We start from the raw sequence: 57,671 nt of genomic DNA, 5'->3' as shown, positions 1-57,671 counted from the left end.
GTGACCCATTCGGTATGGGCGGCAGCCTGTTCACTTTGGTGCTGCAAGAATTCCTGCATGGACTGCTGCCAGGCGTTGATGGGGTCTGCCAGATTCTTCTGAAAACGGGCGATGAGCATGGGAATCCAGCGGGCCAGCAGCAGCAAAAGGGGGGAAAGAATCAGCAAGATCAGGAAGGTGATGATCCCGGTGAGGGCCAGGATGAGCTGGACGATCCACTGCCCCAACTGGCCGCTGAGGGCCCAGCCAGAGAACACGCCTACGGCGACCACGATGAGGCCGATGAGCAGCACGCCCAAGGCCCAGCCGCGGTTAAACACGGGCGTGCGCCCGCCGCGTAGGCCGCGCAGACTGGCGATGCGGGCGGTGAACATGGCAAAGAGGCTGAAGAGCAAAAAGATGTACAGGGCGATGTAGGTCTGCGGGCGCTGGGCCAGGGGCGAGCCGGAGAGGAGCAGGCCAAAAACCAGAAACATGAAGAGGCCCAACTGAAAACTGGCGGCGGTGGTGAGGGTGTCGGCGGGCTCGCGGGCGATGCGCAGGCCGCGCAGGATGAGCAGGAGGAGGATGAAGTGGTGGAAGATCTCGCGCAGGTCGGAATTGGGATCCACTAGAAATTGAACCGAACGGTAGAGCAGATCACCCACACCCAGCGGCTGATCTGGATAGAGGAGCAGTTTGAGGGTGACCAGAACGGAGAAGAGAATCCAGAGCAGGACAGCGGGTATGCGGTACAGGCTGCGCAGTTCCAGGGCGTTGAGCACGCGCACGAGGATGTGTGTGGTCAGCGTGACAGCGCCCAAGACCGCGTAGGCGGGCAGCCACCCGCCCTGGCTGAGCAGAACCGCGCCGTACCAGGCTGCGATCCACGACAGTTCGGCGATGAGCATCGAGAAAGTGGCAATTTCGGACCAGACCTGCGTGCGCAGGCGCTGGGGGTCGAAGGTTTCGGCGAGGACTTGCGAAAGGGTGGGCGGCGTCATGGTGAAAAGGGCAGGTGCAGCACGCGCACGCCGGGGATGGTGGGCGGAGGGGCAGCTTGCAGGCAGATGAGGGTGGTGTGGGTGCGGTAGCGGCGGATGGAGATGAGGGTTTCCAGCAGGGCCGGGGTCACCAGGGCGGTGACGATGAGCAGGGTGGCGCCGTAGGGCAAATTGGACGCGGCCTTGACCAGATATTTCTCAAAAGGGGTGGTGGTGTAGGGGGTGACAGCGGCCAGGGTTTGCAGCAGCAGGGAAAGCTGGTCGCGCGAGCGCCCCGGCAGGATGCGGAAGGGGCGGTCGGCGTGGGCCAGGCAGCCGTTGGAGATCAGCCCCACCGCGTAGCCGTCTTCGACCCCATGCACCACCAGGGTGGCGGTGACTTTGACCAGCTGCTCCAGCATGGTATGGTACGTGCCCAGCCAGGGCTGTTCGGAGGTGGACACGTTCAGGCAGACCACCATGACTTGAGAGGAGACAGGCTGGAACATGCGCACCTGCATTTGACCGCTGCGGGCTGTAGCGGGCCAATGGATGTGGCGGAAATCATCTTCGGGGTGATAATCACGCACGCCAATGGGCAGGGTGGGATCTTCCACCAGGCGGCGGCGGGCGCGCCGGTCGCCAAAGGGATCTTCGGCGTCCAGTTTCAGGCGTTCCAGGGGCAGCACCTCTGGAAAAACGGTGAGATATTCCTGGTTGTCATGTTCAACGGCGTTATCAAACAGGCCGAAAGGATCGCCGGACTGCAGTTGGGTGGGGCCGAGGTCATAGATGCCGCGCTGGCGTAACTGCAGGGCCACCGTGCGTTCCACTTTTTCGAACCAGCGCAGGGAATACAGGTTGACCAGATTGCCCTGATCGGCGATGTGCGAAGGGGAGAGCAGGGTTTCATCCTGCGGGCCGACCGCCAGCGGCCAGGGGTCGGTGGTGCGCAGCCAGGGCAGGGGCAGAATTTTCTCGTTGGCGGTGAGGATGCGCACGGTGAGGGATTCGCCGGGGAACCCGCGGCGGTAGCGCCACAGACGGCGGTAGGTGATGCGGCTGAGTGCGTAGTAATTCCAAATGCGCGCGGCGGTGAAGACCACTGAGACAGCCACCGAAAAGGCAATCAGCCAGACCTGCCGGAAGAGCACGGCAAAGATAAAGACCAGAAAGAGCAAGTTGTCCCATTTGGACAACAGGTCGCGAGGGCGCACGATCAGCCTTCGACCGGAACGGGCACGGCGGCAACGATATCGGCGACCAGCTCGGGGGTGGTGCGGCCGCGGAGTTGGGCCTGGGGGGAGATGATCATGCGGTGGCAGAGGATGAAGGGCGCCAGGAATTTGACGTCATCAGGGATGACAAAATCACGGCTGTGGATGGCGGCCCAGGCCTGTGCGGCTTGATACAGCGCCAATGAGGCCCGCGGGCTGGCGCCGAGCTGAATATCCTGGTTTTCGCGGGTGGCACGGGCGATGCGCACGATGTAATCGCGGACGGAATTCTCCACGCGGATTTCGCGGCGGCGCTGCTGAAGGTCGACGATCTCCTGCGGGCTGGTGACCGGCTGCAGGTCGGCCAACGGGTCAGCGGAGCGAAAACGATCCAGAATGGCGTTTTCTTCTTCCTGCGAGGGGTAGCCAATGGGCAGGCGCAGGAGAAAACGGTCGAGCTGGGCTTCGGGCAGGGGAAAAGTGCCTTCCAATTCGACCGGATTCTGGGTGGCGAGGACGATGAAGGGGCGCGGCAGCGGGCGGGAGACGCCTTCGCCGGTCACCTGACGTTCCTGCATGGCTTCCAGCATGGAAGACTGGGTGCGCGGGGTGGCGCGGTTGATTTCATCCGCCAGGATGATTTGAGCCATGATGGGACCGGGGCGGTATTCAAATTCCTGGATTTTTTGGTTAAACCAGGACAAACCGGTGACATCCGAGGGCAGCAGGTCGGGGGTGAACTGGATGCGGCGGAAAGAGCAGCCCAGCGAAGCCGCCAGCGCGTTGGCCAGGGTGGTTTTGCCGGTGCCGGGGACATCTTCGAGCAGAACATGACCCTCACAAAGCACGGCGGTGAGGAGCAGGCGGATGGTTTCTTCTTTACCAACAATCACTTTCTGGATATTTTCTAAAATGCGCTGGGAGATGGTAGCAATCAAGAGAACCTCGACCGGGGATTAAGATGGGCTGAACGGGTTGATTATACCCCCTGGGGGGGCGGATTTGGGCAGGATTGGGGCGGGGGCGGAAGCAGGGCGGCCTGTTCGGAGAGCGACTGCTGATCGAGGATGTCATCCAGGGCGCAGCCTTGCAGGAACATCTGCGCAAATTCCGGCGGCAGGCCTTTCTTTTGCACGGCTGCGGCAGTCTTTTGGCAGTCATAGGGCAGACGGAAGAAGCGCGCTGAAAGGGCCCCGGAAGGGGTGAGGGTGAGGAGGGCATAGGCGCTGCGCGGGTCGCGGTCGTCGGGGCGGCCGACGCTGCCGGGGTTGAGAAACCAGGTGCCGCCCGCCTGGGTGAGGAAGGGTCGGTGGGTATGCCCGCAGATGACCAGGTCCGCTTCGGCCAGGGCGGCCAGCTCCTGCAGGCGGTCGGGAGGCAGTGAGGGTGAGATGTGTTCGGTGGGGGAGGCCGGACTGCCGTGCACCAGCAGCACCCGCCAGGGGCCCAGAGTCAGGCGCAGCGCGGCGGGCAGGGATTGGAGGTAGCTGCGTTGGGCGGGGGTCAAATTTTCATAAGCCCAGGAGAAAGCGAGTTCGCGCAGTTTGCAGCGGTTGGTCTTGCGCACATGGCCATTGTCAGGCACGCGCAGGACTTTGGCATCGTAATTGCCCAGGATGTTGACGAAGCGTTTTTTCTGGATGGCATCCACCACTTCGGAGGGGAAGGGGCCGTAGCCGAGGTGATCGCCAACGTTCCAGATGGGGCCGGCCCCAGCGGCACGAGCGTGTTTGAGCACGGCACGCAGGGCAGGCAGGTTGGCGTGGATGTCGGCGATGACGGCGATGATCATGCTTCGTCTGGCGGGGTGGGCTGGACAGCGGGGTAGAGATCCTCAGCCCGAAGAAGGGGAAGCTGCACCTGGGCGAGGAGAGAAGGCCACAGCCCGCGGGTTTGGGTTTGATCCCACAGGCGCACCAGTTCTTGATAGACGCGCTCGCGTTCACTGGCGCGGTCTAGAGCGAAATACTCCAGACCCGGGCGCAGGCTGCGGAAGGGACGGGCAGAGCCGTAGAATTTTTCGGTGCGGCGCAGCTCTTTTTCGGCAAAACGGGGCAGCTCCGCCAGCCAGACATCGGCGTCGTGCAGCGCGCCGAGGGTATCTTGAAACGCGCGCAGGGCCTTCAATTCGTCTTTGAGCTGATCGGCGTACAAGGGGGCAAAGGCTTCCAGGGTGTAGCGCAGTCCTTTAGCGGCGATGCGCATGGCGTGCAGCTCTTCGGCATGGTCGGGGTAGGCCACGTGAGACTCGAAAGACAGGAATTCCTCCAGGCGGGCCTGAATATGCTCGGCGGCCAGGGCGTAGAGGGCATGGTCAAAGGTGAGGACGGAGGATTCGGCCTCCGGCGGGGGCAGATGGGGGGTGAGAGCCGCCGGTAAAGAGGTGAGGGTGGGGGATTCGTGGAAATCTTCGACGGCCTGAACCACTTTGGGCTGGATGGCTGTGCGCGCCTGCCGCCGCCGCAGAAGCAGACGGCGCATCCCAGGGCGCAGGCGAGTTTCGGGAAGGGAGGCGAGGATCTGGGTGAGGAGTTCAATTTGAACGTCGCTGTCGCGCGCGGCCCCCAGGGCGCGGGTGATCTGGCGGATGTCGCCGGTCCATTGGGCCACTTTTTTGGCGGGGAAACAAATGGAAAAAATGGGCAAAGCCGCCCGCAGGCGGCGGGTGGCCACGCGCATGCGGTGAACGTGTTCAATATCGGCAAGGTCGTGGACCCCTTCCATCTCTGTGAGGAGGGCGGTCCAATGACGGTTGAGGACATCGGCAGCATAGGCACAGAGGTGGGGGGAGAGGTTCTTTTTCATGGGTGCATTTCCTTTAAGAAATTATAGCAAGGGGGTGATAAAAGCACAAATCCGGGGGGGCGCTGCCCTGGAAAATTGGTAAAAAAAACCGGCGGGGGAGCCGCCGGTGGCACAGGTGTGTGGGGTTATTCTCGGTCGTCATCCAGGTCGTCATCGTTGGATTCCAGCTCCAACAGCTCGCCGGTGGCGATGAAGACGGTGCGTTCGCAGATGTTGGTGACGCGGTCGGCCATACGTTCCAGATTGTGGGCCACCCACATGAGCAGGTTGGCCGCGTCAATATTTTCGGGGTTGGCGATCATGGCGTTGACCAGGCTGCGGGTGACGTGGTTGTAGAGGTCGTCCACTTTGTCATCTTCCAGGGGGATGGCAGAAGCCTGACCGGCATCTTCATTGATGAAGGCGCTCAGGGAGCGGTGCAGCATGCTGACCGCCAGGTCGGCCATCAGGTCAATTTCACGATAAGGGATGGGGATGGTGTGATCGCCGAGGCGAATATTGACCTTGCCAATGCCTTTGGCATAATCGCCCATGCGTTCCAGTTCGGTGATGACCTCCAGCATGGCGGCCAGGCTGCGCAGGTCGCGGGCCATGGGCTGCTGGGTGGCGATCAGAATAAGGATGGCGTTTTCGATGGCGAAACGCTTTTCATTGATCAGGGCGTCTTCTTCGTAAAGGGTGCGGGATGCCTTTAAGTCGCGGCGCTTGAGGGCGTCAACGGATTTGAGCATGGCCTGTTCCACCATGCTTCCCAAGAGCAGGACTTCATCTTGAATGTGATGGATCTGACGATCCAACGTCTCACGCGTCATAGGTGACCTCGTTCAATCGGATCAGAAGGTGACGGGGGGCTTTCCAACCTGGAAAGCGCCAGCCTGCTGATGGGGCAGGATTATCCAAAGCGCCCGGTGATGTAATCTTCGGTGCGTTTATCTTTGGGGTTGGTGAAGATTTGCTGGGTTGCTCCAAATTCTACCATAAGACCGGCGCGGTCTTCATCCATTGTGAAGAAGGCGGTCTGGTCCGAGGCGCGCGCGGCTTGCTGCATGTTGTGGGTGACGATGATGATGGTGATGGTTTTGGAAAGCTCGCGCATCAGGTCTTCGATTTTGAGGGTGGCAATGGGATCCAGAGCGGAGCATGGTTCGTCCATGAGGATGATCTCGGGCTGAACCGCCAGGGCGCGGGCGATGCACAGGCGCTGCTGCTGACCGCCGGAGAGAGCCAGGGCGCTCTTTTTGAGATTATCTTTAACTTCATCCCACAGGGCGGCTTTGCGCAGGGTTTCTTCCACCAGGTCGTCCTGATTGCCGCGAAAGCCGTTGATCTTGGCGCCCCAAACGATATTGTCATAGATGGATTTGGGGAAGGGATTGGGCTTTTGGAACACCATGCCGATGAGTCGGCGAATTTGGACGGGGTCTACATCTGGATCGTAAATGTTTTTGCCGTGAAATAAGATGCTGCCGTCAATGTGGGCAGTGGGCACGAAGTCATTCATGCGGTTGAAGGCGCGCAGCACGGTGCTTTTGCCGCAGCCGGAGGGGCCGATGATGGCGGTGATTTGGCGAGGGACGACTTTTAGGTGGACGTTTTTGACCGCCCGAAAGCTGCCGTAATAAAAGCTGAGGTCGCGGGCCTCGATGGCATAATCCTGGTTGGGAGACATGGACATGGTGACCATTATACTCTCTTGCTGAAGTGGTTTCGGAACAAAATGGCTACGGCGTTGAGGGACAGCAGGGTAATGAGCAGGACCAAAATGGCCGCGGCGGCGATGTTGCGGAACTCACTTTGCGGGCGCGTGGTCCAATTATAGATTTGAATCGGCAGGGCTGTAAAGTAGGAGAAGGGGCCGTTGGGGTCACTGGTGAGCATGGTGGAAGCGCCCACCAAAATGAGCGGGGCGGTTTCGCCAATGGCGCGCGAGACGGCCAAAATGGCGCCGGTGAGGATGCCGGGCAGGGCATTGGGGAGAACATGGTGCCAGATGGTCTGCCATTGGGTGGCCCCCAGGCCGTAGGCTGCCTGGCGCAGTGAGTTGGGCACGGCGCGCACAGCCTCCTGCGCGTTGATGATGAGGATGGGCAGAATCAGCAGACCCATGGTCAGCCCAGCGGAAAGGATGGTGCGGCCGTTATCAGTAGGTGTGCCGAACCAGGCCCCGCTGGTGAGCCCCGAAAGGGCGCGGACGAAGATGGCCAGGCCCAGAATGCCGTAGACGATGGAGGGAACCCCGGCCAGATTCTCGATGTTGGTCTGGATGATGCGGTTGAACCAGTAGCGCCGGTCGGCGTACTCTTCCAGATAAATGGCCGCGCCCACACCGATGGGGAAGGCAAATAGGATGGTGATGAGGATGATATGGATTGAACCCAGCAGGGCGGTACGCACCCCGGCCAGGCCGGCCTGAGAGGACATGCTGTTCTGAAGGAAGGACCGATTGAGCCAGGCGCGGAAGGTGAGGGCAGCCCCAGGGAAACGTTTATTCACCTCAGCCTGGACGTTTTCTTTCTGAAACAGGGATTCAGACAGCGTCCAGGTGGCCACGATTTTGGGCTGCACGACCTGTTCATAGGTCAGGGTGAGCAAATCGGCATGTGTGCGCTGGTCGAAAGGCTTTTCTCGTTCCAGGGCGCGCAGGCGCAGCTTGGTGAGGCGCTGGCGCAAGATGTCGGTCAGCTCGGTTTCGGAAAGCTGCTCCAGGGGGCGGTCGGCCAAAGCGGACGGTTCCACCTTGTTGACCTCGGCGATATAGCCAAAGGACTGGTTGATCACCGTCCACAGCAAGGTGGAGAGCGCAATCAGGCCAATGCAGATAGAAAGGAAAAAGACATATTTCCAAAGCCGAGAGGCGCGGTGGCGCTGCTGGAGGTGCTGGGCCAGACGAGGATCTTTGACGGCAAATGGGTCAGGGATCATTCGTACACCTCGCGGTAACGGGCCACCAGGCGGCGGCTGAGGATGTTGAGGCCGAGAGTGATGAGGAAGAGGAGCAGGCCAATGGCAAAGATAGAATTGTAATCGGGGGTATCGTAGGCCAGGTCGCCGCCGCTGATGCGGGCGATGTAGCCGGTCATGGTCTCGGCCCCTTGCAGGGGGTTAAAGGTGAAATTGGGTCCGGAGCCAGCGGCCACAGCCACGATCATAGTTTCACCTACAGCACGGGAGACGCCCAGGATGAAGGCGGCGATGATGCCGGAGAGGGCCGCGGGGACGACCACCTTGAGGGTGGTTTCCAGGCGGGTGGCGCCCAGGCCAAACGAGGCTTCGCGCAGAGAATGGGGGACGGAGCTGAGAGCATCTTCGCTCATGGAACACACCAGGGGCAGAATCATGATGCCCATCACCAGACCCGCCGAGAGGGTGTTGTAGATTTGCACATTGTCCGCACCCAGCACAGCGCGCAGGAGAGGGGTCATGAAGGTGAGGGCAAAGTAGCCGTAGACCACGGTGGGCACCCCGGCCAGGATTTCCAGAATGGGCTTGAGGATTTTGCGGCTGCGCGGGGAGGCGTATTCAGACAGGTAAATAGCGGCAGCCAGACCCAGAGGCAGGGCGATGAGCATGGCGATGAAGCTGGTCATGAGGGTGGCATTCACCAGGGGGAGGACGCCAAACTGACCGATGGAGGGCTGCCACTTGGTCCCGGTGAGAAAATCCAACAAGTTGACTTCAGGGCTGGCGAAGAACAGTAAGGCTTCTTTGCCCAGTTCGTAGAGAATGCCGAGAGTGGTCAGGATGGAAATCGCCCCGGCGATGAAAAGCGCGGCCTGGATCAGATTTTCCGAGTGGCGCGGACGCTTTTTGAGCCGGGAATGAATCGATTCCACTTGTGCCGCTGAAATCTGCAGGGCGGTGGGGGGATGTTCCATGCGTAAGCCTTTTTTGATCAGCAAGTTATGCAAAAAGCGATAGATGGGGCGAGAGGCTGGCTGCCCTCCGGCGGCCAGCCTCGACCCCATAAGGAGAAGTTATTTCAGAGCGTCGGCCAGGGCCTGTTGGGCAGCGGTCAGCGCTTCTTCCGAAGCGGGGAAGTAACCCACGTCGCCGATGACATCATTCACAAAGGTGAGGTAGTAGTGGATGAAACCGGCCACCTGGGGTTTGGATTTGAGGACGCCCGCATCCGAGTAGATGTAGAGGGGGCGAGCCAGTTTGTATTCGCCCGATTCGGCGGTTTCAAAGGTGGGGCTGACGCCGTTGATGGAGAGGGCTTTCAAATTGGCGGCTTCGGCCTGGTAGTAGGCGAACCCGAAGTACCCAATGGCGTAGGGGCTGCCTTCAATGCCTTTAACCAGAACATTGTCGTCTTCGGAGGTTTGCAGGTTCTTGGCGCTGAGCACGATCTTCTTGGCTTCGTCGAGCTTTTCGATCTTGGCAGGCTTCTGGATCACTTCTTCGACGAAGAAGTCAAAGGTGCCCGAGTCGGTGCCAGGGGTGAAGCGCAGGATGGGCTCATTGGGCCAGGAGGGATCCACATCCGACCATTTTTCGGCTTTATCGGAGAAGATGACGGCCAACTGCTCAAGAGTGAGGTCGGTGAGGAAGGTGTTCTCTTTACTGACGACCACCGAGAGGGCATCCGTGCCGACGCGGAATTCGATGGGGGTGCGGCTGATGGCTTTGCAGTTCTCGACCTCAGAGTCTTTGATGCCGCGGCTGGCATTAGCGATGTCGGATTCACCGCTCTTGCAGAAACGTTCAAAACCGGCACCGGAACCGATAGAGTCAATTTTGATCTCACCCGCGAAACCGTCGGCCTTGAATTGCTCAGCAACAGCTTCTGAAAGGGGATACACGGTGGAGGAACCAGCTGCGTAGATCGTTCCCGACAGGGCGGCGGGGTCCACTTCGGGCAGAATGCCGCTTTCCACGGGAACGGGCTCGGCGGTGGGTTCAGCCGGGGCGGCGGTGGGTTCAGCAGTGGCCGAGGTGGGCTGTTCCACTGCGGCGGGGGCCTGGGTGGGGGCGGGGGCGGCCGCGGGCTGGCATGCGGCCAGCAGCAGGGCGGTGATGATGAGGGCAAAGCTGACAAACTGGTAACGGCGTTTCATTGATTGTTTTCTCCTAAGTATTGGATGATTTTTCTGTCTTGATCACTATAGCGGGACGCGTTTAACGGATTGAGAGGATTTTGTTAACAACAGGTAAAGGAATGGTTTGAGAAAAGGCAAAAAAACACAGAAGCGCGCGGCTTCTGTGTTGAAGGCTTGAGGGTGAGCGGGTGGGTCAGGCGGTGGTTAAGGAGAAGTAGAAGGTGCTGCCCTGGCTCTGAACGCTGTCGGCCCAGATGCGGCCGCCGTGCAGTTCCACCAGGTGGCGGGCGATGGACAGGCCCAGACCGGTGCCGCCGCCGGAACGGGCGCGGTCGGCTTTGTAGAAGCGTTCAAAGATGCGGTTCAGACTGTCGGGGGCGATGCCCACGCCGGTGTCGCGCACGTAGAAGACCACCTGCTGCCCTTCGGAGTAAGCCCCCACCTGCACTTTTCCGCCGGGCTGGGTGAATTTGACGGCGTTGTGGATGAGGTTCACCAGAACTTGCTGCAGACGGGTGGAATCGGCCAGGACAGTGGGCAGGTCTGTGGGGGTGAGATCTTCGAGGGTCAGGCCGGCCCGTTCGGCCTGCAAATGCATGCGCTCTACGGCCGGGGCGGTGATGTGCTGGGGGAAAACGGCAGACCGTTCCAGCGGGACGCGCCCGGATTCGATGCGGGATAATTCCAAAAACTCCTGCACCAACTGGATAAGGTTGTCAATTTCTTGATCCATGCGGCTCAGGAAGCGTCGGGCGGCGGGGGGATCTTCGAGAGCGCCTTGATCCAGGGTTTCTGTGAGGGCCTTCAGCGAAGCCAGCGGGGTGCGCAGCTCGTGGGAGACGTTGCTGACAAAATCGCGGCGAACGGTTTCCAGGCGGCGCAGGCGGGTGATATCGGTGAAGACCATCAGGGTGCAGCCGGGCATGGCCGCGCCGAGGGGCGTGGCGGTGGCCTGGACGAAAAGACGTTCGGGGATGATTTCTTGAATGAGGGTTTTGGGCTCCTGGGCAGCGTGCGACCGCTGCCAGAGATCCACCAGATGATGGCTGCGCACGATTTCGATCAGGGTTGGGTTGGCGGGCTGCGCGTCCAGGTCGGCCTCAAACATGCGCGCGGCGGCGGGGTTGGAGAGCAGCACCTGGCCGCTCTCGTTGACAATCACGACCCCGTCGCTCATCTGATTGAGGACGATTTCCAGTTTAGAACGCTCAGTGCTGAGGGCTTCCAACTGGTTATTCAACTGGGTGGTGAGATGGTTGAAAGCACGGCTGAGCTGGCCGACTTCGTCCTGGCGGGCGGAGGGCTGAATGTTCTTTTGGCGCCCCTGGCTGATGGCCTGCACAGCCTGGGTGAGCTGGAGCAGAGGACGCAGGGCGGTGGCGGCCATAAGGGAGGCCAGCAGAATCACGACCAGACCGGTGAGGGCGGCGGCCGTGAGGATGCGGCTTAACACGCTGGACAGAGCCTGATTGACGTCATCCATGAGGACGGCCAGGCGGGCGACGGCGATGACCTGGTTCTGATACAGAACGGGGGCAGCCACATACAGCAGGTCTTTTTTGAGGGTGGCGCTGTAGCGGATCTGGTCATTTTCCTGACCAGCAAGGGCCTGAATGAACTCGGGGCGGTTGGCGTGATTATCCAGATCGGCGGGGTCTTTCCAGGTTTCGGCGGCGACTGAGCCGTCGGGCAGGATGATGGTGATGCGCGCACCGGTGAGTCGGGCGTTTTCGGCCATGAGTTGGCTGAGCTGCGGGTTGGGCAGCCCCTGGGCCAGCGGCGCGGCGGACTGCAAGGCCACCATGCGGACTTCGTGGTGTAAGTTGGCCCGAAAGGATTCCAGTGTGGAAGCGCGGATGTCGCTGTAAATATAGGCGCTGAACGCAGCCAGACACAAGGTGACGAGGGCGGCGGAATAGAGGATGACACGCAGGCGAAAAGAGTTGCGCATGATTTTAGCCCTCGAAGCGGTAACCGGCCCCACGCACGGTGACGATGCGGGAGGGGGTTGCGGGGTCCGTTTCGATTTTCTCGCGCAGCCAGCGGATGTGAACATCCACGGTGCGGCTGTCGCCGGTAAACTCCCAGCCCCAAACGCTTTCCAGCACGCGGTCGCGGGTGAGCACCTGGCCGCGGTGTTCGGCCAGGTAAAGCAGCAGCTCAAATTCTTTGGGTTTCACGGCCAGGGGCTGACCGTTGAGGCGAATTTCCCGGCGAGTCTGATCAATTTCCAGATTGGAAAAGACGAGCACTTTGGCTGGGGCTTCGGCGGGGGCTGTGGAACTGCTGAATTCTTCGCGCAGGATGCGTACGCGGCGCAGCAGGGCTTTGACGCGGGCCAGAAGCTCGCGCATGCTGAACGGTTTGGTCAAATAGTCGTCGGCGCCGACTTCCAGGCCCACTACCCGGTCAATTTCGTCATCGCGGGCGGTGAGCATGAGCACAGGGGTGGTCATTTCCTGGCGCAGAATGCGGCAGACCTCAAAACCATCTAACCCCGGCAGCATGATATCCAGCAGGATCAAATCGGGCTGAGTACTGCGCGCCTGGGTGAGGGCGGAGGGGCCGTCGCTGGCAAGCTCAACTTCGTAGCCCTGGCGGCGGAGGTTATAGGCGAGGGTTTCCTGCAGGGTTCGTTCATCTTCCACCACCAGGATTTTTTCAGGCATGCACCCTCCGCATTTCTTCTAATAACAGAGCTAGCTGGTCGGAGAGCACGGCGCGGTTGAAGTGAACGGAGACGTAGGCTCGTCCGGCCGCGCCCATGCGCTGGGCGGCTTGGGGGTCGGAGGCCAGGGTGCGGACGGCCTGGGCCAGGGCCTGGGGGTCGCCGGGCTGGGCAAAGACCCCCGCGCCGGCCTGATCCACCACCTTGCGAATTTCGCCGTCAATAGCCAGCACCACGGGTTTGCCCGCGGCGAGATAATCGAATACTTTGTTAGGATAGGTAGTTTTGTAGAGTTCGATGGGTTTGAGGATGGCCAGGCAGGCATCCGCGGCGGCCAGGACGGAGGCCATTTTCGTTTTGGGCACCGGCGGGAAGAAGGCCACGTTGCTGAGCTGGTGTTCGCGGGCGTAGGCCTGCAGGGCGGCTTTCTCTTTGCCGTCACCCACCAGGGCAAACAGGATATGGGGCTGATCGCGCAGCAGGTCTGCGCTTTGCAGGACGATTTCCAGGTCGTTGGAAAGGCCGTGCGCCCCGGCATACAGCACCACAAAGCGGCCGTCGAGGTGGTTGGCTTGCCGGAAGGGGTTGGGGCCAGGGACAGCCGGGAACATTTCGGGGTCAACGCCGTTGGGAACCAGTTCCACCCAACGCGCGCCCCGCTGGGTGACGTGATCCACGTACCCGGGCGAGTTGACCATGACGCGGTCGGCGCGGCGGTAGAGAAACTTTTCCAGCCAGAGGGACATGCGAATGATGAGGGGGTTCTTGAGCACGCCCACGGCGATGGCAAAGGCCGGCCAGAGGTCGCGAATTTCAAACAGGAAAGGGACGCCTTTCAGGCGGGCCAGCAGCCAGGCGGTGACGCCCTGGAAGATGGGCGGAGAAGTGCCCCACACCAGATCGACATGACGGACGCCCAGCCCCACCAGAAACGAGGAAAGCATGAAGCTGAGGAAGCTAAAAACGCGGTGGACGAAGCTTTTATGCAGGGCGGCATACGTGTAGGTGCGCAGAATGGTGATGCCCGGTTCGGGCTGGCTGCGGTCTACCCAGGCAGTTTTTTGCTGGCGCGATTTGCCGGTCAGATAAGAGACGGGCGAAGAGATGATGGTGACCTGATGGCCGCGAGCGACGAGGTAACGAGCCATTTCCACATGGCGCGTCCCGCCGGCTTCATCCAAAGCGGCAAATGCCTGGTGAACGATGAGGATATGCATATTTTGATTTTACCGTTAACCGGGGAAAAAGTCTGCTGCGGGTTGAGTTGGGGCGGGTGGAAGGATAAACTCGGTGGAGATGGTGAGAGGAGGCGGAGCAGATAGCTCTACCCGCAGAGAGAGGGCGGGCAGTTTATGCGCGTAGGTGGGGGAGAACCAGCCGTGATTGGGGAAGGAGCCGGCTGGGCCGCTCAGAATTTCACCGGCGCGGATGAGGCGCACCTGAAGAGGTGGGGGCGACTGCGGCTTCTCAGCCCAACAGCGGATGACCAGCGGCCCGTGGGTCAGGGAAAGGGTGAGTTCATTTTCGTTCAAGACCCAGGGCAAATCGGGAAGGAGCCAATGGACAACCGCCTGTACGGGGTTGATGGTGGCAGCAGGCAGGGGCAGCAGCTCGTCGCGGATGCGCCAGCCGGTGGATGTGCGCTGGAGGGTGCGCTGGTGGCGCAGCCCCAGGGCGCGGTAGGCGCTGTGTTCGGCCGAGATGGCGTCGGGGGAGGGGTTGGAGAGGATTTTGGCCTGATCCCAATCCAACCAGAGAAAGCGCCCGGCGCGGCGCATGGGTTCGAGACCGTTGAGGGTGAGGGTGTTGTGAACCGCGGCGGAGGCCAGGGCGTTTTGCCAGGGTGGGGGGGTGTTGTAGCGGAAAGTGCCGGCGTCCAGGGCGATGTTTTGCCCCTGGTGCCAGAGATCCACATGCAGCTGGTCGGCGTGGGCGGGACGGACGGAGAAATGCACTGCGCGCAGCAGAGCCCAATCCTGAGAGGTGCCCAGGCGGTGAACGGCGGGGGAGGTGAAAGCCTTGGGGGGCAGGGCGGGGGAGGAGGCGGACAGCCCCAGGCGCAAGGCCAGCTCATCCCAGGGGCCAGGGGGGAAGGCGGGCGCACCCAGGAAGGTGAGGGCAGCCGCCTGTAACGTTGGGCGGTAATCGCGGATGGAACTGGAAGCCAGCGGCAGGAAGAGCGCGCCGTCGTGATGGCCCAGGTTGGGGAGCTGACCGGAGGATGGGTCCACATGTGCCAGCAGCCAGCGGACGGCGGCGGCCAGGCGCTCCTTACATTCCGGGGAAAAGGCTTCCCCGTTGGCCGTCCCCAGGGCGTGCATCCACAGGGAAAGTTGGAGCATGAGGCGGTGGTAATTAACGGAATGCTGCCCGTAGGTTCCGTCGGGGGCAATTTGATCCAACAGGGCTTTTTGGAACTCGGCCCAGCCGCGGGCGCGCCAGGGGGCGTGCTGCAAGTACTGCCCGGCGGTGTACAGCCCGGCGGCCTCGGAAAGGAGGTGATTGTTGCGTTGGGCGCGGGCGTAGAGCAAGGTGGGGGGGATGCGGCGGGCGTGATCCCACACCGCGCCGGACAGGCTGTGCAGGCGGGCGGCGGTGGAATGGGGCGAGACAGCCAGGGCGCTGGCGGCGTAGACCCAGGCCATCAGGCGCAGGGCTACCTCCTGGGCGCTGGCCCATAGGGGACCCAGGTTGGGCGGGTTGTGGGTTTGGAAGGTCTCAAAGGCCTGCCAAAAGGCGGCGGGGAAGCGCTCATCCGCGCTGAGTTGGTAGGCGCGCACCAGGGTGAAGGCCCAGCCAAAGCGGGCAGGCTCCCACAGGTCTTTAATGTCCTGGGATGCTGGAAGGGGGTAGGCCTGCGACCAATGACGGAGGGGGGGCGGTGGGGTGAGGTTGAGGGGTGCGGGGTCGCCGCCGTAGAGGGCAAAACGACCGGCCAATAAGTCTTCGGCCTGAGCCAGGAGGGCTTTTTGTTCCGCCGGGTTAAGCAGGGCAGGGAAGTTGGGTGGGGGATCCGCAAACAAGGCCAGCGGACGGGTGATAAGGCCCGTTCCGCTGTGAGGTTGGGTGAGGGGGGTGAGTAGGCGGTAGAGGCCGCTTTTCACCCCCAGCTGATAGAGGGCGTAGCGCGCCGCAGCCAGGCCGCCCAGGTGCTGCACGGCCTGAAACGCGTCCTGAAGGCGGCGGACTGGGTTCATTCTTCCTGAATCGCTGGCAAAGCAACCGGGCGGCCTGTGGACAGCGATTCCACGGCGGCGAAGGTGGCCAGGGTGGTGCCCCAAATCTGCGAGTAGGGGATGGGCGGCTGTCCGCCGGTCTGCACCGCGCTGAGGAAGGCCTGCCACCCGGCCAGATGACCCTTATCCTGGCGCAGGCGGGAGCGAATCATCTGACGGCGGCCGTCGCGAACCAGCTCAAGCGAACGGAAATCATCCAGCACAGCCACTGCCCCAGCGGAGAAGACCTCTACGCGCTCCTTAGGAAAACTTTTATCCCCATTGGCCAGGTATTCGATGGTTCCCAAAGAACCGTCGGGGTAGCGCAGGTGAATGACAACATTGTCTTGATGGTAGCGGCCGTCATCGGGCAGGCTCTGCGTCCACACTTCGCTGGGGGATTGGCCGATGAGGAAGGTGAGGAAATCAAAGAAATGGCAGCCTTCGCCGATGATGCGCCCGCCGCCCACGGCGGGATCGTGCAGCCAGTGGGTGGAGGGAAGGAAACCGGCGTTGACACGGTAATGCACCACGCGGGGTTCATCCGGGGGTAAGAAGGCGCGCATCTGCTGGGCCAGGGGGGCAAAACGGCGGTTAAATCCCAAAGACAGCAGGGGGGTGTTAGGCGCACGCAAGGCCTCGGCGATCTCTTCCAGTTCGGCGGCGTGGAGGGCTAATGGTTTTTCACAGAAAACATGTTTACCTGATTTTAAGGCGCGCAGCACCTGACGGGCATGGTGATTGTGGCGGGTGAGCACGGCCAGAATCTGGATTTCGGGGTGGTCGAACAGTTCGTCTTCAGAAGAGGCGGCAAAGGCGTAGCCGAATTTTTCGGCAGCGTGGCGGGCGGTCAGGCCGCTGCCCGAGGCGACGCCCACCGGACGCACCCCCCCTGCCTTTTGAATGGTGGGGAGGAAGACGGCCGTGGCATAATTGCCGGAGCCGAGCACGCCGACCCCCGGCAGGGGGGAAGCAGACCCGCTTTGGACCCCCTTGGGCAGGGCGATGCGGCGCAGCGGCGCGGTTTCGGCATCCTGCGGGTAGGTGAGCAGCACGCCCAGGAAGGGTTGTTTGGTTTTGCCGGTGATCAGTTCGTAGGCGTCGGCGGCCTGCAGGATGGGGAAGCGGTGGGTGATGAGGGGACGCACATCCAGCGCTCCGGAAGCTAACAGATTCACCACGGATTCCAGATTGCGGCCTTCGGTCCAGCGCACAAAGCCGATGGGATAATCGCGCCCGGCTTCTTCGTAGCCCGGGTCGTAGCGGCCGGGGCCGTAGGAGCGGGAGACCTGGAAATGGAGTTCTTTTTCGTAATACACTTTTCGCGGCATGCCCAAACCGACCGCACCCACGGCGATGACGTTACCGCGGTCGCGGGCGATGGCGCCGGCCAGGGTGATGGGGTCGTTGGAGGCGGTATCGGCGCAGATGAGGACGTGATCAAACCCGCGCCCGTGGGTAAAGGTTTGAGCGGCGGCTTCGGCCTGAGGGCGGGCAACGGCGGTGAAGCCCATCTTTTGAGCCAGAGCCAACCGGTCGGGGGCCAGATCCACGCCAAATACGTGGCAGCCCGCGGCGCGGGCAATTCCGGCGGCGAGCAGACCAAGCAGGCCCATGCCGATGACGGCCACGCGGTCGCCAACCTGGGGTTGGGCCAGGCGAAAGCCGTGCAGGGCGATGGCGGCCAGGGTGGTGAAAGAGGCTGATTCAAAATCCACGGAGTCGGGCAGGCGCGCCATGAGGTTTTGGGGGACGACAACCCATTCGGCGTGGACGGCAAAACCACCGCCTGCACAGGCTACTCGATCGCCGACTTGAAAGCCTTCCAGTCCGCGCCCCACCGCGGCGATGGTTCCGGCGGAGGAGTAACCGAGGGGCATGGGTTGATCCAGGCGGTTGAAGGCGGCTTCGAGGGTGGAGAGCAGCCCTTCGCGGCGGGCCTTATCCAGCACCTGGCGCACCAGGTCGGGGCGGGAGCGGGCTTTGCCGACCAGACTCTTTTCGGCAAACTCAACCAGCATGCGTTCGGTGCCCGCCGAAACCAGGGAGGCGGCTGTGCGTACGAGGGCCGTGCCAGGGCGGACGGAGGGGGCGGGAACGTCGGTGACAACGGTTTTGCCGTCGCGGAGGTATTGGAGCAACTGCTTCATCGCAGAGTTTTTCCTTCCTGATGGAATTAGCCCGCCGGAGCGGCAGCTTGCTTCGATTATAGCCCAATTTTTACAGGGCCTATTATGCTGAGGGGAAGTTCAGGTATTACGGTTTTGTAAACCGGAGAAGAAAGGGTTTACTATATAATTGCTTAAGCAGCACTCCGCCGCCAGGGCGAAACATGCCCCAAAGGATCCGAGGTGATCATGGAAATTCCAACCCAGCCGTTGGCTGCCAACCGCTCGCCCTACTCAAAAATTTGGTGGGGATCCTTTGCGTTGGCGTTAGTGGGCTTGAGCCTGACGGTTTTGGCGGGCGGCATGGTATGGCGGGCGGCCTGGGGGGTACAGGTGGCGGGAACGGTGTTCACCGCGGTGGTGGGGGCGGGGTACGTGCTGTGGCGCAGCCTGACCCACCGCGCCAGCCTGCCGCGTTTGGGAATGGATTGGCCACTGCTGGTGGGGGGATTGGCGGTGATTGGGCTGTGGATTGTGACGCCGGATCCGCGCCAGGGGATGGGGCGGGTGAGCTGGCTGCTGGCGTATATGCTGATGTTTTATTTGTTCACGGACGCCTTCGATGTGGGTTTAGACCGCAGCGCGGTGGTGGCAGCCCTGCTCACGGTGAGTGGGGTGGTGGTGGGATTGGCCGCGCTGGAGACGTTTGCTCGCTATCAGGTGTGGTGGGGTCAGGTGGGCTGGGGGACGCAGCCGCCGTTTCCGTACCGCCTGGTTTCTATCCTGGGACATTCCAACGCTTATATGGCGTTTGCCAACCTGTGCGCACCGCTGGCTGCGGTGGCCTTTTTTACCTCGCCGCGCCGCACGGTACGAGTGTTGACGGCAGCCTGGCTGGTGATGTTTGCGCTGACGCTGCCGTTTTCTTCTTCGCGGGGGGGTTGGCTGGGTTTCGGGGCGTGGGCGGCGGCTTTGGGGCTGCTGTGGGGCTGGGAGAAGAAAGCATTCCGACCCTTGCGGCTCATGGCGCAGCGCACTCCGTGGCTGGCAGGCCTGGGCGGCGCAGCGGGGCTGGCGGGTTTAGGCGCGGCGGCCTGGCTGTTTTACCAGCAGTTTGCCTCGCACCCCACCCACGGCTCCGGCGTGCTCGGTTCGCGCAGCACGATGTGGCTGAACGCGCTGAAGATGTGGTTCTCGGACGTGTGGACGGGGGTTGGCCCGGGGCAGTTTGGGCTGGCGTATTTGAAGACGGACGCTTCCATTCCTCCGAACTATTGGGCGACCCATGCGCATAACCTGTTCATTCAAGCCGCCGCAGAGATGGGCCTGGTGGGCCTGGTGGCGGTTTTGGGCCTGGGCGCGGCCATTCTGCGCTGGCTGTGGCGAGCCTACCTGCACTGCGGCGAGCTGGAACGCCCCTGGGTGCGGGCGACCGCGGCGGCTGTGGCGGGTTGGGTGGTGGCTAATTTGGTTGATGACTTCACCCACTGGCCGGTGGTGATGATCCCGATGATTTTGATGATGGGACTGGCGGGAGCTTCCTCACGCGAGATGCGGACCCGCTGGGGCCTGCCCATCGCGACGGCCTTCATCCCCCTGACCGTGTTGATTGTGCAGTTGGTTTACGGCTTGTTTGGGTATGCGCCTTTGCTGCGCGGTCTGGATGCGGCCCGGCAGGGCAGCTGGCAGCAGGCGGCGGAATATATGAGCCAGAGCGCAAAGCGGGACCCCAATTTCCCCTTTTATTCCACCCAGGCGGGGCTGGCCTGGGCGGCGGTATGGGGGCAAGAACGGGCGGACGTTGGCCCGTTAATTGAGGCGCGTTTTTTCCTGGACCGCAGTCTGGACCTGAACGACAGCCCATCCTGGCTGTGGGCGGATCTGGCGGTGGTGGATTGGCACATCGGCATCCGTTCCCAGGCCTACGAGGCCATTGAACAGGCCCGCAAGATCGCCCCGCTGGAGCCGAGCTACGCGCTGATTCACGGGGTGTTCTTGGAGCGGGATGAAGTGCCAGACCTGGCACGGCGAGCCTATTGGGAGGCTTTGGATCGGGCGCGCGACTGGAGCGGACACCCATTTTGGCAGCAGACCGCGCTGCGCAGAGAAGTCATCCGCGATTGGCTGGCGGCCAACCCGGACCTGCCGCAGCCTTCGGGATACTGGCTGGAGGCGGTTGAAGCTGCTGAGGCAGGAGATTGGCCCACGGCGCACCTGCGTTTGCTGCAAAGCGAGTGGATAGGCGAGGACGCACTGGCGCATTGGGCAGGGCGAGCCAGGGTGGCGCAGTTGGAGGGGGATGAGGCTGCGTTTGTGACTGCGGCCGAGAAGGTTTTAACCGAGATGACTCGCGGAAATTTGCGCACGGGTTTCTTTGCGCAGACCTATTCGAACTGGCTGTATTTCCGGCGCGGTTTGGATATCGAGCTGGTGCCGGGGTATGCACGTTTGAATGCGGATGTGGGGCAGTACACGGCGGTGGAAGCCTTGTTTGACCTTTATCAGAATCAGGGCCAGTGTGGGGAAGCCATTCGCGTCTGGATGGGGCTGCAAGCCAGTAAGCAGGGGTTCACGCTGGATGAGATTCCGCCGATGCCGGCCTGTGAGGGATTGCCATGAAAGCTAACTTCTCCGGCTCGGCGGTTCGGTGGGGTTACCTGGCGCGTGAGGCGGTGCTGATTCTGGCGGGCTGCTATTTGGTGATGTTCGCCAGCACGCATAACGGCCTGGTGATGTACGAAGTGCTGATGGTGACCGCGGGGCTGCTGGCGTTGATCTGTGCCTTTTGGCTAGGGGCGGGCCAATACGGGCAGGTGCCGGTGCGGACGGCGGCGTTGGTATTTTTGGGAACGCTGGTGCTGAGCGTGATCTTCTCTGTGGATCCGCGGCGCTCGGCGGTGGAAGTGTGGCTGGCGGCGATTGCGCTGTTCTGGTTCTGGCTGGCGGCGGATTTGACGCGTCGCGGCTGGGGCGCGGAATTGATGAGCAAGGCCCTGCTGATTGTGGGCGCGCTGCCCATGCTGTTTGCGTGGGTAGAGGCGGGCACCTGGTACGCGCAGTGGGTGGCGTCCAGCGGTTCGTGGATCCCCACGGTGACCTACCGACTGCCGCTGCCCAATTTCTTTGGGGTGATCCTCAACGTGCTGCTGATGACCGCCCTGGCCCGGTTGGTGATGACCCGCTCGTGGGGCAGTAGAATCCTATTGGGGCTGTGGAGCCTGTCGGCGCTGGTCCTGATTTTCCTGACCTCGTCGCGAGGAGGCTGGCTGGGGACGGCGGCAGGCCTGGGGACCCTGGGGCTGCTGGTGGTGCGCGACCGGGCCGCGGACCTGGCGCGGGCGTGGAAATGGCTGCGGCAGCGGCGGACGATGCTGGTGCTTCTGACTGTGCTGGGCGCAGCGCTGCTTGCGGCGGTGGGGTGGATGCTGTATCGGCAGACGCTGCACCCGACGCATTCCCCGCTGTTTTCCTCGCGGCAGTACCTGTGGGCGCCCGCCTGGGAGGCTTTTTTGCGCTCGCCGCTGGTGGGCAGCGGGCCGTATACCTTCATTTACTTTTATCTAGCTAACGCATCCATCCCGCCGGAGACGCTGTTCGTGTATGCACACAGCATGTTTTTGGATGTGCTCAGCGGCAGCGGCCTTTTGGGGTTGGGGGCCTTTTTATGGATGCTGGCGGCCTTGGTGCGCTGGTTGTGGCGCGGGCTGCGCAGCGCACAGGGGTTTGAACGGGCAGCGATTTTGGGCGGCCTGGGGGCGCTGGCGGCTTTTTTGGTGCACGGCCTGGTGGACAGCGTGCATCACACCATTCCCACCAGCGCGTGGGCGGCAGCCTGGGTGTTGGGCACGGCGGCAGGCAGCTGCCCGGCGGGAGAAAGGGCGGTGCGCCGGACGCGCAGGGGGGTGGGCGTTGGGCTGGGATGGGTGCTGACTCTGCTGGCGGGGTTAAACCTGTGGCTGTTGACCCCCATGCAGCAGGGGGCGGCGGCGGCGAATGTGGGCGACTGGCGGCAGGCCGAGGCGCAGTTTGCAGCGGCGCTGGAACGCGACCCCCACCTTTCGGTGCTGCATGCCGACGCGGGCATGGCCCAGGCTGTGCTGGCGGCGGAGGGAGAGGCCGGGGCGATGCAGCGAGCATTGGCTTACTGGCAGCAGGCCGCAGCCATGGACCCGGCCTGGTCGGTGTACCATGCCAACCTGGGGGCGCTCTACGCAGCGGCTGGTCAGGGGAGCGAAGCAGAGGCGGAATGGGCGCTGGCGGTGCGTTACGCGCCGCGAAGTCCGCTGTTTTGGTGGAATTACGGCCTGGCGCTGGCCGGGCAAGGCAAAGAGGAGCAAGCGGGACAGGCCTTCGCAGAGGTGCTGCGGCTGGAACCGCGTTACGCCGAAGGGGAGCGCTGGGCCGCGGCAGGGGATACGGCTGCGCGGTCCCTGGCGGACTGGCGAGCTGCCCAAACCGCACCTGAGCCGGATCTGGCGGCTCTGGAGGCCGAAACCGCCCAGGGGAGCGGGGTGGTGGGGCCGTATTTGCAGTTGGCGCGGCGGTATTTGGACGCGGGACGCGTGCAGGACGCGGACCGCGTGGTGCAGCAGGCGGGGCTGGTGTTCATTCCCACCGATTTAGACCGGTTGGAGCTGGATTGGTTGCGGGCGGAGGTGCGGGCGTCCCTGGGCGACCCGGCAGAGGCGGCGCGCATGGGGCGGCAAACCCTGTCCGAGGCGCAGTCCTGGGGGGCCAACGGGCCGGGTTCGATGGGCAAGCTGGTGTACGCGCCGCTCATGTTCCGCCGCCCGGGCTTGATCCGCGACCTTGTGCCGCAGGTGAGCGTGCCAGGGCTGGGGCAAGCATGGGCTGAGCGCGCCGCTCAGGTGCAGGTCTGGGAGCGTGGGGAGTGAATCAGCTGAGGTTATTCCTACAGCGGATGTTCACATCGAAGTTTTTGGCGAACACGGCTGTTCTGGTCAGCGGTACGGCCGTGGCTCAAATCATTGGGGTATTGGTCACGCCGATTGTCTCTCGCTTATATACCCCTGAGATGTTGGGTCTGACCACCGTTTTTATTGGATTTATCAATTTTTCGTTGGAATTATCCAGCTTAAGGTATCAATTTTCCATTGTTGGAGCAGAAAGCCGTGAGGATGCACTGGATTTGACTTGGGGTGGGATGATAATCTCCATTTTTACATCCCTTCTCTTTACGGCTGGCTTGTATGCCTTGATCTCTTTTAACATTTTAGGGATGGGCGTTATCCCGAAATGGACACTATGGATCACAGCCCCAGTGATTGTTCTGGGGAGCGCAATGGCAAATTTGCGGTATTGGCTCATTCGAGAGAATGTTTTCTCGGTGGTCAGCCGGATATCGGTCTATCAATCCATTTCCAGGGCTGGGATGCAGATAGCCCTGGGTTTGCTGCGGCTGGGCTGGGTGGGGTTATTGTCTTCAGAGATCACAGGTAGGTTGGTAGGCTTGAATAAAATGGTTCAAAGCGCTGGGCCAGAGCTGCTGCGTCATGGGCGAGAGCGCCGATACTGGGATCTGTTTGGCACTTTGAGGCGATATGCCGCGTTCCCAATTTTTTCGATGCCCTCGGCTATCTTGGACACTTTGGGGGCCAGCCTTTTTCTGCCGATCGTGTTACAACTTTATGGAGTGTCGACGGCTGGAACCTTGAGTTTTGCGCAGCGGCTGGTATATCTTCCGGCTGGACTTGTGGCGGGAAGCGTGGCAGATTCTTTTCAGAATCGTGTTCGAGAATACAGTACCTCATCCCCGGCTCAGATACGCCCTTTGTTCCTGAAAACGACGGGAATGTTATTCTTGCTGGGGATCGTGCCTACTGCGGCGTTTATCGTGTTTGGACCGATCTGGTTTGGACCGATTTTTGGCACAGAATGGATACAGGCCGGCGTTTTTGCGGCGATTTTGGCCCCGTGGAGCGCAGCAACCCTGATGGTTAGTCCGGTGAGCCGGTTAATTTTTGTCTTGGGAGGGCAGCCCTACAAGCTGGTCTATGATCTCCTGGCATTCATTTTTACCCCAGCGGTATTATATGGATGCCATGCCCTGCATGTTCCCATGAACACCGCTTTTATACTCTTGACCGGCTCTCAGATCTTCGCCTACGGGGTTTATTATTACTTCCTTTTGTATATCCTTAAGCAATGGGAAAAACGACAAGGAATTTGATTTGAAAATCGCTTACCTTGCCCATTGGGACGCAAGCCGCGAAAGCGGTGTCTTGAAGAAAATTTACATGCAGGCCCGTGCCTGGGTGGGGCTTGGGAATACCGCGGGTATTTTTTTCTTGTCTCCGACGGAAACGCTGTGGCCCGGACTCGCTGGACTGCAAGTTGAGGCCGTGGCAAGGGGGAATGTTTACCAGCGCCCTCAGCGCGCTAAGCAGTTAACCGAGCGTATTCTGGGATGGAAGCCGGATTGCGTTTACATGCGTTTATCCACGTATTACCCTGCGTTTGAAGATTTGATGAAGGTGTGCCCTACTTTTTTGGAGTTAAACGACTCAGACCGCTTTGATTATCATATTGGCAGTTCCTGGTGGAAAAAAGTATATCAACGGGTGACAACACCGCGGCTGTTGAGCTTGGCCAGAGGAATAGTGTATATTGCCCAAGATTTTGCGGAACGAACAACTCAGCCGCACATCCCAAATCTAGTGCTTGGGAATGGGGTTGAGCTGGAGCGATACCCTGAATTGCCACCCCACAGCGGTGCCAGGCCGCGGTTGGTTTTTTTAGGCGATCCTCCAGCCTCTCGTGATCCGCTTTTGAATTTTATGGCGCACGACAAAATCCTCTTTTTGGCCCGCCAATTTCCTCAATGGGATTTTGACTTGATTGGTATGGAAAAACGGGATTTTGCGGAAGAATTGCCAGAGAATGTTCAGGCGCATGGATTTCTGACACAAGATCAATATGAACCAATTCTGGCTGCTGCGGATATTGGCATTGGTGTTTTAGGATTACATCGTAAAGGTTTAAATGAAGCCTCTCCTATAAAGGTAAGGGAATATCTTGCTTATGGGCTGCCGGTGATTTCTGGGCACCCGGATACTGATTTCTTGGGCGGGCGTCCGTTCCTGCTTGAATTACCAAATTATGAGAACAATGTGCGTAATGCGCTGCCAGTGATTGAGCAATTTGTCCTCACCTGGAAAGGAAAGCGGGTGAGGCGAGAGGAAATTCAACACGTATCGTGGAAAGAGAAAGAAGCCTTGAAGCTGCAATTCTTTCAGGAAAACCTTAGGCAGACATTCAGGTTACCATAAGGAAAATGTTCATCTTTTTCAGCATTCAAACGGAATCACCGCAGAAACGAGCCGATTCCCTGTCGTATGGGAAAATGAGTACTATCGTGTGTTTGAATTGCCTTAGGATTTTTTCAGTTCGTAGGAAGGTGTGATCTATGTGCGGTATCTTCGGGTTGTATTCCTCTCAAACCAGTGTGGATTTAAAAGCGTTTGAACGCTCTGTCAGCCTGATACGGCACCGGGGACCGGATGACGAAGGATATTTGCTTGCACAAACGCGGGGAGGCCCAGTAGTACACTGTGGCGGACAAGAAACCGACCGACATATGGCGGTGCAGAATATCCGCGATTATGAGGGATCTTATTTTAATTTAGCTTTGGGGTTTCGCCGATTAGCTATTTTGGATTTATCTCCGTTAGGCCACCAACCGATGTCTTGGGCCGATGAGCGTTATTGGATCGTGTTCAATGGCGAGATCTACAATTATCTCGAACTCAGGGATGAATTGATTGCTTTAGGGGAGCAGTTTCGGTCTTCTTCCGATACCGAAGTGCTCTTAGCTGCTTATGCCCGCTGGGGGGCGGGGGCATTAAGCAAAATGATTGGCATGTTTGCTTTTTGTATCTATGATCGAGAAGAACGAAGTTTATTCCTGGCGCGTGACTATTTTGGGATTAAACCGCTGTTGTATAGCTTTGAAAACGGCCGCTTTGTGTTTGGATCCGAATTAAAGGCGCTGCTGCCCTTTTTATCAGAAAAGAATATAAACCCCCCGGCGCTGCATGCGTACTTGCGTTACGGACTGACCGATTCCAATGAGGACACGCTTGTCGCAGGAGTTCATCATTTACTTCCAGGCCATTGGATGAAGGTTCAGTTGGATGAAGGGTTTGGTTTTCAGATGGCCCCATATTGGCAAATTGAGACTAGAACCCGAAGTGATATCAGCTTTGCAGATGCAGCTGAGGAATTGCGGCGGTTGTTTCTGCGGAATATTCAAATCCATTTACGCAGTGATGTCCCGGTTGGCGTGGCTTTATCCGGGGGGGTTGATTCTTCCTCTATCATCATGAGCATGCGGCACTGGATTGGAGAACGCGTACCCATTCATTCCATCAGCTACATTGATCCGCATCCCATCATTGGGGAAGAAAAATGGGTGGATATCGTTGCGGCGGCCAGCGGCGCCGAAACGCACAAAACGCGGGCTTCTGCTGACGATTTGGAACAAGACATTGACCACCTCATGATCAGTCAGGATGAGCCTTTTGGCTCGACCAGCATTTATGCCCAGCATCGCGTATTTCGATTGGCGCGAGAGGCGGGGGTGGTGGTGATGTTGGATGGGCAGGGCGCGGATGAAATGTTGGCGGGGTACCGCCCCTATTTTTCTGTGCGGGCGGCATCCCTATTTCGGCAATGGCAGCTTCTGGAGGGTTTTCGGTTTCTTGGTACGATTTTTCGGCGCTCCGAAGAAAGTCGTTTACGGATTTTATCGCGAACGGGTTCGTGGTTGATTCCACCTCAATTGCACCAGGCCGCGCGATCCTTGATTGGGGAAGAATTTTACCCGGATTGGATGAATCAAAGTTGGTTCGATCAGGCAGGCGTTCGACCAAAAGCACTGACAAATTACGTACAGGATCGCGAAGCGTTAAAGGCTTTATTGCTGCAAGCCGTGACCCAAATCAGCTTGCCGATGCTGCTGCGGTACGAAGATCGAAATTCAATGGCTGCCTCCATTGAATCGCGCGTGCCCTTCTTGACGCCGGATTTGGCCAATTTTGTATTTTCACTCCCAGAATCTTATATCCTTTCAAAGGATGCAGAAACCAAATCTGTGTTTCGCCAGGCGATGCGCGGACTGGTGCCGGATGTTGTGCTAGATCGTCGGGACAAAATTGGGTTTGCTACACCGGATGGGGAATGGATGCTGAAATCGCAAAAATGGGTGGATGGCGTGCTCTATGGTGAAAAAGCGCACCAGATTCCCGCATTACAGCTTAAAACTGTACACCAAAATTGGGAAGCCATCAAACGTGGGGAACGTCCGTTCGGGTTGGAAGTCTGGCGGTGGGTTAACCTTATTCGCTGGGGCGACCTGATGCAGATCTCATTTTAAGGGGAGACAAAATGAGAATTGTTCATCTAACGGACCACTATCAACCCTGGATGGGATATCAAGAAAGCTACCTTCCGCAAGAACAGCAGCGGATAGGTCACGATGTGTCCGTCATCACATCCAATCGCTACGCCAAAAAAGCGAAGAAACTGATTGAAGGTGGAAACCCAAAGCCCGGTACTTATTTCGAACAAGGGGTAAAAGTACACCGTTTGCCGGTGTGGTTTGAGCTGCCCACGCAGGCTGGTTATTTGCTGATGCGAGGCCTGCGCGATCAGTTGGCGGCCATTAAACCGGATGTGGTGCACTGCCATAATATTCTGCACATCACAGGTTTTTTGGCTGCCCTCTATCAACAAGAGCTAGGTTATGCGTTAGTTTATGACACCCACATGTCGAAGCTGAATGTTTTTCATGCCTGGGAATCCCCCTTGCGAAAACAAATTAAGGCATGGGTCTATAAGTTGGAAGCATGGATGACCCGTCCGTGGATACCCAAGCGGGCCAAACTTTTTGTGGCCATCGGAGAACCAGAGCGCGAGTTTGTTGAATGGGTATATGGTAAGTCTTGTCCGAAAGTCGAAATTGTGCGGTTAGGGGCGGACCATCGCAAAATTGACTTTCAATGGCAAGGGCGTCAAAAGATCCGGGCAGCATTGGGTTGGGACGAGAACACGATTGTGCTGGGGCACGCGGGGGTACTTCAACCATCCAAGCAGTGTGAAATGATTCTACAAGCGGCGGCGCAGTTACAATCCGAGAATACCGGGATTTTATTGATTGGACGAATAGATTCGGAGTATAAGGAAAAATTAGTTAAATTGTCCAGATCACTGGGGCTGGAGCAAAAACTGGTTTTCCAGGATTTTGTCTCTAAAGATGAATTGGCGGGCTGGTTGAGTACTTTTGATATTGGGATCTGGCCTGGGGATATGACCATCACAATTATAGAGGCAATGGCGGCGGGCCGTCCGGTGATTGCTGTCGGAACACCCTACAGTCAGGCTTTGATTGAAGATGTCGGTGCAGGTTATTTGTTTGAAAAAAACCAACAGGAAGAGCTAAACCGATTGGTTCAAGCATTTGTCTTCGAACCGGAAATGCGCTCTGTAATAGGACAACGTAGCCGATCTGCTGTGGAACTGCATTGGAATTGGGAGGTCATCGCGGATCAATTTGTTGGCTTGTATCAACAAGCGATCGAAGAGAACCGGAAGGGTTGAGCCATGCGGATCTTAATGGCGCATAACTTTTACCAACAACCGGGGGGTGAGGATGCTATATTTAACGATGAAGTAGATTTACTGCGTACATTTGGACATCCAGTTGAGACTTATACGGAGCATAACCAGCAGGTAAATGAAATCGGGTTGATGCAAACTGGGATCCGGACGGTATGGTCTGCACCTGCCAGAAAGGCATTGGAGGAACGGATTCGTACTTTTCGCCCAGATATTGTTCATTTTCATAACACCTTCCAGCTGATATCACCGGCTGCCTATGCAGTCTGCCAAGCGGCGGGCGTTCCGGTGGTGCAGACCCTTCATAATTATCGGTTGTTATGTCCGGCCGCGACATTTTTTCGAGCAGGCGGGGTTTGCGAAGCGTGCATGAAGTGGCCTTTTCCGTGGCCGGCCGTACGATATCGCTGTTACCGCAGCAGCTGGAGCGCGAGTGGGGTAACCGCCGCGATGTTGTCTTTTCACCGTCTGTTAAAGACCTGGGAAAAACAGGTGGACCGTTTTATTTGCCTAACGTCGTTCGCTGCTCAGAAATTTATTGAGGGCGGTTTACCCTCGGAAAAGTTAGCCACTGTGCCTAATTTCATTATGAACGACCCAGGTGTGGGCAGCCGACGCAGTCCCTATGTTTTATTTGTGGGGCGGCTGACACAGGAGAAAGGCGTGGAAACCCTACTGAACGCACTCGACGCATTTCCTGCTGGATGCACCTTGAAGATTGTGGGAGACGGACCCTTATCAGAATTGGTCTCCAACGCGGTAGAAAATCACGGCAATGTTCAATGGATGGGAAGGCGATCTCCGCAAATGGTTTTAGATTTGATGCGTCAGGCAGCGTGTCTGGTTTTTCCGAGCATTTGGTATGAGGGTATGCCGAGAACTTTGATTGAAGCCTTCGCAACTGGTACACCGGTGATCAGCACAGATTTGGGCGCAATGCCTAGCATGATTAAGCCTGGGATTCATGGGTGGCTGGTGCCGCCAGGCAATAGCGAGGCATTTGCTGAACGCGTGGGGTGGATGACGGCTCATGAGGAGGAATCTGCTCAGATGGGAGAGAACTGCCGTCAGGAGTACCTGCAAAAATATCAGGCGCGGGACCATTATGAAGCGATCCTGCGTGTTTATCAGGAAGTTATTCAGGTAAGGAGAGCTGATGGGGTCTGATGACGAGAAGGGGCCTCGGGTTATGATACTGGGGGTGCCTATTGACCCCATTGACATGCCAGCAGCCCTGGCGCGCATGGGGGCATGGATCGCGGCGGGGGAGGCGCAGTATGTGTGCTGCGCACCGGCGCACGCGGTGATGGAATGTGTGGATCATCCGGAGCTGCGCACCGTGTATGAGCAGAGCGGCATGACCACGCCGGACGGGATGCCGATGGTGTGGCTGTGCCGCTGGTACGGATACACCGGCACTCAGCGGGTGTATGGGCCGGATTTGCTGCTGGCGGCCTGCGCCGAAGGGTTGGAGTGCGGCTGGCGGCATTATTTCTACGGGGGCGCGCCTGGCGTGGCTGAGGGGCTGGCCGAACGGCTGCGCGAACGCTTCCCTTCTATCCAGATTGTGGGGGTAGAATCGCCGCCGTTTCGTGCGCTGAGCGCCGAAGAGGACGCCCAGGCGGCAGAGCGCATACGCAGCTCAGGAGCGGACATCGTTTGGGTGGGGATCGGGTCGCCGCGCCAAGAGCAGTGGATGGCGGCGCACCGCGGGAAGGTGGGCGCGCCGGTGTTGGTGGGGGTGGGGGCTGCTTTCGATTTTCTTTCGGGGTGCAAACCACAAGCCCCGCGCTGGATGCAGCGCAGCGGGTTGGAATGGCTCTTCCGCCTGGCCAGCGAACCGGGACGACTGTGGCGGCGGTATGTGTTGGGGTATCCGCGTTTTGTGGTGTTGGTGGCAGCGCAGCTTTTGCGCGGGCGAAAAGCCAACCAGCGAACGCTGGAAAAGTGAGGACGACCTATGTTCCGTAGATTTTCAGCCAATTTTGCGCTGTTTTCCATGGCGTTGGACGGGCTTATGATTGCCCTGACGCTGTATGTGTCGGCTAAACTGCGTGTAGACATGAGTACATTGCCGCTGGTGCGGCCGGTGGAAGATCCGGTGCAGCTGCCCTGGCTGCTGTATTTTGTGTTTCCTGCGCTGTGGGTGGGGATTCTGGTGTTGTTTTCGGTGTACGACGGCCGCCGCAATCTGCGGGTGAACGATGAGATGGGCAGTCTGGCGTTAGGCTCGCTTTTGGCGACCATCTCGATGGCGGGGATTTTGTTCCTGACCTTTCGCGATATTTCGCGGTTTTTATTCATTTTTTTCGCGGTCGAAGCCTTCATGATGCTGGCGCTGTGGCGCCTGGTGATTCGCGCGGCCTGGCGCAGCAAAGTGATCGGAAATATCCAGGTACGGCAGGTTTTGGTGTTGGGTGCGGGTACGGTGGGAAAGCGGGTGCGGCAGCAGGTGGATTCTTTACCGCATTTGGGCCTGGCTTTTGCGGGTTTCTTGGACGACGACCCCAGCAAGCGCGCGGAAGAAGGGGTGTTGGGCGGGCTGGAACAGGTGCGGCAGGTGGTGAATGAGCGGCAGGTGGACGACGTGGTGGTGGCGCTGCCGCGCTCGGCTTATGCTGCGTTGACCCGCGTGGTGACGGAGCTGCACGATTTACCCGTGCGGGTGTGGGTGGTGCCGGATTATTTTTCACTGGCGCTGCACCGCGCCACGGTGGAAGAGTTCGCCGGGCTGCCCATGATGGATTTGCGCGCGCCTGCCTTGAGCGAATATCAACGGATGATGAAACGTGCTTTTGATTTGATGCTGACCCTGACGGTGATGCCGTTTGTGCTGCCGGTGATCGGGGCGGCGGCGCTGGCGATTAAGCTGGACGACGGCGGCCCGGTGTTTTACCGCCCCAAGCGCGTGGGAGAGAACGGGCGTTATTTCGAGATGATCAAATTCCGTACGATGGTGGTGAACGCAGAGCAGCTGCGGCATCTAGTTGAGAAGACCGACGAGCAGGGGCGGCTGGTGTTTAAGCACGCGGCCGATCCGCGCATCACGCGGGTGGGGAGATTTTTGCGGCGAACGAGCCTGGATGAGCTGCCGCAGTTATTCAACATTCTGAAGGGCGAGATGAGCCTGGTGGGGCCGCGCCCCGAGCAGCCGCATCTGGTGGAAAAATATGAACCCTGGCAGCGCAAACGGTTTGCCGTGCCCCAGGGTCTGACCGGTTGGTGGCAGGTGAACGGGCGCAGCGATAAGCCCATGCATTTACACACGGATGAAGACCTGTATTATGTGCAGCATTATTCCATTTGGCTGGATTTGCGCATTTTATTGAAAACGGTATGGGTGGTTTTGCGCGGTAAGGGCGCCTATTAGGCACAAGGCGTGCAACCCTGCTGGGGGTATAATCTTTTTAACGACACAGCATTTTGACCGCATGGGAGGGTTTGTTATGAGACGCTTGGGGTGGTTGGTGATTTTAGGGGTGATGGTCAGCACGGCCTGCGCGCTGCCGTTTGGGGTGACGCTGCCGTTTGGAAAAGCAGATACGCAGCCCGCCGCCGCGGCGGCAGACGTGGTCATGGCCACCCAGGTTTGCCCAACCTGCGCGGCGGTGACCTGCCCGGATTGCCCCACGGCGCAGCCTTGCCCGCCCACGGTCACCGTGCCGGCGCTGACCGATACGCCGACGGTGAAACCCTCGAAAACGCTGACCCCGACCAAAACCAAAAAACCGCCGACGGCCACAGTGACCTTTACGGCCACCAATACCAAGCGGCCCACACGCACGGCCACTGCCACGTCTACGCCGGAATATGCGCTGCAAGCTGGAAACCCGCTGTATCTGCGTAATTTTGCCCACCCGGATCAGGAATGTACCTGGATGGGGGTAGCCGGGCAGGTGTTCAACAAGAACAACCAGCCCATGAACAATGTGGTGGTGGTTGTGGAAGGCTTTTTGGGTGATCAGGCGGTGGACGCGGTGGGGTTGGCTGGGTTGGCTCCGGCGTACGGCCCCGGGGGGTATGAGGTGACGCTGGCCAACCAACCGACGGCCTCAAAGCAGACCCTGTTTATCTCTCTGTATGATCTGAGTGGGCAGCCGCTTTCTTACCTGACGGCTTTTGACACCTACTCGGAATGTGAGAAAAATTTGATTCTGATCAATTTTAAGGCGCAGAAATAGACACACAGCCGCTTTGAACTCCAAAGCCCCTGCGCAGGCGGGGGCTTTTTGATGGGCTACATCAAGGTATAATGTGGTTCATAACCAAGGAAACAACGGCCTGATCAACAGCGGTGAAGTTGAGGGAATTCATGGAACAAGGCGTGGTCGTGCAGGAAAAAGTGATGCAGATGGTGCGAAGCTGGTGGCTGGTGACTGCTTGTATGCTGTTGGGGGCGGCGGCAGGCTGGGGAGTCGGCCGAGTGCAGACGCCGGTCTATCAAGCCGCGGCGGAGATTACCGTATCGATTGACTTTACTCGCACGGGTGCGTTGACGGACGCGGAAGAGGATTTTGCTGTGGGGGTGGTGGGTGATTTGATCCAATCAGACACGGTTTTTGAAACTGTGTTTCAGCAGGCCCAGGCCGCGTACGGCGAATTGGGCCGCGAGGCTCTGCGCCAAAGACTGAGCGCCGACCGCTACTACAACGTCTGGCGCATGCGCGCCTGGGATGAAAACCCCCAACGGGCGGCTGACCTGGTGAACGCATGGGGGCAGGCAGCTTACACCGCGCTTTCGGAGGCGGTGGGCCATGCCCAGACCGCTTACCAATGGGAAACCTATTTGGATGGACTGACGGGCTGTGTGGGCCAGTCGGTGGGGGTGGAACCAGCCCCGGCGGAATGCCGCCAATGGGAATTGGACGAATTGCAGAACGAAATTCAGCGGGTGGGGCAGATTCTGCGCGCAGAAAAAGACGCTGCTCAGGGGATTGTGCCATGGAGCGCATATTCTGAGGTGCGCCAGGCGGAGGTTCCCACCGTCCCCATGCGCGGCACGACGGCTGTGCTGATGGTGTGCGGGGCGCTGTTGGGCGCGCTGGCTGGAATCGCGTGGGTGTGGAGCGGCTTAGGAATGTCGGCGCGGCGAGGGCAGACCCGTGGTTAAGCAAGCGGGACGGCTGCTGCTGAACGCTGGCTGGGCGGCGATGATTCTGCTGCTGCCGGTGACCAGTATGCCGCTGGTGGTGCGCCTGGTGGGGTCTGACGCTGTGGCGGCGCCCTCTGGGCTGATTTTGCTGGCCCTTGTGGTGGGTTGGCTGATTCCGTCCTGGCTGCGGGGTGGGCGGCTGCCGTGGACGGCTGTGCCGCTGGTGGCGTTTGTGGGGGTGGCATTGGGGGTAACGCTGCGGGCTGTCTTTGTGGAACTCCCTGGGTATAAGGGAATTTCAGCCCTGCGTAATTCGATTCAAGCGGTGCTGACGCTGGGGGTGGGTGTTTCGTTCTATCTGGCGGGCAGCGCCTGGGGGCAGCGGCGCGACCGGTTGGGCACGGCGCTGCGCTGGATCAACTGGAGCGGGGCAGTGGTGATCCTGTATTGTTTGCTGCAGGCGGGTATGTGGCAGTTTAACCACCGCTACCCCCAATGGATGAAAGATTTTCACGATCTGTATTCCATTGGTCCGCTGTACCGCCAGCGGGTTTCTGGTTTCACTTTGGAACCTTCCTGGTTAGCAAACCAGTTGAACTTGCTGTATTTGCCCATCTGGATTGGGGCGGTGGTGACGCGCCAATCGGCCCACAAACTGCGCTGGGGCAAATGGATTGCGGAGGACGGACTGCTGGTGGGGGGTGTGGCGGCGCTGGGGTTAAGCCTTTCGCGGGTGGGACTGTTGGCTCTCTTCTTGTTGGTGGGCTACGGTATGCTGCTGTGGAATGTGCGTTTGGCGCGTAAAATCCAAGAGAGCTGGCAGCGCAGACATGCATCCGGCGGGCAGGCGCGCTGGGTGCAGGGAGCCGTGCTGGGGGGCATGGCTGTGGTGTATGCAGGGGCGCTGCTGGGTTTGGGGTGGGTGCTGAGCCGTCTGGATCCGCGCATGGCGCAGCTGTTCCAATTTGAATTAGGCAGCGAAAACCCTCTGCTGCGGTATGCAAACCAACTCATGTTTGCGGCGCGCATGGTCTATTGGCAGGCGGGCTGGGGTGTTTTTACAGCACACCCGTGGTTGGGTGTGGGGTTGGGGAACGCCGGTTTTTTCCTGCCGGATACATTGCAAGGGTATGCGCACGGCCTTTTTGAGGTGCGCGATTTGCTGTACCGCAGCGGATCTTTATTGAATATCAAGTCCATCTGGGTGCGGCTTTTGGCCGAAACTGGCATTGTGGGTTTTTCGGTGTTTATCAGCTGGCTGGTGAGCCTGTGGTTTGCCACGCTGGGATTGGTGCGGCAGCCGGACCGGCAACTGCGCATGATTGGATGGGTTGGCCGGTTGGTGATCCTGGCGTATCTTGTGGAAGGGTTCAGCGTGGACACGTTTGCTTTCCCATACCCGTGGCTTACCCTGGGGTGGGTCAGCGGCGCGGCCCTGATTGCGGCGAAGGAAGAAAATGACATCGCCGGTTCATCTGTAACATAATATAGAGGAGTTGACAAAATGAACTCGAAATGGGTAATCCTGATATTGGTCATTCTGAGTGTGCTGTGCTGTGTGTGTCTGATTGGTATGGCGCTCACCGGCGGCCTGGCGGCCTGGGGAATTACCCGGGCGGCTTCCACGGCGGTTTATGAGGAATTTCCGGCCCCGTCCCAGCTGCTAACAGACATGCCCTTTGATGAATTTGATTCTTTCCTGACGCCGGAGCCTTTCTCAAATGAACCGCAGGTCATTCCCACCCTGGTGCGGGAACCTGCTGACGCGGATGCGTATGAGACGCTGAACACGCTGAAAAACCAGATCGTGCCGAACAACGACATGCGCGAACTGGCTAAGCGGCTGGGAGGCAAAGGGGACATCCCTGAAGTGGTTCCACCTGCCGCTGAAGCGGCCAAACTGGGGGAAAAGCGTTCGTTTTGGGTGACGAATGTGGATACCAACGAGAATTTCCAGATCACCGGTGTGCTGCGCTACATTGGCACAAATCTGTATTTCTGGATTGAAGACGGGGTTTCCTATAACGAAAGAGAACTCAAGGATTTGAGTGAAGCCTTTGATACAAAGATTTACCCCACCAACCGCGAATTCTTCGGCAGCGAATGGAGCCCTGGGATTGATCAGGATCCGCGCCTGTATATTTTGCTGGCGGGTGGGCTGGGCAACAATCTGGCAGGGTATTTCTCCTCGGCGGATTCGGTGCACCCTCTGGCGCATGAATATTCCAACGCCCACGAGATGTTCCTGCTGAACGCCGATAATATTGAACTGGGGGAAGAATTTACCTATGGGGTGCTGGCGCACGAGTTCCAGCACATGATCCATTGGTATCGAGACCGCAACGAGGAATCCTGGCTGAACGAAGGTTTTTCGGAGCTGGCTTCATTCTTGAACAATTATGACCCAGGTGGTTTTGACATGGTGTTCATGTCGGACCCGGACCTGCAGCTGAACGATTGGCCCAATGACCCCAGCGCCACGGGGCCGCACTATGGGGCAGGGTTCCTGTTCGTGACTTATTTCCTCGACCGTTTGGGTGAAGAGGCCACGCGCATGTTAGTGGCTCACCCAGATAACGGCCTGGACAGCGTGGACACGGTTCTCACCGAACTGGGTAAAGTGGATCCCCTGACGGGCGAGCCGATGAGCGCGGATGAATTGTTCCGCGATTGGACAGTAGCTAATTACTTGCGCGATGACGATGTCGCGGACGGGCGCTATACCTATCATAATTATAAGAATGCACCGCAGGTGTATTCCTTTGAGCGCTTCAGCACCTGCCCCACCGGTGAACAATCCCGCGCTGTCAGCCAGTACGGCACGGACTATTTCGTGCTCTCGTGTAAAGGGGATGTGACCCTGAAATTTGAGGGTACGACTGAAGTGGGCGTACTGCCGGAACAGCCGTATTCGGGGCAATACGCTTTCTGGTCGAATAAGGGGGATGAATCGGACATGATGCTGACGCAAAAATTTGACTTCAGCGGCGTCAGCGGCGACTTGAAAATGAGCTTCCGCACCTGGTACGACCTGGAGAAGGATTACGATTATCTCTACCTGCTGGCCTCGAAGGATGACGGCCAAAGCTGGGAAATTGTGAAGACGCCTTCGGGCACGGATCAGGACCCTTCCGGCAACAGCTACGGATGGGCGTACAATGGGGTCACCAATGGGTGGATTGAAGAAACCGTGGACCTTTCGGCTTATGCGGGCCAGACGGTGACACTGCGATTTGAATATGTGACCGACGCGGCAGTGAACGGCGAAGGGTTTTTGCTGGACGATGTTTCCATCCCGGCTATTGCATATTTCTCGGATTTTGAAACCGATAACGGCGGCTGGGAGAGCGCTGGTTGGGTGCGCATTCAAAACCGGCTGCCGCAGACCTTTCTGCTGACGGTGGTCGAGGTAGGCGGCACAACGACGGTTGTTCCGGTAACGCTGGATGAGACCCTCTCGGCGGAAATTCCCTTGAGCTTTAGCTCCGGCACAAAGGAAGTGGTCATTGTGGTGAGCGGGACGACGCGCTTCACGCGTCAGACGGCCAGCTACCGCTTGAGCGTGGAATAACCACGCGCAGGGTGAAAATAACCACCAGCCTCACCGCGGTTTCGGGTGAGGCTGGTGGTTTTCTGGATGAATGGGAGAGCCTGTTTCAGGCTGCTGGGATGACTATTCCTGGGGAGCCGCTGGGGGCTTGGGGGCGCGCAGGCGCGTGAGTTCGTCTTCTAGTTCATCGCGTTTTTGTTGGGCGGCCAGAAGGATTTCCTGGCGAACCTGTTGGGTGTAATCGGTGATTTGGCTGCGCACCTGTTTGCCAGAAGCGGGGGCCAGCAACATGGCCAGGGCAGCGCCCAAAAGCCCGCCCGCCACCGCTCCAAACACAAAGGTAAAGAACTTCCGCATGATGATCTCCTTCAAAAAGCCTCAGGTTTTTTGGGTTGACTCCGGCCGCAAGATGGGGCTGGCTAACCCGAAACGCATAAATAATATGGGGGCCAGGGCAGATACCCAGACGCCAATGAGAGTATAACGCAAAAAGCGCAAAATGTAACTAATCAAATCTTCACCGCGAGGGAAGACTTGCCCCAGGCCAAACCATAGGGCCAGGAGGACGCCGCTGCCCAGGAGATAGCGCAGGGCTTTTTTCCACCACAGGCCGGAGGCGTCGAAACCGCCCTTGTGCTTGAGGAGAAAAGCGTAACCAGCGGTCATGCCGAAGAAGGTCCCAGCGATGGTGAAACTGCCGGAGCGTTCAAAGGGGGTGATGGGCTTTTCGGGCGCGGCCAACAGGGCGGCCTGGGCCCACTCGGCTGGATAGCCGCCGGGGCTGAGCAGGGCAATGGGCAGCTGCATGAGCAGTAGGAGAACCAGGGCGGCCGCGGCAGAAAGCAAAACCCAACGCTGCAAGGACTGGGGGCGCAGCCAATCGCAGACTGCTTTTTCCCAGCGGGTGAAGGCGATCACCAGCAGGGCGCCCAAAATCCAGCCGAGGAGGACATCCCGCACAAAGTGGACGCCGAGATAGAGGCGCGATAGACCGACGCCAAAGACGACCAACGAGAAAACCACCCACACCCAGCGGCGGTTGATTTTGGCGGCGGCCAGGCCCCACAGGCTGGCGGAATTTTGCGAATGGCCGGAGGGAACGCCAAAGGAGGTTTCGGCGGTGTAGGCAGTGACGCGCGGCTCGATCCAGTAGGGGCGGGGGCTGCGAAACAACACCTTAAAAAAGGCGTTGACGGCATTGCTGAGCATGAGCATCACGCCAATGCGAAAGCCGAGGCTGGCATTAACGCACCAAAAAAGGAAGGGCATTGCAAGCAAGAAAAATTCTTCGTTGCCTAAGAAGGTCAGCGCGCTCATCGGAATGGTAAGCCACGCCCCCAGGCTTTGAAGGAATACATTAACCTGCGCTTCGAGTTGAAGCCATAAATCCATGTGTGCCTCCTGAATGCAATTGACGAAATCGCTTAAGGTATTGTACACTCAACCCATGAAAACAACGAACCAGCGCTGGTGGGATCTCCCAGCTCTTTTTCTTTTATGGGCAGCCTTAATGATCGTCGCCTCGCGGTTAGAGGTTACGGGGTGGACGGAGAACCTGGGGCGGGCGAATCTTTTGGTGATGATCGCCTTTATATTGGGAGCTTTGCTGGGCCGCAGCCGTTTTAGCGGCGTATGGGTAGGGGTTTTCGCGGCAGCGTACAGCGCGTTCTTCATCCCCTGGCAGCTGGGACTGACCATGGAGGGCGGCGTACTATGGGGGGAGCGGCTGGCCAGCCTGGGCGGGCGGTTGGCGCAAACCACGCGCATATTCTTAAGCAATCAACCAGTATCGGATCCGGTTTTGTTTTTGCTATCCATGTACCTGCTGTTCTGGGGAGTAAGCCTGATCGCAGGGCTGCAAATGGTGCGCGAAGGGCGTCCCTGGCTGCCGCTGGTGGTGGCCGTGGTGATGTTCTTCATTTTTGATTATTATCACCCCTTTGCCGAGCACCGCGACCGCTACAGCGCATTCCTAACCCTGACGGTGGTGGTGTTGGTGGGGCGGATTTTCTTTTTGCGCTCACGCGCGGAATGGGGGAGCCAGGGGGTAGCGATGGACCTGGATACCGGCCAAAGCCTGACCTGGTCGGTGGTGGTGGTGGCGGCGCTGCTGGTGCTGGTTTCTTGGAATTTGCCGATGGTGTTTGAGACGATGACCCCGGGAACTGCGGCGCGCGAGCGTTTTTCTCAGGCGTGGATGGGCTTCCGCGAGCGGTTTTCCAATGCGTTTGCGGGTTTGCAGACGCCGGTTTCGGTGGTGAACGAGTATTTTGGCGACAAGCTGGAGCTGGGCACCGGAGCTATCCTGGGGGATGAGGAGGTTTTCCTGGTGGAAACCTCCATGCCTGAGCTGAGAAACGCGCGCTACTACTGGCGCGGGCACAGTTACAACTACTATGATGGGGTCAGCTGGCAAAACACCATCGCGGCCAAGGAACTGCTGCTGGCGCGGGACTGGCCTCTGACCCACCCGATACACCGCGGGCGAGTGGTGGTGGATTTGACCTTCACCCTGGAAAGCGAGACCGCCCGCACGCTGTACGTCCCCAATTACCCCGTGTCTGTGAGCCGCGCGGTACGCGTGACCGGGGATGTGCTGGAAGACAGCGAGACAGATGCTGTGGCCCTGGTTTCGGACACGGTACTGCGGCGGGGTGAGGTGCTGCGGGCGCGGGCTGAGGTCAGCCACCCCACCACCAACGAACTGCGCACGGCAGGGGTGGATTACCCCGAATGGCTGCGCACGCGCTATTTGCAGCTGCCGCAGAATTTTTCATCGAAGGTGGCAGAACTGGCTGAGGAGATCACCCGCGGGGCCGAAAGTCCGTATGATCAGGTGCAGGCGGTGACGCGCTACCTGCGCAAGGAAATCCGCTATCAGGCGGTGATTCCAGCACCTCCGGCGGGGGCGGACCCCATCGAGTGGTTCTTGTTTGAAAAGAAAGAAGGCTTCTGCAATTATTACGCGACCGCAGAAGTGCTGATGCTGCGCTCGCTGGGGATTCCGGCACGCTTGGGGGCGGGGTTTGCGCAAGGGACGTATGACGAAGACGCAGAAGTGTACCGCGTGCAGCGTATGGACGCGCACGCCTGGCCGGAAGTGTACTTCCCTGGAATTGGTTGGGTGGAATTTGAGCCGACGGTGTCGCAGCCGGAGCTCAACTTTTTTGAAGAGAGCAGCGTGCGCCCAGCCCAGCCCTCGGTTCCCGCAGCAGCCGCGGAAGATCGTGAGCGCGAAGGTCCCGATTTCGACCGCCTGGACCGCTTGATGGAAGAACGGGACGCAGAGGAGGAGGCCAACGCGGGCAGAGTGGAGGTGCGCGCCTGGGCTGCGGTGTGGATCGCAACCCTCCTTCTGGTGCTGGCGGGGTTGGTGTGGCGCTGGCTGAATTTAGGCGGGCGACTGAAGCCTTTCCCGGAATGGGTTGTGGGACGGCTGGTTCAGCGGGGGGTGCGCGTGCCGTGGATGCTGCATTATTGGGCGGCGCTGCGGCGAATGTCGCGCATGGAAAAGATTTACAGTGTGGTGCCGTTTAGTTTAAAATTACTGCGGAGCGGAAACCCAAGTTTGCTGACTCCGGCAGAACAGGTGCGGGAACTGGTAAAATGGGTACCACAGGCAGAGACGGCTGGGGCGGTATTATTGGAAGAGGCCCAAAAGGCCATTTTTAGCCAGTCTGCCTACGATCTTGAACGCGCCCGCAAAGCGCGGCGAGAAATCTGGTTGAAAGTGATTCCTGTCTGGCTGCGGTACCAACTGCGGCGGATCCCAAGAGAGGGCTAAAGCCTGTATGGAACTGAATATTCCCGATTCATTGACCTTCACTTCGCTGGATCAAAAACTGGTGCACCTGGACGGTTTACTGAAGAACATCCAGGATACCCTGACCAAGGTGCGCCCGGCCTCTCTGCCGACTTTTGTGTATGAGGGCGTGACCCAATTGGCGGGTTCGTTGGGCCAGATCCGTAAACAGGTGAGCACTCTGGAGGATGAGCGCCGCAGTCTGCGGGCTTTGGCCCAAATCGGGTATTACGTCAATTCTTCGCTGGAGCTGCGGGAAGTTTTGCAGCTGGTGATGGACACCATCATCCGCATTTCGCGCGCAGAACGCGGCTTTCTGATGCTGCACAACCCGGAAGGGGAACTGGTGATCCAGGTGGCGCGTAATTGGGTGCAGGAATCGATTGACCCTTCGGAATTCGAGATTAGCCGCACGGTGATCTACCGGGTGGTGAACGATGGACTGCCGCTGCTGACCACCAACGCGCAGGAAGATCCGCGCTTTACCGGGCAGAACAGCGTGGTGGCCTACAATTTGCGCTCCATTTTGTGCGTGCCGCTGAAAGCGCGGGATGAGATGATCGGGGTGATCTACGCCGACAACCGCATCCGCAGCGGGATGTTTACGCAAAAAGATCTGGACATGCTTTCGGCTTTTGCCAACCAGGCCGGGGTGGCCATTGAGAACGCGCGTCTGTTTGAATCGGTGCGGCGCACCCTGGCGGAGGTGACGGAGCTGAAGAATTTGATGGACAATGTGTTCGCCTCAATGGCCAGCGGGGTGCTGACCGCAGATGTGGAAGAGCGGGTGATGATGTGCAACCGGGCGGCGGCCACCATCTTGGGGCGGGCTTCAACAGAGATTGTGGGCCACGACCTGAAGGAAACCCTGCCGCGGCTGGCCCCTTTGATCGAGCCGCACTTACAGCGGGTGATGAAAACAGATCAGCAGGTGTTGGGCCTGGAAACCAACGCCATTCAGACCCCGCGCGGGATGGTGGATTTGCGCATGTCTTTGACGCCTTTGAAGGACGTGCAGCAGGTGACGCAGGGGGTGGCGATTGTTCTGGAGGATTTAACCGAGAAAAAGAAGCTGGAAGCCCAGCGGCGCTTGTTTGAACGCATGGTTTCTCCGGCAGTGATTGAACAGTTGAACCCCGACCGGCTGCACCTGGGCGGGCGGCGCACGGAGATCACGGTTTTGTTTGCGGATATCCGCGGGTTCACCGGTTTTAGTGAAAGCCTGTCCCCGGAGGGACTGGTGGCGGTATTGAACCGCTACCTGGCCTCTGCCGCAGAAGCGGTTTTGCATGAAGACGGCACGGTGGATAAGTTTCTAGGCGATGCGGTGATGGCCTGGTTCAACGCCCCCATCCCTCAGGAGGATCATATCATCCGCGCGCTGCGGGCAGCGATCCAGATTCGCGAGTCGTTGAATGCGCTGCATGCCACCATGCGGGAGGATATGCATCTGTCCTTCGGCATTGGCATTCACACCGGCGACGCGGTGTTGGGGTTGGTGGGCACAGAAAAACGCCTGGAGTACACCGCCATTGGCGATTCGGTGAACACGGCCAAGCGCATTCAGGAAAATGCCGGCCCCGGGCAGATTTTGATCAGCCAGGCAACCTACGCGCAGGTGATGGATCTTGTGGAAGTGCGGCCGGTCGATGCGATTAACGCCAAAGGCAAGCGCGAACCGGTGGTGGTGTATGAACTGGTGGGACTGCGTGAAGATGCGGGCGCGGAGGCTGGCGGTTAGGCCGTTTGCCAGGCCTGGGTGAGCAGGGTGAGCACCTGACGGAACCCGATGGAAATTGGATCCAGGGCGATCCATTCTTGCAGGGTATGGGCGCTGCCGCCGTGCGTGATGCCAACGCAAACGGAAGGCAAGCCGAGGCTGAGGGGGATATTGGCTTCGGTGGAAGCAATCGAGAGGTAAACCGGCTGTCCGCATTCGGTGAGCGCACGCACGGCCAACTGCACCAGGGGGTGCGATTCGGGGATTTCTCCCGCGGGACGGCTGCCAATTTCAATCGTATCAATCTCGATTCCAGGGCGCTGAGCGTTCTGGATGAGGTTTTGCACGGCCTGGATGAGTTGTCCCAGGCTTTGCGGGTTTTCGGAGCGCAGGTCTAATTCCAGGCTGGCCTGTGAGGCGATGGAATTGACCGAGATGCCGCCGCTGATTTTGCCAACGTTGAGGCTGGTGCGCGGTTTGGTGGGAATGGGGATTTGGGTGAAGGCGGTGACCAGTTGGGCGATGGCGTGAATGGCGGAGGGGGAGCCGTAATCGGCCCAGGAGTGTCCCCCGGCGGTGCGCACGGTGATCTGATAGCGCTGCACACCCAGGCCGCGGTGAAACACGCTGCCCAGGCCCATGCCTTCCAGGTGGATATAGGCCACGGGCTTGGCCTGGAAACGCTCAACCACGGCGCGCACGCCGGAAAGGTTGCCGAGGCCCTCTTCGCCCACCGTGGCAGCAAACCAAAGATCTCCCGGGGGGATGAAGCCGTTTTCTCTGAGCCATAAAACGGCATGGGTCATGGCGGCCACGCCGAGGGAATTATCGCCGATGGCGGGGCCGAGCAAGCGGTCAGCTTCGCGGGTGAGAGTCAGGTCTGTGCCCAGGGGATGGACGGTGTCGGCATGGGCGGTGAGCACCAGAGGGCGGCCGCCGCTGCCCGGTAAACAGGCCAAAAGATTGCCGGCGGCATCCATTTGGATGGCCCCGAACCCCAGGTTTTGCCACAGGCCGCGCAGAAATTGCAGGCGGGGCTGTTCGTTGAAGGTGGGCGCGGGAATTTGCTGGAGTGTGCAGGCCAGTTCCAGTATCTGAGCGGTGGTTTGGGAAGAAAATTCGATCATGCGCGGCGGGCCAAGGTTCGTAGGTTATCCAGGCGGGCCTGGGCTAGCCCGGGCATGGCGTCCAGCGCATAGAAAGGTCCGCTGCCTTCGATGACCATCGAGGCAGAGACCGCGCCGTACAGGGCGGCTTCCAGCGGGTCATAGGCGGTGCAGTACCCGGCAAGAAACCCGCCGCAAAAGGCATCGCCCACACCGGTGGGGTCCACTGGCGCGGCGGGATAGTTGGGGATGATCCAGCGCGACTGGGTGCTGCTGTCAAAGAGCCAGTACCCGTTGCCGCGGCGGCGAATGACCACAATTTCACAGCCGTAGGCACAAATGGCCGCGGCCATTTCCCACAGATCCAGCGAGCGCCCCTGGAAAAGGGAGGCGAGCTGATCCTGGGTGGGCAGGAAGGCGGTCAACCCTTTGACCAGCAGGGGGATATCATCCCAAAAGATGGGGCTCATGTAGCCCGCGGAAGGGTCGAGGGTGATGGTGGTGGTGTTGCCCTGGCGAAAGTGGGAGGTGAGCAGGGCGTGGTTGAGGAATTCCAGCGGGCCGACGTGCAAAGCGGTGGCGTCGCGGTAATCTTCGGGAATGTCGCGCAGCTGGACGGCATGAGGGGAGGGGCGAGTGCGGCTGTCGGGCTGGTTGGGCGGGGGGGTATAGCCAAGCAGACCGCGGGGGAATGGTAGATCCAAACGTGAAAAATGAATGACGGGATTGTCGGTTTCAGGGGTGTTGAGGTCGGTGTAGGCGCAAAAGCTGCGCTGTTCGAGGGGATCCGTGGTGACGGCCACGCCGCGGGTATCCATGCCGTAGGCGGAGGCTTTCTCCAACCAGGCGCTGGGGTAATCTTCGCTGACGCGGGAGAGCAGGCCGAGGTTGGTTTCCCAGATGCGCAGGCCGGCGGCGGAATAGAAAAGACCCCCTCCGGGGATATCCAAATGGGCTTTCCCATCGGGCAAAAGCAGGTAATCGCGGCGGAGTTGACCGGCGAGAACAAAACGGATCACAGAATGGCTGGGCAGCATGACACCTCGTTCTCTAAAAAAACAAGCCCTGAAAAAGGGTTTGTTCAGGGCCTGTGGGCTGCGGTGGAGCGTTTATTTTTTATCAGACATCATATCTGCCAGAAGGCGCAGCACCCCCAGCACGCCGAGGCCCACTTTGACGCCGTCTCCGGCGGTGAGGCGCGGGCGAGTTTCCAACTGTTCGGCGCGCTGCACCAGGATGGCGGCAGCGATGGTGCCGGTGACCGCGCCGATGAGGGCGCCGAGGGCGATGGTGCGGAACTTCCACTGATCTTGATTTTCCATAAGATCCTCGCTGTGCGAAAGGTTACCGTTTTGCGGTTGGAGTGAGGCCGCGAATCAAGGCGGCGGCTGCTGCGCGCCAGGAGCGTGCTTGAATGAAGGGGCGGGCACTGCGGTTGGCAACTTGCAGCAGCCAGGCTGACAGCCGGTACATGGCCGCGCGCAGCCGCAGGGATTGCACGGGCAGCCAGCCGAGGAGTTGACTCACCCCGTAGATGAGCAGCACCAGGAGGACCAACCCCAGCAGGCCAAAGAGCAAATTTGGCAAAATCAGGAAGATGAGGGAGATGCTGGCCCAATGCGTGCCCTGGAGCGGGTCACGGCTGGCGGTCAGCGCACCCCACACCGCCAGGGCGACAAACAAGAGGAGAACCCCGGCGAGGGGAACCCAAATTTGCCAGAGGATGCGCCGCCGGTGTTGGGCGGCGGTGGAAAGAGGCGGGGTAGGGGCGCGGTTTTCCATAGGGTTATTGTAGCATGATTTTTGTGATTATTCAGCAGGCATCCCAGCGGCCAGCCGCTGGCGGTACGCTTCCAAATCCAGGGCGCGGCGGGCGACACCGCTTTCGATAGCAGCCTGGGCCACCGCGGCGGATTCCCACAGGCTGACGCGCGGGTCGAGCGGTTTGGGGACGATGTAATCTTTGCCGTATTCGAGATGATCCAGATGGTAGGCGCGCAGCACCTGGGCGGGGATGGGCTCTTTGGCCAGGGCGGCCAGAGCATGAGAGGCGGCGATTTTCATCTCGTCGTTGATGCAGCGCGCGCGGGCATCCAGCGCGCCGCGGAAGATGAAGGGGAAACCCAGCACGTTGTTGATCTGGTTAGGGTAATCGGAACGGCCGGTGGCCACGATGCCGCCTGGGCAGCAGGAATGGGCGATTTCGTAGCGGACTTCGGGGTCGGGGTTGGCCATGGCGAAGACGATGGGGTCGCAGCGCATGGAACAGAGCATATCTTCGTCCACCAGGTTGGCGGCGGACAGGCCGATGAAGACATCTGCGCCGCGGATGACCTCACGCAGCGAGGCGGGACGATCGCCCTGGGCAAATTCGGCCTTCTGCGGGAACATTTCTTCGGGGCGGCCGTGATAGACCAGACCGGCGATATCGCACATCCAGATATTCTCACGGGGCACGCCGATTTTGACCAGCTGGCGGGCACAGGAGATGCCGGCGGCGCCCGCGCCGGAGAAAACCACCTTGATCTCATCTATCTTGCGTTGGGTCAATTCGAGGGCGTTGATGAGGGCTGCGCCGAGGATGATGGCGGTGCCGTGCTGGTCGTCGTGAAAAACGGGGATGTCCAACATGGCCTGCAGGCGGGTTTCGATCTCAAAACATTCGGGGGAGCGGATGTCTTCCAGATTGATGCCCCCGAAGGTGGGGGCGATTGCGGCCACGGTTTGGATGAACACTTCGGGGTCGAGGGTGTTGACTTCGATGTCGAACACGTCAATATCGGCAAATTTCTTGAAGAGGACGCCTTTGCCTTCCATCACCGGTTTGGAAGCCAGCGCGCCGCGGTTACCCAGGCCCAGGATGGCGGTTCCGTTGGAGATGACGGCCACCAGGTTGCCGCGGTTGGTGTATTCATAGGCCAACTCTGCATCCTGTTCAATTTCGAGAACGGGGTAGGCCACACCGGGGGTATAGGCCAGGCTGAGATCGCGCTGGGTGGCAAGGGGTTTGGTGGGGACCACCTGCAATTTGCCGGGGCGGCCATTGAGATGGTGATATTCCAGGGCTTCTTCACGGGTGACGGCCATTGGGATGTCCTTTGTGAGGATAGAAAAGCGAGATATTTTGATTGTACTCCAGTTTTTGGCTACACAGAACGCGCGCGCCGCAGCATGTGTACAAAAAAATAGACGAAATGATTAAAATCTTGTATAATAGTAATTGTCTAGATTAGCTTTCTTTTTTGCGATCTGATTAACCGGTTGAAATGGCTGATAAGTCTGGCAGCGACAGGAATTGTAATTCCACTCCGAGGGGAGTGTTGGTTTGTAAGGGTCATTTAGAAGCGGTCACGTTCAAGGTTTGAGAACGCGTTCTTGCAGAAAAAGCGAACACTGTGGGAAGCGGGACGACCAGGATAACAGCATAAGGTGTAATCAAGCCCATGCCTCAACGCGATCAGGCAAGCAGCGCTTTTGAATGTCCAACCTGCTGAGTGTTACCGGCAGGTAAGCGTTTTTTCGTACCCCTCGGATGGATAGGCCATCCTGAATAGCCGTTCTATCTCAGCCGTGACGATCGGAAGCGTTCACGGCTGCGCGTTTTAATATGACGAAGAAGATCACGGCCCTTAAAGTACAAAAACGCAACCCAAATCGGGTCAATGTTTACCTGGATGGGGAGTACGCGTTTGGGCTGGCGCGGATTACAGCGGCCTGGCTGCAAGTGGGACAGGAACTTGGGGATGAAAAAATTGCAGAGCTGCAAGGGCAAGACACCTACGAGGTAGCTTACCAGCGGTCTTTGCTGTTCTTGAGTTACCGTCCGCGCTCACAGGCCGAGGTGGAACAGCGTTTGCGCAAGCACGGATATGAGGGGCCGGTGATTGAGGCGACTGTGGAACGCCTGACCAACAGCGGGCTGATCGGAGATGAACAGTTCGCCCGCCTTTGGGTTGAAAATCGAAGCGCTTTTCGACCGCGCAGCCGCGCCATGCTGCGCGCGGAGCTGCGCCATAAAGGGGTCGCAGAAGAAGCAATCCTGTCTGCTTTAGAAGAAGCCACCGATGAAGAAGAACTGGCATACCAGGCCGGGCTGAAGCGTGCCCGCCGCTGGGCCGGGCTGGAGTGGAACGAGTTTCGAGAACGGTTGAGCGCGTATCTAGCGCGCAGGGGCTTTGTTTTCGAGACGACGGCTTCAGCAGTCCGACGCATTTGGGAAGAAATTCAGGCCTCTGAGGCGGAACCCACTTTCGGAAATGAGGATGAGAGATGCTGACTATGAATGGACTATCCCCGCTGGTGTTAATTCTTTTGATTGTATTTGATATCTTGATTGTGGTCGGTGTGGCCTATTTCGCCACACGTTTTCTGTTGGACCGATTTAAGAAGGAAGAATCGGCGAAGCTGGAGGTTGTACTTTCGAACGCCAAGGAAAAAGCCCGAACCATAGAATTAGAGGCGAAAGATAAGGCGCTGAAGTCGCTGCAGGAAGGTGAAAGTGAAATCAACCGGCGGCGGCAGGAGCTTTCTCGCGAGGAAGAACGCCTGCAAAAGCGCCGCGCAGAACTGGATCACAAAGTGGAACGGCTGGAACAACGCGAAATAGCCCTGAACAAACGCCAAAGTTCGGTGGATAAGCGCGTGAACGATGTGGAGAAGATGTATAACGACCAGCTGGTTGAACTTCAGCGCGTGTCGCAGATGACGGTGGAAGAGGCGCGTAAGGAACTGCTGGAATCGGCGGAAAAAGAGGCACGCAACGATATGGCGCGCATTATTCGCCAGATTGAGGCTGAGGCGCGCCAGGAAGGCGAAAAGCGAGCGCGGGAGCTGATCGCAGATGCCATCCAACGGGTGGCGTCGGAGCATGTTTCCGAAGTGACCACTTCGCTGGTTTCTCTGCCCAATGAAGAGATGAAGGGGCGCATCGTAGGCCGCAACGGGCGCAACATCCGCGCCTTTGAACAGGCAGCTGGTGTGGACGTGATCGTGGATGATACCCCGGAAGCTGTGACGGTGTCTTGTTTTGATCCGGTGCGGCGTGAAGTGGCGCGGCGGGCTTTGGACCGGCTGATTTTGGACGGCCGCATTCACCCGGCGCATATTGAGAAAATTTTGGCCGAAGAACAACGCGAAGTGGACCGCGCCATTGTGGAAGCGGGCGAGCAGGCGGCCTACGAGGCCAACGTGCCTGGGCTGCACCCTGAGATCTTAAAGGTGCTGGGGCGGCTGCGCTACCGCACTTCTTACGGCCAGAACCAACTGGCGCACGCGGTGGAAGTTTCGAAACTGGCCGCAATCATCGCCCTGGAATTGGGCGCGGACGTGGAGACGTGTAAGGCGGGCGGCCTGCTGCACGACCTGGGCAAGGCGATGGATCACAATACCGAAGGCACGCACGCTTCGATTGGCGCCGAATTTGCCCGGCGGCACGGGGTGAACGTCAAAGTGGTGAATACCATCGCTTCGCACCATCACGAGGTGGAGCAGGAGAGCGTGGAAGCGGTGATCGTGGAAGCGGCGGATGCCATTTCGGGCGCACGCCCGGGCGCTCGGCGCGAAGACCTGGAACAGTACATCAAACGCCTGCGCGCTTTGGAAGATATCGCCAATTCGCAGAAGGGCGTCAGCCAGAGCTATGCCATTCAGGCGGGGCGCGAAGTGCGCATTATCGTGCGGCCTGAGGATGTGGATGATCTGGCCGCGACGCGCCTGGCGCGGGATATCGCCCGCAAGATCGAAGAGACCATGCAGTATCCGGGTCAGATCAAGGTGACGGTGATCCGGGAGACGCGCGCGGTGGATTACGCCAAGTAAACCTTGTTTGTAAACGCAAACGGCTGCCGTGATTGCTTTCCGGCAGCCGTTTTTCTTTTAAGCGCATCTGGCTCAGACGTAGGGGTTTTCGTCCAGCTCTTCGCCCACGGTGGTTTGCGGGCCGTGACCGCTGAGCAGGACGGTTTCGGGCGGCAGGGTGTAGATGTGGTTGCGAATGGACTCCGCCAGGGCCTGCCCGTTGCCGCCGGGGAGGTCTGTGCGGCCCACGCTGCGGCGGAAGATCAGGTCTCCGGTGAAGGCAACATGATCCTGGGCGAAGATGAAGACCACGTGGCCGGGGGTGTGGCCGGGGGTGTGGCGCACGACAGCGGTGGAAGTGCCCACCGCGGCGGTTTGATCGGCCTGCCATAATAGATCGGGGTCGGGTCCGGCGTTGAAATGGTAACCCCAGGTGCCCGCGCCGCCGTCTTCGCGCCACAAGGGCAGATCCAGCGGGTGGAGGCCCACCGGAACCGGCGCGGGCAGGGCGGAGAGAATCTCTTTGACTCCGGCGATGTGGTCAAAATGGGCGTGGGTCAGCCAGACGGCCGACAGGCTGAGGCCGCGGGCGTGCAGGTCATCCAGCACCTTGCGCGCGCCGAAGGAGGGGTCAATGACGACAGCCTGGCGGGCGGCCTGATCGACGGCGCAGTAGGTATTATTGCTCAGAGAGCCGAGCACGTAGGTGAGGATTTCAATGGGCATGGGACTCCTCTTCCAGGGATAAGCCGTTTCGCTGGCGGGCGGCATGGCTGTGCAGGAGGCGGGGCAGGGACAGCACGCTGACCAACAGCACGGCGGTGATGGCCAGCAGGCCGTAGCTGTACATGGCGACGGGGTTCCATTCGTAGAGGATGCCGGCCAGGAAGGGGGCCAGGATGACGGAAAGGGCGTTGGCGGTTTCGATGAAGCCGTAGGCCAGGCCAATTTCACTGGGGTGCACCAGGTCGCGGGTGAGGGCCAGCACCATCGAACGGGAAAGGCGGTAGCCGCCGAAGAAGAAATAGCCGCCCGCAAAAGCCGGGATGACCTTGCCCACGCGGAAGAGCAGGGCGGCCAGGGCCACAAAGGTCTGGCCGATGATGAAGCCGGTGGAGGGGTGCAGGCTGCCCAAAACGAGGGCAAAGACGGCGTTCCCCAGGCTGCCGATGGAGCCCAGATAGCCGATGGCGCGCAGATCCAAGCCGATTTGATTTTGCAGGAAGTTGGGGGTCAGCGACAGGGGCAAGTACAGCACCGTCATGGAGGCGAACACCAGCCCCAGCATGACCAGGAAGGCGCGGTTTTGCAGCAGGCTGCCGTTCTTTACCACCTGGGTGTGGGGGGTGGGCTTTACTGGACGGATGCAGAGGATGACGGCCGAGGAAAGGAAGAAAATCCCCGCGGAAATCTTGTAGACCATGCTGAAGGAATACTGCTCGCCTACCCAGCCGCCGATGATGGGCCCGATGACCGCGCCCAGGTGGAACATGGCGGAGGGGAAGGTGAGGGCGCGCTGCACGGGCCAGGTGCCGCGCACGCGGGTGATGTAGCTGTTCATAGGGGCCAGAACGCTGGAGGTGAGGCCGTAGAGCAGGTAACCGGCCACAAACATGGGCAGCGAACCAGAAAAGGCCATGATGGTGGTGGAAATGGACCCCATGATCCAGGCGGCCCACATCAGCGGGCGCGGGCCGTAGCGGTCGGCCAGGTAGCCGCCGGGGATTTGCGCCAGGGTCATGGCGATGCCGTTGGCGCTGAGGATGGCGCCGATGATGAAGGGGGTGGCGCCCAGCTTTTCCAGATAGAGCGGCTGGAAATAGAAATACATGCCCTCGCCGACCCCCCAGGTGAACAGGGAAATAGAAACCAGCAGAAGGTCGCGGGTCATGAAAACGCTCCGATACGGAAGGTGGGCAGTCCGATCCTCATTCGAGGATGATCAGTTCGCGGGGGTAATCGCTGAGGCTTTGGCTGGCGTCAGCGGTGACGACGATGTCATCTTCAACGCGCACACCGCCGCGGTTGGGCAGGTAGATGCCCGGCTCGACGGTGTAGGCCATGCCCTCGGCCAGGAGCAGATCGTTCTCGGCGAACATGTAGGGCGGCTCGTGGCCTTCCATGCCCAGGCCGTGGCCGGTGCGGTGGGTGAAGTAGGGGCCGTAACCGGCGGCGTCGATCACCTGGCGGGCGGCGCGGTCCACATCCCCAGCCGGGACGCCGGGTTTTCCGGCGGCGCGCCCAGCGGCGTTGGCCGCCTGTACGGTTTCGTGGATGCGGCGTAGCTCAGGGTGGAGCTGGCCGATGGCGAGGGTGCGGGTGAGATCGGAGCAGTAGCCGCCGAAAGAAGCGCCCCAGTCAATGACGAGCAGATCGCCGAGCTGGAGGGGACGGTCGCTGGGGGCGGCATGGGGGTTGGCGCTGTTGGGGCCGCCTGCGACGATGGGGGCGAAGGGCATTTCAGAATCGGAACCGGCGCGCAGGAGCTGGATGGACAGCTCGGCGGCCACGGCGCGTTCGGTGACGCCCGGGTGGATGAAGGGCAGGGTGGCGTGGAAGGCGTTTTGGGCGATGACGGCTGCCTGACGCATGGCGGCGATTTCTTCGGCGTCCTTTTGGATGCGGAGCTGGTTGAGGATGGGTTCGGCGCTGACGAAGACGGCGCGGGAGGCAGCGTTTTGCAGGTAGGTCAGCTCCATGAAGCGCAGGCGGTTGGGTTCCACGCCGATTTTTGCGCCGGTGAGGCCGAACTGGGCGGCGGCGCGGGTGAAGACCTCGGGCCAGAGGGCGGGGTTATCGGGGAAGAGGAAATCGCGCAGGGCCAGACGGCTTTGGGCCAGTTTCCCGGCCTCCAGCTCGGGCAGGATGAGGGCGGGCTGGGCGCCGGGGACGATGATGAGGACGGTGGGGCGCTCCATGAGGTGAAAATTGAGACCGGTGAGATAGGTGAGGGTGGGGCCTGGGTTGAGCACCAGGGCGTCGAGGCCAGCTGAGCGGATGAGCGTTTCGAGACGTTGGTAGCGAGAAAGGGACATGATTACCTCCAGAGGAGATTATACGCAGAAAGAGGAAAAAGGGCAGGTGAGAAACGAAGGGAGTTGAAGACCTGCGTATAGCCAATATATTCTTGCCGAAAAAGTGGCTTTGGAAAGGCGGCGAAGTCTTGACAGGCGGGCATGGTTCGAGTAAAATCTTGGTTACGATGAAGTAAGGGCCTGTAGCGCAGTTGGGAGCGCGCTTCAATCGCACTGAAGAGGCCGAGGGTTCGAATCCCTCCAGGTCCACTGAGGGACGAGAACTCTGCAAGCAGAGATCGTTCTGAGAAGTTTAACAAACTGTCAGGAAATGAGGGCCCATAGCGCAGTTGGGAGCGCGTCTCAATGGCATTGAGAAGGCCGAGGGTTCGAATCCCTCTGGGTCCACTAATTAGAGAGTAGAGACGCCTGACGTTTTTACTCTCTCTTTGTTCATACGAACGGCGAATGCGGGAGTAGTAGGTCATTCACCAGCGAGTCGGGAAAGCCCGGTGGAAGCCCGACAACGGCGGATGTGAACCGCCAGAAGACAGAACTCGCCCGCTGCCCTGAGGGGCCAGCCGTTGAGGTGAAAGCAGTAACCTCAGCCGGGGTTCGCCCGTTATCGCGAGCCAGAGCGGCGCAGCGCCTTCCAGCGGCTGTGCAAGCAGGGTGGTACCGCGGAGAATCCTCCGTCCCTGATTGGGACGGAGTTTTTTTATCTGAAACAGGGAGCGTGCAGCATGGCAGAGTCACAAATTCCGGCGTATAACCCGGCAGAGATTGAAAAGAAGTGGCAGGCGCGGTGGGAGGCGGACGGCCTCTATCATTCAGATGTGGACCCGCAGCGGCCCAAGCACTATGCGCTGACGATGCTCCCGTACCCTTCCGGCGACCTGCACATTGGGCATTGGTTCGCGATGACCCCTTCGGACGCGCGCGCGCGGTACATGCGCATGAACGGCTACAACGTGATGTTCCCGATGGGTTTTGACGCCTTTGGCCTGCCCGCGGAAAACGCCGCCATTAAGAAAAATGTGCATCCCAAAGAGTGGACTTACCGCAACATCAACCGCATGCGCGATCAATTGAAGAGCATGGGCGCCATGTTTGACTGGCGGCGCGAGGCGGTGAGCGCGGACCCGAAATATTACCGCTGGACGCAGTGGTTCTTCGTTCAGCTCTATCAGCACGGGCTGGCGTATCACAAATTGAGCCCGGTGGATTGGTGCCCGACCTGCAACACCACCCTGGCGCGCGAGCAGGTGTGGGGCGACGACCGCCACTGTGAACGCTGCGGCACGCCCGTGATCAAGAAGAACCTGGACCAATGGTTCTTCCGCACCACCCGCTACGCGGACGAGCTGCTCTCCTACGAGGGCATCAACTGGCCGGAGCGCGTGCGCGTGCTGCAAACCAATTGGATCGGCCGCTCGGAAGGCGCGGTGGTCAAGTTCCACACGGAGCAGGGCGATGAGCTGGAAGTTTTCACCACTCGCCCCGACACGCTGTGGGGGGTGACCTTTATGGTGCTGGCCCCGGAACACCCGCTGGTGAAGAAGATCACCTCGGCGGAGCAAAAGGCGGCGGTGGAGCAATATGTGGCTGAAGCGGTGCGCCAGACAGATGTGCAGCGCGAGGCGACCGATAAGGAGAAAACGGGCGTGTTCACGGGCGGGTATGCGGTGAACCCGGTGAGCGGTGAGCGCATCCCCATCTGGACGGCGGACTATGTGCTGATGACCTACGGCACGGGCGCGATCATGGCCGTTCCGGCCCACGACCAGCGTGACTTTGAATTTGCGCGGCGGTTTGGCCTGGAGGTGCGCGTGGTGATCCAGCCGGAAGATATGGAAGCCCTGGATGGGGCCAACCTGACGGAATCGGTTCCGGCGCACGGCAAGATGGTCAACAGCGGCCCGATGAGCGGCACGCCCGGCGCAGAAGCCTTTGAACAGGTCTTGAAATACCTGGAGGCCAACGGCATGGGCAAACGGGCGGTGAATTACCGCCTGCGCGACTGGCTGATTTCGCGCCAGCGCTATTGGGGCGCGCCTATCCCGATGGTGCACTGCGAGAAGTGCGGTGTGGTGCCGGTGCCGGAGGAGCAGCTGCCGGTGATGCTGCCGGACGATGTGGAATGGCGGCCGACGGGTGAAAGCCCGCTGAAGCTGCACCCCACCTGGCGGCTGACCACCTGCCCGCAGTGCGGCGGGGCGGCCGAACGCGACACGGACACGATGGACACCTTCATGTGCTCGTCGTGGTATCACCTGCGCTACCTTAGCCCGGATTACGATCAGGGGCCGTTTGACCCGAAAGAATACGATTACTGGATGCCGGTGGACACCTACACGGGCGGCATTGAGCACGCCAACATGCATTTGATCTACACGCGTTTCTTCCACAAGGCCCTGCGGGATATGGGCATTGCGCATGGGGATGAGCCCATGCTGCAGCTGCGCAACCAGGGCATGGTCTTGGGCGAGGACTCGGAGAAGATGTCGAAGAGCCGCGGCAACGTGGTGGCGCCGGATGATCTGGTGCAGGCTTACGGAGCGGATGCGCTGCGCGCGTATTTGATCTTCTTCTCGCGCTGGGATCAGGGCGGGCCGTGGTCGAGCAGCGGCATTGACGGCACCTTCCGCTGGCTGCGGCGGGTGTGGGCGATGGTGGTGGAGCCGGTGGGCAAGGACGGCTTTGTGGATGAGAGCGCTGTGCGCGTGCTGCGGCGTAAGGTGCACCAGACGCTGCGGCGGGTGACGCACGATTATGAGCATTTTGAGTTCAACACGATCGTGTCGAGCCTGATGGAGCTGTCCAACGAGATGGCCCGCCTGAAACCGGCCACCTACGGCAGCCCGGCCTGGGGCGAGGCGGTGGATATTTACCTGCGCATGCTGTCGCCGGTGACGCCGCATATCGCCGAGGAACTGTGGGCTTACCTGGGCAAGAGCTATTCCATTCACACCCAAAGCTGGCCGGCGGTGGATATGGAAGCCGTGCAGGAAGATGAGATCACCGTGGTGGTGCAGGTGAACGGCAAGGTGCGCGGGCGGGTGACGCTGGCGGCGGACGCCAGCGAAGAAGCGGTGAAGGCGGCGGCCCTGGAAAACGAAGGGGTGGTGAAATTCCTGGAAGGCAAGACGCCGCGGCAGATCATCGTGGTGCCTAAGAAATTGATCAACATCGTGGTGTGAACACCCATGGCGGTGTAAACCCCCATCGTGGTGTAAATAATCAGGGCTGCGCCAAAAGAACGGGCGCAGCCCTTTTTTTGCCGGGAATTGGGCTTGCTTCCCCCGCTGTGGCAGGCTACACTTAACCGCAGGACAACATTGCGGGCGCCTGCGGCCCCGAAGGAGAAAACGAACATGCGTTACGAAGAACTGAACTGGATGGATGTGGAGAAATACCTGGAGAACGACGACCGGCTGATTTTGGTGTTGGGTTCGACCGAGCAGCACGGCTATTTGAGCCTGGCAACCGACGTGAAAATCCCTATGGCGGTGGCGGATGTGGTCAGCCAGCGCACGGGGGTGCTGGTGGCGCCGCCGCTGAATTACGGCATTACGCCCTATTTTGTGACCTACCCGGGCACGATCAGCGTGCGCACCAGCACGTATATCGCGATGGTGGAGGATATCGTGCGCTGTGTGTACCAGCAGGGCTTCCGGCGGGTGCTGGTGCTGAACGGGCACGGCGGGAATATGCCGGGGCAGTATGTGATGTGGGAGGTGATGAACGACTGCCCAGGGCTGAAAGTGAGTTGGTATTCGTGGTGGACTTCGAACAGCGTGTCGGCGGTGGCGATGAAATACGGCCTGGAGCCGGAACACGCCAACTGGCTGGAAGCTTTCCCCTTCACCAAGGTGACGGATCTGCCCCAGGGCGAAAAGACGCCGGTGCACGCCAAGGGGCTGATGAGCGCGGCCGAATCGCGTGAGGCCTACGGGGATGGGGCATTTGGCGGCAAGTATGAGGCCGACCCGGCCGTGATGGATGAGATGTTCGCGGCGGTGGTGCAGGATGTGATGTATTTGCTGGAGTTCTAAGGTGGGGTGAATTGCCGCGGCGCGGGCTTGGGATCACCAGCCCGCGCCCCTTTTTTTCGAGGGGGATTACGAGGGTCTGCCCCCTCAGGTCGGGTTTTACCGCGAAGCCGCGAAGGACGCCAAGGAGGGGCCGGGGAGATACTCCGTTTAATCGAGCGGGCAGGACGACCCCCGCCCTGGCATTTCATTGCGCGCCACGAAATGGTGAAGCGGTCCATAGGCTGTGATTTGTGAAATAAAAAAATGTCTGAAAAAATCCGATATCGAAGGCAATTATGTGATTTGATGGGATAATTTTGTAATTACTGTTGCTTTGTTATCAGGAGAAGAAACGATGAAAGCCAATCATCTAATACTTGTTATGCTGTTTTTCCTTTCCGCATGCACTCCGGTTGCACCGCCAGTACCGCCGGAAGCGCAGCCCCCAGCATCCACACCCACCGCGGCGCCGGAGCCTGTCCAGCCCACCCAAACAGCAGTTCCAACCGCTACATTAACGCCAACCATAACGCCCAACCCCGCACAGCAGATTGGATTGCCTGAGAACCTGAAGCAACAGTTTCCGCTTTCAGAAAGCCCGGAAAAATACTGGTCATTGTATGGCAATCCCGATGAAACTGGTTATCTTGCCAACTTCAACCAGCCCTCCGGCGATTTGATCATCGTCAGCGTTGTGACGTTTCGTTACTTAAACGGGGCAGGCGAAGCCGACTTTGTATACATCCCTGTTGCAGTCATCAACCCAAATAAAAAACTTTGCCTAGCCACCTGACACTTTAACAAAAGAATAGTTGATCGGCACCAGATCTCCACTAAAATAGGTTTTCCGGAAGCATTTTAGAAACGGAGTAAACCAATGCCGACCGACCTCCTTTATCATAACTGGT

The 57,671-nt window shown here is 59.6% G+C and carries 45 protein-coding genes and 2 tRNA genes (1 of these 47 running past the window's edge); 22 read left to right on the top strand and 25 right to left on the bottom strand.

Annotation, left to right across the window (positions count from 1 at the left end; genetic code table 11):
- The 15 genes from ADN01_RS07430 to ADN01_RS07360 form a co-directional block, all read right to left on the bottom strand.
- Nucleotides 1-983: the 5' portion of a DUF4129 domain-containing protein gene (locus ADN01_RS07430; RefSeq protein WP_062418761.1), read on the bottom strand. Its footprint begins 496 nt before the window's first position; 983 of the gene's 1,479 nt are visible here — the first part of the coding sequence; its start codon is at nucleotides 981-983; its stop codon lies off the left edge, out of view.
- The gene (locus ADN01_RS07425; protein ID WP_062418760.1) at nucleotides 980-2,179 is read right to left on the bottom strand and encodes a DUF58 domain-containing protein; all 1,200 of its coding nucleotides are present in this window, start codon (nucleotides 2,177-2,179) and stop codon (nucleotides 980-982) included. Before ADN01_RS07425 ends, ADN01_RS07430 begins: the two co-directional genes overlap by 4 nt.
- Nucleotides 2,180-2,181: 2 nt before the next feature.
- Nucleotides 2,182-3,117, bottom strand: coding sequence for an AAA family ATPase (locus ADN01_RS07420; protein ID WP_062418759.1), 936 nt, complete (start codon nucleotides 3,115-3,117; stop codon nucleotides 2,182-2,184).
- 41 nt (nucleotides 3,118-3,158) lie between these two features.
- Nucleotides 3,159-3,971 (bottom strand): metallophosphoesterase family protein, encoded by an 813-nt coding sequence (locus ADN01_RS07415; RefSeq protein WP_062418758.1) that lies wholly within the window; start codon nucleotides 3,969-3,971, stop codon nucleotides 3,159-3,161.
- Nucleotides 3,968-4,984 (bottom strand): CHAD domain-containing protein, encoded by a 1,017-nt coding sequence (locus ADN01_RS07410; RefSeq protein ID WP_062418757.1) that lies wholly within the window; start codon nucleotides 4,982-4,984, stop codon nucleotides 3,968-3,970. Before ADN01_RS07410 ends, ADN01_RS07415 begins: the two co-directional genes overlap by 4 nt.
- 125 nt (nucleotides 4,985-5,109) lie before the next feature.
- A complete protein-coding gene (phoU, locus tag ADN01_RS07405) occupies nucleotides 5,110-5,796 on the bottom strand; it encodes a phosphate signaling complex protein PhoU (protein ID WP_062418756.1) in 687 nt (228 codons plus the stop codon).
- Between the two features lie 80 nt (nucleotides 5,797-5,876).
- Complete coding sequence (pstB, locus tag ADN01_RS07400; RefSeq protein ID WP_330218296.1) at nucleotides 5,877-6,659, bottom strand: phosphate ABC transporter ATP-binding protein PstB; 783 nt, start codon at nucleotides 6,657-6,659, stop codon at nucleotides 5,877-5,879.
- A gap of 8 nt (nucleotides 6,660-6,667) precedes the next feature.
- Nucleotides 6,668-7,906, bottom strand: a complete 1,239-nt coding sequence (pstA, locus tag ADN01_RS07395; protein WP_062418754.1) for a phosphate ABC transporter permease PstA — start codon at nucleotides 7,904-7,906, stop codon at nucleotides 6,668-6,670.
- On the bottom strand, nucleotides 7,903-8,859 hold the full coding sequence (gene pstC / locus ADN01_RS07390; RefSeq protein ID WP_082142834.1) for a phosphate ABC transporter permease subunit PstC: 957 nt from the start codon (nucleotides 8,857-8,859) through the stop codon (nucleotides 7,903-7,905). Before pstC ends, pstA begins: the two co-directional genes overlap by 4 nt.
- A gap of 99 nt (nucleotides 8,860-8,958) precedes the next feature.
- A complete protein-coding gene (locus tag ADN01_RS07385) occupies nucleotides 8,959-10,041 on the bottom strand; it encodes a PstS family phosphate ABC transporter substrate-binding protein (RefSeq protein ID WP_075071043.1) in 1,083 nt (360 codons plus the stop codon).
- A gap of 175 nt (nucleotides 10,042-10,216) precedes the next feature.
- The gene (locus tag ADN01_RS07380; protein WP_062418752.1) at nucleotides 10,217-11,974 is read right to left on the bottom strand and encodes a HAMP domain-containing histidine kinase; all 1,758 of its coding nucleotides are present in this window, start codon (nucleotides 11,972-11,974) and stop codon (nucleotides 10,217-10,219) included.
- 4 nt (nucleotides 11,975-11,978) lie between these two features.
- The gene (locus tag ADN01_RS07375; protein ID WP_062418751.1) at nucleotides 11,979-12,692 is read right to left on the bottom strand and encodes a response regulator transcription factor; all 714 of its coding nucleotides are present in this window, start codon (nucleotides 12,690-12,692) and stop codon (nucleotides 11,979-11,981) included.
- The gene (locus ADN01_RS07370) at nucleotides 12,685-13,908 is read right to left on the bottom strand and encodes a glycosyltransferase family 4 protein (RefSeq protein ID WP_062418750.1); all 1,224 of its coding nucleotides are present in this window, start codon (nucleotides 13,906-13,908) and stop codon (nucleotides 12,685-12,687) included. Before ADN01_RS07370 ends, ADN01_RS07375 begins: the two co-directional genes overlap by 8 nt.
- A gap of 15 nt (nucleotides 13,909-13,923) precedes the next feature.
- The gene (locus ADN01_RS07365; RefSeq protein ID WP_075071042.1) at nucleotides 13,924-15,888 is read right to left on the bottom strand and encodes a heparinase II/III family protein; all 1,965 of its coding nucleotides are present in this window, start codon (nucleotides 15,886-15,888) and stop codon (nucleotides 13,924-13,926) included.
- Nucleotides 15,885-18,056: a bi-domain-containing oxidoreductase gene (locus tag ADN01_RS07360; RefSeq protein ID WP_062418749.1), complete on the bottom strand. Its 2,172-nt coding sequence runs from the start codon at nucleotides 18,054-18,056 to the stop codon at nucleotides 15,885-15,887. Before ADN01_RS07360 ends, ADN01_RS07365 begins: the two co-directional genes overlap by 4 nt.
- A gap of 207 nt (nucleotides 18,057-18,263) precedes the next feature.
- On the opposite strand from ADN01_RS07360, the gene ADN01_RS07355 reads away from it, so the two are divergent.
- The 13 genes from ADN01_RS07355 (at nucleotide 18,264) to ADN01_RS07295 (ending at nucleotide 37,312) form a co-directional block, all read left to right on the top strand.
- Nucleotides 18,264-20,633, top strand: coding sequence for an O-antigen ligase family protein (locus ADN01_RS07355; protein WP_062418748.1), 2,370 nt, complete (start codon nucleotides 18,264-18,266; stop codon nucleotides 20,631-20,633).
- Nucleotides 20,630-22,909 (top strand): O-antigen ligase family protein, encoded by a 2,280-nt coding sequence (locus tag ADN01_RS07350; RefSeq protein ID WP_062418747.1) that lies wholly within the window; start codon nucleotides 20,630-20,632, stop codon nucleotides 22,907-22,909. The genes ADN01_RS07355 and ADN01_RS07350 overlap by 4 nt, the downstream gene beginning before the upstream one ends.
- The gene (locus tag ADN01_RS07345; protein WP_062418746.1) at nucleotides 22,906-24,204 is read left to right on the top strand and encodes a lipopolysaccharide biosynthesis protein; all 1,299 of its coding nucleotides are present in this window, start codon (nucleotides 22,906-22,908) and stop codon (nucleotides 24,202-24,204) included. The genes ADN01_RS07350 and ADN01_RS07345 overlap by 4 nt, the downstream gene beginning before the upstream one ends.
- A 1-nt stretch (nucleotide 24,205) precedes the next feature.
- Nucleotides 24,206-25,303: a glycosyltransferase family protein gene (locus ADN01_RS07340; protein WP_062418745.1), complete on the top strand. Its 1,098-nt coding sequence runs from the start codon at nucleotides 24,206-24,208 to the stop codon at nucleotides 25,301-25,303.
- Between the two features lie 137 nt (nucleotides 25,304-25,440).
- Nucleotides 25,441-27,408, top strand: a complete 1,968-nt coding sequence (asnB, locus tag ADN01_RS07335; protein ID WP_062418744.1) for an asparagine synthase (glutamine-hydrolyzing) — start codon at nucleotides 25,441-25,443, stop codon at nucleotides 27,406-27,408.
- An 11-nt stretch (nucleotides 27,409-27,419) separates the two neighbouring features.
- Complete coding sequence (locus ADN01_RS07330) at nucleotides 27,420-28,631, top strand: glycosyltransferase family 4 protein (RefSeq protein WP_062418743.1); 1,212 nt, start codon at nucleotides 27,420-27,422, stop codon at nucleotides 28,629-28,631.
- A gap of 3 nt (nucleotides 28,632-28,634) precedes the next feature.
- A complete protein-coding gene (locus tag ADN01_RS07325) occupies nucleotides 28,635-29,816 on the top strand; it encodes a glycosyltransferase family 4 protein (RefSeq protein ID WP_062418742.1) in 1,182 nt (393 codons plus the stop codon).
- Between the two features lie 34 nt (nucleotides 29,817-29,850).
- Nucleotides 29,851-30,600, top strand: coding sequence for a WecB/TagA/CpsF family glycosyltransferase (locus ADN01_RS07320; RefSeq protein ID WP_236690989.1), 750 nt, complete (start codon nucleotides 29,851-29,853; stop codon nucleotides 30,598-30,600).
- A 9-nt stretch (nucleotides 30,601-30,609) separates the two neighbouring features.
- A complete protein-coding gene (locus tag ADN01_RS07315; protein WP_062418740.1) occupies nucleotides 30,610-32,019 on the top strand; it encodes a sugar transferase in 1,410 nt (469 codons plus the stop codon).
- A 76-nt stretch (nucleotides 32,020-32,095) separates the two neighbouring features.
- Nucleotides 32,096-32,830 carry a hypothetical protein gene (locus tag ADN01_RS07310; RefSeq protein WP_062418739.1) on the top strand — a complete coding sequence of 245 codons (735 nt, stop codon included), beginning with the start codon at nucleotides 32,096-32,098 and terminating at the stop codon, nucleotides 32,828-32,830.
- A 131-nt stretch (nucleotides 32,831-32,961) separates the two neighbouring features.
- Complete coding sequence (locus tag ADN01_RS07305) at nucleotides 32,962-33,759, top strand: YveK family protein (protein ID WP_062418738.1); 798 nt, start codon at nucleotides 32,962-32,964, stop codon at nucleotides 33,757-33,759.
- The gene (locus ADN01_RS07300) at nucleotides 33,752-35,227 is read left to right on the top strand and encodes an O-antigen ligase family protein (protein WP_062418737.1); all 1,476 of its coding nucleotides are present in this window, start codon (nucleotides 33,752-33,754) and stop codon (nucleotides 35,225-35,227) included. The genes ADN01_RS07305 and ADN01_RS07300 overlap by 8 nt, the downstream gene beginning before the upstream one ends.
- Nucleotides 35,228-35,245: 18 nt before the next feature.
- Nucleotides 35,246-37,312 (top strand): choice-of-anchor J domain-containing protein, encoded by a 2,067-nt coding sequence (locus ADN01_RS07295; protein ID WP_062418736.1) that lies wholly within the window; start codon nucleotides 35,246-35,248, stop codon nucleotides 37,310-37,312.
- Between the two features lie 102 nt (nucleotides 37,313-37,414).
- Here ADN01_RS07295 and ADN01_RS07290 read toward each other — a convergent pair whose 3' ends face one another.
- A complete protein-coding gene (locus tag ADN01_RS07290; protein WP_062418735.1) occupies nucleotides 37,415-37,648 on the bottom strand; it encodes a YtxH domain-containing protein in 234 nt (77 codons plus the stop codon).
- A 21-nt stretch (nucleotides 37,649-37,669) separates the two neighbouring features.
- Complete coding sequence (locus tag ADN01_RS07285; protein ID WP_062418734.1) at nucleotides 37,670-38,683, bottom strand: phosphatase PAP2 family protein; 1,014 nt, start codon at nucleotides 38,681-38,683, stop codon at nucleotides 37,670-37,672.
- A 55-nt stretch (nucleotides 38,684-38,738) separates the two neighbouring features.
- On the opposite strand from ADN01_RS07285, the gene ADN01_RS07280 reads away from it, so the two are divergent.
- Together ADN01_RS07280 and ADN01_RS07275 are read left to right on the top strand one after the other, a co-directional pair.
- The gene (locus ADN01_RS07280; RefSeq protein WP_160318397.1) at nucleotides 38,739-41,075 is read left to right on the top strand and encodes a transglutaminase family protein; all 2,337 of its coding nucleotides are present in this window, start codon (nucleotides 38,739-38,741) and stop codon (nucleotides 41,073-41,075) included.
- A gap of 7 nt (nucleotides 41,076-41,082) precedes the next feature.
- Nucleotides 41,083-42,834 carry an adenylate/guanylate cyclase domain-containing protein gene (locus ADN01_RS07275; protein WP_062418732.1) on the top strand — a complete coding sequence of 584 codons (1,752 nt, stop codon included), beginning with the start codon at nucleotides 41,083-41,085 and terminating at the stop codon, nucleotides 42,832-42,834.
- Here the strand turns inward: ADN01_RS07275 and ADN01_RS07270 are convergent.
- The 5 genes from ADN01_RS07270 to ADN01_RS07250 form a co-directional block, all read right to left on the bottom strand.
- On the bottom strand, nucleotides 42,831-43,940 hold the full coding sequence (locus ADN01_RS07270) for a M20/M25/M40 family metallo-hydrolase (RefSeq protein WP_062418731.1): 1,110 nt from the start codon (nucleotides 43,938-43,940) through the stop codon (nucleotides 42,831-42,833). The genes ADN01_RS07275 and ADN01_RS07270 overlap by 4 nt on opposite strands.
- A complete protein-coding gene (locus tag ADN01_RS07265; RefSeq protein WP_062418730.1) occupies nucleotides 43,937-44,956 on the bottom strand; it encodes a carbohydrate kinase family protein in 1,020 nt (339 codons plus the stop codon). Before ADN01_RS07265 ends, ADN01_RS07270 begins: the two co-directional genes overlap by 4 nt.
- Before the next feature lie 72 nt (nucleotides 44,957-45,028).
- Nucleotides 45,029-45,241, bottom strand: a complete 213-nt coding sequence (locus ADN01_RS07260) for a hypothetical protein (RefSeq protein WP_062418729.1) — start codon at nucleotides 45,239-45,241, stop codon at nucleotides 45,029-45,031.
- A gap of 22 nt (nucleotides 45,242-45,263) precedes the next feature.
- The gene (locus ADN01_RS07255) at nucleotides 45,264-45,701 is read right to left on the bottom strand and encodes a hypothetical protein (RefSeq protein WP_062418728.1); all 438 of its coding nucleotides are present in this window, start codon (nucleotides 45,699-45,701) and stop codon (nucleotides 45,264-45,266) included.
- Between the two features lie 27 nt (nucleotides 45,702-45,728).
- Entirely contained in the window at nucleotides 45,729-47,006 is a 1,278-nt protein-coding gene (locus tag ADN01_RS07250; protein WP_062418727.1) for a malic enzyme-like NAD(P)-binding protein, read from the bottom strand.
- Between the two features lie 520 nt (nucleotides 47,007-47,526).
- On the opposite strand from ADN01_RS07250, the gene ADN01_RS07245 reads away from it, so the two are divergent.
- Both ADN01_RS07245 and rny read left to right on the top strand, forming a co-directional pair.
- Nucleotides 47,527-48,195 carry a regulatory protein RecX gene (locus ADN01_RS07245; protein ID WP_062418726.1) on the top strand — a complete coding sequence of 223 codons (669 nt, stop codon included), beginning with the start codon at nucleotides 47,527-47,529 and terminating at the stop codon, nucleotides 48,193-48,195.
- Nucleotides 48,196-48,197: 2 nt separating this feature from the next.
- Nucleotides 48,198-49,736, top strand: a complete 1,539-nt coding sequence (rny, locus tag ADN01_RS07240; protein WP_062418725.1) for a ribonuclease Y — start codon at nucleotides 48,198-48,200, stop codon at nucleotides 49,734-49,736.
- 72 nt (nucleotides 49,737-49,808) lie between these two features.
- On the opposite strand, the gene ADN01_RS07235 is transcribed toward rny, so the two are convergent.
- Genes ADN01_RS07235 through ADN01_RS07225 form a run of 3 tightly spaced genes read right to left on the bottom strand, consistent with a single transcriptional unit; the run spans nucleotide 49,809 to nucleotide 52,750 of the window.
- Nucleotides 49,809-50,441: an MBL fold metallo-hydrolase gene (locus ADN01_RS07235; protein WP_062418724.1), complete on the bottom strand. Its 633-nt coding sequence runs from the start codon at nucleotides 50,439-50,441 to the stop codon at nucleotides 49,809-49,811.
- Complete coding sequence (locus ADN01_RS07230; protein ID WP_062418723.1) at nucleotides 50,431-51,606, bottom strand: MFS transporter; 1,176 nt, start codon at nucleotides 51,604-51,606, stop codon at nucleotides 50,431-50,433. Before ADN01_RS07230 ends, ADN01_RS07235 begins: the two co-directional genes overlap by 11 nt.
- A gap of 37 nt (nucleotides 51,607-51,643) precedes the next feature.
- Nucleotides 51,644-52,750 carry a M24 family metallopeptidase gene (locus ADN01_RS07225; protein WP_062418722.1) on the bottom strand — a complete coding sequence of 369 codons (1,107 nt, stop codon included), beginning with the start codon at nucleotides 52,748-52,750 and terminating at the stop codon, nucleotides 51,644-51,646.
- 176 nt (nucleotides 52,751-52,926) lie between these two features.
- Between ADN01_RS07225 and ADN01_RS07220 the strand changes: the two genes are divergently transcribed.
- From ADN01_RS07220 to ADN01_RS19240, 5 genes are all read left to right on the top strand, one after another.
- Nucleotides 52,927-52,999 (top strand) — tRNA-Ala (locus tag ADN01_RS07220).
- A 65-nt stretch (nucleotides 53,000-53,064) separates the two neighbouring features.
- Nucleotides 53,065-53,137: transfer RNA gene (locus ADN01_RS07215), tRNA-Ala, on the top strand.
- A gap of 335 nt (nucleotides 53,138-53,472) precedes the next feature.
- Nucleotides 53,473-55,929 (top strand): leucine--tRNA ligase, encoded by a 2,457-nt coding sequence (leuS, locus tag ADN01_RS07210; RefSeq protein WP_062418721.1) that lies wholly within the window; start codon nucleotides 53,473-53,475, stop codon nucleotides 55,927-55,929.
- Nucleotides 55,930-56,103: 174 nt separating this feature from the next.
- Nucleotides 56,104-56,784, top strand: a complete 681-nt coding sequence (locus ADN01_RS07205; protein ID WP_062418720.1) for a creatininase family protein — start codon at nucleotides 56,104-56,106, stop codon at nucleotides 56,782-56,784.
- Between the two features lie 334 nt (nucleotides 56,785-57,118).
- Nucleotides 57,119-57,556: a hypothetical protein gene (locus ADN01_RS19240; RefSeq protein ID WP_147239070.1), complete on the top strand. Its 438-nt coding sequence runs from the start codon at nucleotides 57,119-57,121 to the stop codon at nucleotides 57,554-57,556.
- Nucleotides 57,557-57,671: the final 115 nt, after the last annotated feature.

Origin of the sequence: Levilinea saccharolytica, from assembly GCF_001306035.1 — a bacterium.
Lineage (GTDB): Bacteria > Chloroflexota > Anaerolineae > Anaerolineales > Anaerolineaceae > Levilinea > Levilinea saccharolytica.
This window is presented reverse-complemented; position numbering and strand designations above follow the sequence as displayed.

Bases quoted from the DNA above. Each gene is read 5' to 3' on its own strand.
- ADN01_RS07415 (WP_062418758.1), bottom strand. From the start codon at position 3,971: ATGATCATCGCCGTCATCGCCGACATCCACGCCAACCTGCCTGCCCTG.
- ADN01_RS07410 (WP_062418757.1), bottom strand. From the start codon at position 4,984: ATGAAAAAGAACCTCTCCCCCCACCTCTGTGCCTATGCTGCCGATGTC.
- phoU (WP_062418756.1), bottom strand. From the start codon at position 5,796: ATGACGCGTGAGACGTTGGATCGTCAGATCCATCACATTCAAGATGAA.
- pstB (WP_330218296.1), bottom strand. From the start codon at position 6,659: ATGTCCATGTCTCCCAACCAGGATTATGCCATCGAGGCCCGCGACCTC.
- pstA (WP_062418754.1), bottom strand. From the start codon at position 7,906: ATGATCCCTGACCCATTTGCCGTCAAAGATCCTCGTCTGGCCCAGCAC.
- pstC (WP_082142834.1), bottom strand. From the start codon at position 8,859: ATGGAACATCCCCCCACCGCCCTGCAGATTTCAGCGGCACAAGTGGAA.
- ADN01_RS07385 (WP_075071043.1), bottom strand. From the start codon at position 10,041: ATGAAACGCCGTTACCAGTTTGTCAGCTTTGCCCTCATCATCACCGCC.
- ADN01_RS07380 (WP_062418752.1), bottom strand. From the start codon at position 11,974: ATGCGCAACTCTTTTCGCCTGCGTGTCATCCTCTATTCCGCCGCCCTC.
- ADN01_RS07375 (WP_062418751.1), bottom strand. From the start codon at position 12,692: ATGCCTGAAAAAATCCTGGTGGTGGAAGATGAACGAACCCTGCAGGAA.
- ADN01_RS07370 (WP_062418750.1), bottom strand. From the start codon at position 13,908: ATGCATATCCTCATCGTTCACCAGGCATTTGCCGCTTTGGATGAAGCC.
- ADN01_RS07365 (WP_075071042.1), bottom strand. From the start codon at position 15,888: ATGAACCCAGTCCGCCGCCTTCAGGACGCGTTTCAGGCCGTGCAGCAC.
- ADN01_RS07360 (WP_062418749.1), bottom strand. From the start codon at position 18,056: ATGAAGCAGTTGCTCCAATACCTCCGCGACGGCAAAACCGTTGTCACC.
- ADN01_RS07355 (WP_062418748.1), top strand. From the start codon at position 18,264: ATGGAAATTCCAACCCAGCCGTTGGCTGCCAACCGCTCGCCCTACTCA.
- ADN01_RS07350 (WP_062418747.1), top strand. From the start codon at position 20,630: ATGAAAGCTAACTTCTCCGGCTCGGCGGTTCGGTGGGGTTACCTGGCG.
- asnB (WP_062418744.1), top strand. From the start codon at position 25,441: ATGTGCGGTATCTTCGGGTTGTATTCCTCTCAAACCAGTGTGGATTTA.
- ADN01_RS07330 (WP_062418743.1), top strand. From the start codon at position 27,420: ATGAGAATTGTTCATCTAACGGACCACTATCAACCCTGGATGGGATAT.
- ADN01_RS07325 (WP_062418742.1), top strand. From the start codon at position 28,635: ATGCGGATCTTAATGGCGCATAACTTTTACCAACAACCGGGGGGTGAG.
- ADN01_RS07315 (WP_062418740.1), top strand. From the start codon at position 30,610: ATGTTCCGTAGATTTTCAGCCAATTTTGCGCTGTTTTCCATGGCGTTG.
- ADN01_RS07310 (WP_062418739.1), top strand. From the start codon at position 32,096: ATGAGACGCTTGGGGTGGTTGGTGATTTTAGGGGTGATGGTCAGCACG.
- ADN01_RS07305 (WP_062418738.1), top strand. From the start codon at position 32,962: ATGGAACAAGGCGTGGTCGTGCAGGAAAAAGTGATGCAGATGGTGCGA.
- ADN01_RS07295 (WP_062418736.1), top strand. From the start codon at position 35,246: ATGAACTCGAAATGGGTAATCCTGATATTGGTCATTCTGAGTGTGCTG.
- ADN01_RS07290 (WP_062418735.1), bottom strand. From the start codon at position 37,648: ATGCGGAAGTTCTTTACCTTTGTGTTTGGAGCGGTGGCGGGCGGGCTT.
- ADN01_RS07285 (WP_062418734.1), bottom strand. From the start codon at position 38,683: ATGGATTTATGGCTTCAACTCGAAGCGCAGGTTAATGTATTCCTTCAA.
- ADN01_RS07280 (WP_160318397.1), top strand. From the start codon at position 38,739: ATGAAAACAACGAACCAGCGCTGGTGGGATCTCCCAGCTCTTTTTCTT.
- ADN01_RS07275 (WP_062418732.1), top strand. From the start codon at position 41,083: ATGGAACTGAATATTCCCGATTCATTGACCTTCACTTCGCTGGATCAA.
- ADN01_RS07270 (WP_062418731.1), bottom strand. From the start codon at position 43,940: ATGATCGAATTTTCTTCCCAAACCACCGCTCAGATACTGGAACTGGCC.
- ADN01_RS07265 (WP_062418730.1), bottom strand. From the start codon at position 44,956: ATGCTGCCCAGCCATTCTGTGATCCGTTTTGTTCTCGCCGGTCAACTC.
- ADN01_RS07260 (WP_062418729.1), bottom strand. From the start codon at position 45,241: ATGGAAAATCAAGATCAGTGGAAGTTCCGCACCATCGCCCTCGGCGCC.
- ADN01_RS07255 (WP_062418728.1), bottom strand. From the start codon at position 45,701: ATGGAAAACCGCGCCCCTACCCCGCCTCTTTCCACCGCCGCCCAACAC.
- ADN01_RS07250 (WP_062418727.1), bottom strand. From the start codon at position 47,006: ATGGCCGTCACCCGTGAAGAAGCCCTGGAATATCACCATCTCAATGGC.
- ADN01_RS07245 (WP_062418726.1), top strand. From the start codon at position 47,527: ATGACGAAGAAGATCACGGCCCTTAAAGTACAAAAACGCAACCCAAAT.
- rny (WP_062418725.1), top strand. From the start codon at position 48,198: ATGAATGGACTATCCCCGCTGGTGTTAATTCTTTTGATTGTATTTGAT.
- ADN01_RS07235 (WP_062418724.1), bottom strand. From the start codon at position 50,441: ATGCCCATTGAAATCCTCACCTACGTGCTCGGCTCTCTGAGCAATAAT.
- ADN01_RS07230 (WP_062418723.1), bottom strand. From the start codon at position 51,606: ATGACCCGCGACCTTCTGCTGGTTTCTATTTCCCTGTTCACCTGGGGG.
- ADN01_RS07225 (WP_062418722.1), bottom strand. From the start codon at position 52,750: ATGTCCCTTTCTCGCTACCAACGTCTCGAAACGCTCATCCGCTCAGCT.
- leuS (WP_062418721.1), top strand. From the start codon at position 53,473: ATGGCAGAGTCACAAATTCCGGCGTATAACCCGGCAGAGATTGAAAAG.
- ADN01_RS07205 (WP_062418720.1), top strand. From the start codon at position 56,104: ATGCGTTACGAAGAACTGAACTGGATGGATGTGGAGAAATACCTGGAG.
- ADN01_RS19240 (WP_147239070.1), top strand. From the start codon at position 57,119: ATGAAAGCCAATCATCTAATACTTGTTATGCTGTTTTTCCTTTCCGCA.